This is a genomic window from Micromonospora halotolerans, assembly GCF_032108445.1.
GTDB lineage: Bacteria > Actinomycetota > Actinomycetes > Mycobacteriales > Micromonosporaceae > Micromonospora > Micromonospora halotolerans.
Window position 1 is genome coordinate 55,398 of the sequence record NZ_CP134876.1, and the last position, 56,292, is coordinate 111,689.

Here is a 56,292-nt window from a genome sequence, read left to right on the forward strand (position 1 = left end):
GACCCGGGCGCCGCGCGCCCAGTCGCCGGCCGACATGGCCTTCTTGCCGGCCGCGCGCACCTCGCCGAGCTGCACCGGGACGGTGCCCGTGCCGGCCAGCACCCGCGACTTCTCCACCAGCAGCTCACCGGGCTTCAGCTCCGGGCCGTTGGCCACCGCGGTGACCGGGCCGAGCTTGACCCGGTCGCCCCGGAAGGTGGTCCACGGGCCGGGGGCCGGGGTGCAGGCGCGGATCCGCCGGTCGACCGCGAAGGCCGGGTCGGCCCAGCGGACGCGGGCGTCCTCGACGGTCAGCTTCGGCGCCAGCGAGACCCCGTCGGCCGGCTGCGGCTCGGCCCGGGCGGTGCCGGCCGCCAGCGCGTCGAGCACCGCGACCAGCAGCCCGGCGCCGGAGTGGGCGAGCCGCTCCAGCAGGTCGCCGGAGGTGTCGGCCGGCCGCACCTCATCGGTGACGGTGCCGTAGACCGGGCCGGTGTCGAGCCCCTCCTCCAGCTGGAAGACGCTGGCCCCGGTCAGCTCGTCGCCGTGCAGCACGGCGTGCTGCACGGGCGCCGCGCCGCGCCAGGCGGGCAGCAGCGAGAAGTGCAGGTTGATCCAGCCGAGCCGGGGGATCTCCAGCGCCGCCGGCGGCACCAGCGCGCCGTACGCGACCACCGGCACGCAGTCCGGGGCCAGCTCGCGGAGCCGGTCGAGGAACTCGGGCTCGCGCGGCCGGGCCGGGGTGAGCACCTCGACGCCGTGCGCGTCGGCCCAGGCCCCGACCGGGGAGCGGACCAGGCCCCTCCCCCGGCCGGCGGGCGCGTCGGGGCGGGTGACCACGGCGAGCAGCTCGTGACCGGAGGCGGCGATCGCCTCCAGAGCGGGGACGGCGACGGCCGGCGTGCCGGCGAAGACCAGGCGCATGCGGGTCACCGCCCCAGGCCGAACGGGTTGCCGGCGGCGTGCGGGCTGAGCTTGACGGTCGGCGGGGCGGCCTCGTCGTACCACTCGGCCTGGCGGATCGCCTTCATGGCCTCCTTGCGACCCGCCGGGTCGAGCCGGTCGACGAAGAGCACCCCGTCGAGGTGGTCGGTCTCGTGCTGCACGCAGCGGGCCATGAGGCCGGTGCCGACGATCTGCAGCGGGTCGCCGTAGCCGTTGAAGCCCTTGGCGATGACGTTCTGCCGGCGCTTGGTGTCGAAGTAGAGCCCCGGGATGGACAGGCAGCCCTCCGGGCCGTCCTGCTCCTCCTCGTCGGGAAACTCCAGCACCGGGTTGACCAGGTGCCCCAGGACGTCGTCGACGTCGAAGGTGAACACCCGCAGGCCCACCCCGAGCTGCGGTGCGGCCAGGCCGGCGCCGCTCTGCTCGCGCATCGTGTCGGTCAGGTCGGCGATGAGCTTGCGCAGCTCCGCGTCGAAGTCGACAACCGGGTCGGCCGGCGTGCGCAGCACCGGATCGCCGAACAGACGGATGGGCTGGACGGTCACGCGGAGTGGCTCCTTGTCTGGGACGGGTGGTGCCGTACCAGTCTACGGAGTCGATCCGGTCGCCCCGGCCGGCGTACCGCGATCGGTGACCGGCGACGCCTCGTCACCCACGGTGACCGGCAGGGTGGCGTATCCGCGCAGGGTGAGCCGGACCCGCCGCTCGCTCCGCCCGGCCAGGGCGAGACCGGGCAGCCGGCGCAGCAGGAGCGGGAACGCCACCTGCGCCTCCAGCCGGGCCAGCCCCGCGCCGAGGCAGTAGTGCGGGCCGGCGCCGAAGGACAGCGGGTGCACCTGCGGGCGCCACGGGTCGAACCGCTCCGGCTCCGGGTAGCGGCCCGGGTCCCGGTTCGCCGCGCCGAGCATCACGATGAGCCAGCTCCCGGCGGGCAGGTCCACGCCGCCGTGCCGGCTCGGCTCGGTGCTCATCCGGGAGGTGAGCTGCACCGGGGAGTCGTAGCGCAGCAGCTCCTCGACGTAGCCGGGCGCGAACTCGGGGTGGTCGCGCAGCGCCGCCGCGTCGCGGGGATGGTCGAGGAGCACCACGAGGCCGTTGCCGAGCAGGTTGGTGGTGGTCTCGAAGCCGGCGACCAGCAGCACGATCAGGTTGGCCAGCAGCTCGTCGCCGGAGAGCCGATCACCATCGTTGTCGTGCGCCTGCACGAGGGCGGTGGTCAGGTCGTCGGCCGGGGCGCGCCGGCGGGCCGCGACCAGCTCGCTGAAGTAGTCGCGCAGCTCGCTCGCGCCCCGGTCGGCCACGGCCAGCTCCTCGGGGGTGATCTCCGGCTCCAGCACCCCGGTCAGGTCGGTGGCCCAGCGCCGGAACAGCGGGCGGTCGGCCGCCGGCACCCCGAGCAGCGCGCAGATCACCCCCACCGGCAACGGGTACGCGAACTCGGCCATGAAATCGACCGGCGCGCCGTCCCGGCCTCGGGCCAGCATCCCGTCGATCAGCCGGTCGGCCTGCGCCTCGACCACGTCCCGCATGACGGCGATCCGGCGCGGCGTGAAGGCGCCGGCCGCCAGCCGGCGCATCCGGCTGTGGTCGGGCGGGTTGGTGCGCAGCATCGACCGGGAGATCGACAGGACCGCGGGACTCTCCCGCCACCCCGGCAGGAACTGGTCGCGCAGGTCGTCGTCCATCACCCCGAACCGGGCGTCGCGGAGGATCGCGTCGGCCTCGGTGTAGCCGGTCACCACGTAGAAGACCGGCCCGGCCTGGACCACCGTGCCGTGCGCGCGCAGCCGCTCGTACGTCGGGTACGGGTCGACCCGCCCCGAGGGTGACATCAGCAGCGCGAGGGCGTCAGCAGGATCCACGGTCGGCCTCCCCAGGCATCGGAGGCCTTCATCATGCTCCGGTCCGCCGGATCGGGCGATCCCCTCGCCGCGCCCGCGGCCGGTCAGGCGCCGGTGCCCGGCTCCCCGGCCAGCACCGCGTCCCCGCCCAGCAGGGCGTGCTCGGGCAGCGGCAGCGTGAGACCGTGGGCGGCCTCCCAGTCGTGGATCAGGCTGGGCCGGGCCTGGGCGGTGAAGAAGTCGACCGCGCTCAGCCCGCCGACCACCGGCTCGTCGACCTCGGCGACCAGCCGGGCGGGGACCAGCGGGAAGCCGCTCTGCAGGGCGGCGCTGAGCCGGCGGTGGCCGTCGACCACGAAGAAGTACTCGCCGGTGTAGCCGATGGTCAGCGGCTCCAGGGCCTCGTCGCCGGACCCGGCCACCTCGCCGACGAACTCCGAGTCCCACAACCCGCGCAGGGTGGCGATGTCCTCGGTCGGGTAGACCCGGGCCGGGTCGAGCAGCAACAGCGGCTGGCCGTCGCGCAGCACGTCCGCGCCGAGCCGGCCCTCGTAGACGTCGATCACGTGCTGGATCACCTGCTCGGGGGTGGCCCGGGTGGTGTCGCAGACCAGGTCGTAGTTGCGCAGGCGGGCCTTGTCGACGCCGTAGCGCACGATGAACCGGTTGCGCTCGCTCTCGCTGCGCTCGCGGAGCTTGGCCTTGGCCTCCTCCATCGAGGTGTAGCTCTCCGCCGGGCCGGACGGGCGGGCCAGCACCCGCCGGGCCGCCTCGGTCGGCTCGGTGATCATGTGCACCTTGAGCGCGTCGGTGAAGAAGTGCCAGGCCAGCCGGGAGTCCATGACGAGGCTCTCGCCGGAGGCGGCGATGTCCCGCTGGAGCTGGTCGACGTAGCCGTCGACGGCCTGGTCCAGCTCCGCGTGCAGGTTGAGCTGGAGGGCGGTCATCTGCCGCTCCTGGGCCATCTGGCGGTAGAGGTCGCCGACGCTGACCCGGCGCAGCCCCAGCCGCTTGGCGATCTCGACGGAAACGGTGCTCTTGCCGCTGCCGAGGTCACCGTTGAAGACGATCGACTGACGAACGGTCACGACTGGTCCACCCCTGATCACCGGCTGATTGACATCATCGAATCCGCGTCGGCTCGACGCGCTCCCGCTTCGCCGCGCCGCGACCGTGAGCCGTCGTGCGCCTGGGCATGACGGGCGATGCTATCACGCGTCTTCCACCCATTTGCCGGACGAGGTGTGCGACAAACCGCTGCTCACGACCGTACGCGACGGCCCGGGTGCGGCAGGTCACGGGCGGTCGGCCGGCTCAGAACAGGCTGAGCGGGTCGATCTGGAGCCGGACCGGGTCCGCCGCCTTGCGGGCGCTGCGCTGCCCGGCGGCCGCGTGCAGCGCACCGGCCAGGGCGGCGGCCCGGGCCCGGGGCACCCGGACCAGCATCCGTTCCCGCCCCTCGTCGGCCGGCACCGGGCCGAGCACCTCGGCACCGTCCGGTAGCCGGGTGCCGGCCAGCAGGTCGGCCACCGCGTCGGCCACGCCGGTGACGCTGGCCATCCGCACCGCCGGCGGGAAGCCCAGCTCGCGGCGCTCGGCCAGTTCGCGGGTGGCGAACCAGGCCGAGTCCCAGCGCAGCAGCGCCTGCACGGGCGCGAGCGCGCCGTCGGCGACCACCACCACCCGGCCGCCGGCCGAGCCGGGCCGGGCCAGCGCGGCGGCGGCCAGCCAGCGGCGCAGCGTCTCCTCCCCGGCCCGCAGGTCGGCCCGGGTGAGCAGGGCCCACGAGTCGAGCAGCAGCACCGCCCCGTAGCCGCCCTCGGCCACCGGCTCCGCGCCCGGGGTGGCGATCACCAGACCGGCGCCGGCCGGCACGGCCGCGAGCACCTCCTCCCGCCCCGAGGTGCGCACCGGCACCCCGGGAAACGCCCGGCCCAGCTCCTCGGCGGTCCGCCGGGCGCCGGTGACCGACGCGCGCAGCCGCCGCCCGCCGCACTCCGGGCAGGCGTACGCGGCGGCGACCCGCCCGCACCAGCGGCAGGCGGGCACCCCGTCGGCCGACGGCAGTCCCAGCGGTCCGGCGCAGTGCGGGCAGCGGGCCGGGGCCCGGCACTCGGCGCAGGCCACCGATGGCAGGTAGCCGCGGCGGGGCACCTGCACCAGAACCGGCAGGTCGGCGCGGAGCGCGTCGCGGGCGGTGGTCCAGGCCAGGCTCGGCAGCCGCGCCGAGGCGGCACCCGGGTCGCGGGCCAGGTGCGGGTCGTCCCCGGTCGGCGCGATCGCCGGCATGCGGGCCCGCACCGTCGCCCGATCGGCGACCACCTCACGGGCCCAGCCGGTCTCCACCAGCAGCTGCGCCTCGGCGGTGCGGGCGTAGCCGCCGACCAGGGCGGCGGTCCCGCCGAGCTGGGCGCGGGTGAGCAGCACCTCCCGGGCGTGCGGGTAGGGCGCCCGAGGCTCGGCGTGCAGGTCGTCCCCGTCGTCCCAGACGGCGACCAGGCCGAGCCGCTCGACCGGGGCGAACATGGCCGCCCGGGTACCGATCACCACGGGTACGTCGCCGCGACGGGCGGCGAGGAAGGCCCGGTAGCGGCGGGCCGGTCCGGCGGCCGCGGAGAGGCAGGCGTGCCGCCCGGGCCCGAGGACGGCGGTCAGGGCGGCGTCGAGCCGGTCCAGGTCCCGGGCGTCGGCCACCACGACCACCGCGCCCCGGCCGCCGGCCACGGTGGCCGCCACGGCGTCGGCGTACCGGTCGGCCCAGTCCTCGCCGGGCAGCGCGGACCAGACGGCCCGGGGCGCCCGGCCGGCGGTGAGGGCCCGCAGGAGAGCCGGCCCGGCCGGGTAGTCGCGCCAGCCACGCGGGTCGACCGGGGCGGCATCGTCCGGGCCGGCGTGCACGGGGACGGTCGCCGGGGTGGCCGGGCCGGCGGCCTCGGCGGACGCCGGAGTGGCGGGACGGGCAGGGCCGGCGGCGGCGGCTGGAGTGGCGGGGTCGGCGGCATCGGCGGACGCCGGGACGGGCGGATCGGCGGCGGCCGGCGGGGTGGCGTCGGCGTCGGCGCCGGCCGCGTCGGTCGCCGTGACGTCCTTCTCGACCCGGGCGTGCCGGGGCGGGACGGCGAGCCGGAGCACGTCGGCGAGGCTGCCGGCGTAGCGGTCGGCGACCGCGCGGGCCAGCTCGGCCACCTCGGGCGCCAGCACCGGCACCGGGGAGACCACCTTCTCCAGGTACGCCAGCTTCGGGTGCGCCGACTCCGCGACGCGCTCCAGCAGCCAGCCGTCGACGAGCTGCCCGGCGAAGCGGACCTTTACCCGCACCCCGGGCCGGGCGTCGGCGTCGAGGGTGTCGGGGACGAGGTAGTCGAAGGGGCGGTCGAGGTGCGGCAGCGGCACGTCCACGCAGACACGAGCGACCGGCGACCCCTCGGCGGGTCGCCGGTCGCCGCGCCTGGTGCCGGTCAGGCTCCCGCGGCCGACTTGAGGTCGGCGGCCCGGTCGGTGCTCTCCCAGGTCAGGTCCGGCAGCTCGCGGCCGAAGTGGCCGTAGGCGGCGGTCTGCTGGTAGATCGGGCGGAGCAGGTTGAGGTCGCGGATGATCGCGGCCGGGCGCAGGTCGAAGACCTCGGCGACGGCCTTCTCGATCGAGGCGACCGGCACGGTCTCGGTGCCGAAGGTCTCGACGAAGAGGCTCACCGGGTGGGCCTTGCCGATCGCGTACGCGACCTGCGCCTCGCAGCGCTCGGCCAGGCCGGCGGCGACCACGTTCTTCGCGACCCAGCGCATCGCGTACGCGGCCGAGCGGTCCACCTTGGAGGGGTCCTTGCCGGAGAACGCGCCGCCGCCGTGGCGGGCGTAGCCGCCGTAGGTGTCGACGATGATCTTCCGGCCGGTGAGGCCGGCGTCGCCCATGGGGCCGCCGATCTCGAAGCGCCCGGTCGGGTTGACCAGCAGCCGGTAGCCCTCGGTGTCCAGGCCGAGGCCCTCCAGCTCCGGGGTGATGACGTGGTCGCGGACGTCCGGCGTGAGCAGCGACTCGAGCGAGATGTCGGCCGCGTGCTGGCTGGAGACCACGACGGTGTCGAGCCGGACGGGGCGCAGCCCGTCGTACTCGATGGTCACCTGGGTCTTGCCGTCGGGCCGCAGGTAGGGGATCGTGCCGTCCTTGCGGACCTGGGCGAGCCGGCGGGCCAGCCGGTGGGCGAGCGCGATCGGCAGCGGCATCAGCTCGGGCGTCTCGGAGCAGGCGAAGCCGAACATCATGCCCTGGTCGCCGGCGCCCTGCGCGTCGAGCGCGCTCTCCGACGAGCCGGTACGCAGCTCGAACGCGTTGTCCACGCCCTGCGCGATGTCCGGCGACTGGGCGCCGATCGACACGCTCACGCCGCAGGAGGCGCCGTCGAAGCCCTTCTTCGACGAGTCGTAGCCGATCGACAGGATGGTGTCCCGCACGATGGTGGGGATGTCGGCGTACGCCTTCGTGGTCACCTCGCCGGCGACGTGCACCTGGCCGGTGGTGATCAGGGTCTCGACCGCCACGCGGCTGTGCGGGTCCTGGGCGAGCAGTGCGTCGAGAATGCCGTCACTGATCTGGTCGGCGATCTTGTCCGGGTGGCCTTCCGTGACCGATTCGGACGTGAAGAGACGTGTCACGGCACTCCTAAGCATGTGAAGACTTTTAAAGGTGCTCGGCGGCAGTTTAGTCACCGTGCTCCCAGGGTGACCCGGGGAACCGGAGAGTGACCAACCGTCAGGACCGCTCCGCCAGCCGGGCGACCACGAGGTCCCAGACGGCGTCGGCCAGGTCCTCCTTGGGCTGCTCGGGCATCCGGTGCACCGACCCGTCCGCCCCGATCACCGTGGCGGCGTTGGTCTCGGCCCCGAAGACCTTGTCCACGCCGACCTCGTTGATCACGATGAGGTCGGCGCGCTTGCGGGCGAGCTTGGCCCGGCCGTTGGCCTCGGCGTCGCCGGTCTCGGCGGCGAAGACCACCAGCACCTGCTCCGGCCGCCGGCGCCGGCCCAGCTCGGCCGCGATGTCCGGGTTGGTGACCAGCTCGATGGTGGGCGCGCTGCCGTCGTCCGACTTCTTGATCTTACCGGGCGCGTACGTCGCCGGCCGGAAATCGGCGGGCGCGGCGGCCATCACCACGGCGTCCGCGTCGGCGGCCGCCTCCAGGGTGGCCTTGCGCAGCTCCTCGGTGCTGCCCACCCGGAGCAGGTCCGCACCGGCCGGATCGGCGAGCGCGACGTTGGCCGAGACCAGGGTGACCCGGGCGCCCCGGGCCACGGCGGCGCGGGCGAACGCGTAGCCCTGCTTGCCCGAGGAGCGGTTGCCGAGGAAGCGGACCGGGTCGAGCGGCTCGCGGGTGCCGCCGGCGGTGACCACCACGTGCCGGCCGGCCAGGTCGGCCGGGGCGGCGCCGCCGCGGGCCAGGGCCCGGCGGGCGACCGCGAAGATCTCGGCCGGGTCGGGCAGCCGGCCCTTGCCGGTGTCCTTGCCGGTGAGCCGGCCGACCGCGGGCTCGATCACCAGGACGCCACGGGACCGCAGGGTCGCCACGTTCGCGACGGTGGCCGGGTGCTCCCACATCTCGGTGTGCATGGCCGGCGCGAGCACGACCGGGCAGCGCGCGGTCAGCAGGGTGTTGGTGAGCAGGTCGTCGGCCAGGCCGTGGGCGGCCTTGGCGAGCAGGTCGGCCGTGGTGGGCACCACCACGACCAGGTCGGCGTGCTGCCCGAGGCGGACGTGCGGCACCTCGTGCACGTCGGACCAGACGTCGTCGGCGACCGGCTGGCCGGAGAGCGCGGCCCAGGTCGGCGCCCCGACGAAACGGAGCGCCGACGCGGTCGGCACGACCCGGACCCGGTGACCCGACTCGGTGAAGAGCCGGAGCAGCTCACACGCCTTGTAGGCGGCGATGCCGCCACCGACCCCGAGGACGATCTCGGCGGCCATCGGCGCGGGCGGGGCTTACGGCTGGTCGGTCGGCTCGGCGGTGAGCAGACCCGCGTTGATCTCGCGCATGGCGATGGAGAGCGGCTTCTCCTGGGGGGTGGTCTCCACCAGCGGGCCGACGTACTCCAGCAGGCCCTCACCGAGCTGGCTGTAGTAGGCGTTGACCTGGCGCGCGCGCTTGGCGGCGAAGATGACCAGCGCGTACTTCGAGGTGGTCTTCTCGAGGAGCTCGTCGATCGGCGGGTTGGTGATGCCTTCGGGGTTGGCGATGGATCCCACGAATTAACCTCTGCGTCGTTGTGCACCGCCCGGGGGCGGTGGCCTCTCAACCGCTCGGGCGCGGTCGGGCCGGAGCCAGGAAGGAAGAACCGAGCAAGCCTACCAGCTCCTCGGCCGCGCGCTCGGTCCGGTCGTGCACCACGGCGTGTGCGAAGGCGGCCGCGACGGCGGGGTCCGGCCGGTACGCCGGCGGGGTGAGCAGCACCAGCCGCGCGTCCGGCGCCGTGGCCCGGACGGCGAGCGCGCCCGGCAGGTCCAGCGGGAGCAGCACGGGCAGCCCCTCGGCGAGCCGGGACCGCACGCCCGCGCGCGGCACCCCGCGCCGGTACGGCCCGACCCGGCTCCACTCCAGCAGCTCGTCGGCCGCGACCATCCGGTCGAAGTCACCCGCGTCGACGAAGAGCCGGTCGACGCCGTCCACCTCGCCGGGGCGGGCCGGCCGGGTGGTCGCGGCCACCGGCACCCACACGGACGGAAAGCGCGCCCGGACCAGCTCGACGACACTCTCCCGGCCGGTCCCCGAAGGTCCGGTCAGGACAGTGAGCCGAGCCGCCGGGCGCGCCTCGTCATCCGTGCTCACCGCTTGTTTCTACACGGTGGGTCGTTCAGTTGGCGGCGAACTCTCCAAGCAGCGCCTTGCGCTGCTGCTCGCCCAGGCCACGCAGCCGGCGGCTGTCAGCGATCTTGAGCTTCTCCATGATCTGGGTGGCTCGGATCTTGCCGATGCCCGGCATCGCCTGGAGCACGGCCGAAACCTTCAGCTTGCCCACGACGTCGTCGGACTCGGCCCGCTCGAGGACGGTGGCGAGGGTGGTCTTGCCCTGCTTGAGCTGCTCCTTCAGCTCAGCACGGGCCTTGCGGATCTCCGCGGCCTTCTCCAGCGCGGCAGCGCGCTGTTCGGGGGTCAGTGACGGGAGCGGCACCAGTTCTCCTCAGGTCCCTAGTACGGCGGGCGGGGCGCACCACCGCAGCTGTGAAACGTGGTGTCGCTGGCAACCAAAGGGGTCAGTGGTTCCCAGCGCGGGGAAAACTAGCGGTCAACGGCGTTTTCGGCAACGTGGACGCGCGAAGATCAACGGAAAGTGACCGAGCCGTCAGTCAGTCACGGGGTGGCCAGGGCGGCCCGGCACTCGGCCAGGACCCGGTCGGTGGCGGCGCGCAGCGCGGCCGGGTCCGGCCCCGCACCCAGCACCTCCCGGGAGTACGACGGCAGCACCGAGGGCAGGGCGGAGCCGAAGACGGTACGCAGGTCGGCGGCCGTCGCGCCCTGCGCGCCGAGCCCCGGGGCGAGCAGCGGACCGTGCACCGCCGTAAGGTCGTGACCGGTGTCACCGATCGTCGCGCCCACCACCAGCCCGAAGCTGCCGAGCGGCTCGGCACCCTGGTTGAGCTGCGAAATCTCGTCGATGACGGTCTGCGCCACGGTGCGCCCGTCGGCGCCGACGGCGCGCTGCACGGCGGCACCCTCGGGATTCGAGGTGAGCGCCAGGACGAAGACGCCGCCGCCGTGCGCGGCCGCCAGCTCGAACATCGGCGCGAGCGAACCCACCCCCAGGTAGGGACTCGCGGTGACCGCGTCGACATACAGCGGGCTGGATGGATCAAGGTACGCCGAGGCGTAGGCGCTGACCGTCGAGCCGATGTCGCCGCGCTTGACGTCGAGGAGAACGAGCGAGCCCGCATTTCGCAACTGTCGGATAGTTGACTCAAGGATTCCAACCCCGCGCGCCCCGAAACGCTCGAAGAACGCCGACTGCGGCTTGACCACGGCCACCCGGTCGCCGATGGCCTCCACCACCGTCCGGCAGAACCGGTCCAGGCCCTCGACGTCGTCGGTCAGGCCCCAGCGGGCCAGCAGCCCGGGATGCGGGTCGATCCCCACGCAGAGCGGTCCCCGCTCGGCCACGGCCCGGTGCAGGCGGGCGCCGAAGGTCTCCATCGCGTCTCTCCCTCTCCTGGCGCGGCGCCGGGCCGCGTCGTGTCCGGCGACGTCGTCCCGCCGCCGGTGGTGCCGTCCGCCGGGCTCAGCCGGCCTTGACCGCCGCGGCCACGCCGGCCGCGATCCGTGCCACGTCCGCCTCGTCGCAGACGTACGGCGGCATGGTGTAGACGAGGTCCCGGAACGGGCGCAGCCAGACGCCCTGCGCCACCGCGGCGGCGGTCGCCCGCGGCAGGTCCACCTCGTGGTCGAGCTGCACCACGCCGATCGCGCCGAGCACCCGCACGTCGGCCACCCCGGGGGCGTCGCGCAGCGGCGCCAGGCCGGCTCGCAGGCCCTCGGCGATGCCCGCCACCCGGCCGGCCCAGTCCCCGGCCCGCAGCAGGTCCAGGGAGGCGTTGGCGACCGCGCAGGCGAGCGGGTTGCCCATGAAGGTGGGGCCGTGCGCCAGCACCCCGTCGGCGGAGATCCCCCGGGCCACCTCGGGGGTGCAGAGCGCCGCGGCCAGGGTGAGGTACCCGCCGGTGAGCGCCTTGCCGACGCAGAGCACGTCCGGGGCGACCCCGGCGTGCTCGGCCGCGAACATGGTGCCGGTCCGGCCGAAGCCGGTGGCGATCTCGTCGAAGACCAGCAGGATCCCGTGCGCCCGGGTCACCTCGCGCAGCACCCGCAGGTAGTGCGGGTGGTGGAAGCGCATCCCGCCGGCGCCCTGCACCACCGGCTCGACGATCACCGCGGCGAGTTCCCCGGCGTTCCGTTCCACCGCGTCCACCAGCGCCGCCTCGTACGCCGGGTCGGGCGGGGTGTCGAAACCGGACGGTGGCACCGGCGCGAACACCTGCCGGGGCAGCACGTCGCCCCAGAGGTGGTGCATGCCGCCCTCCGGGTCGCAGACGCTCATCGGGTGGAACGTGTCGCCGTGGTAGCCGCCGCGCCAGGTGCCCAGCCGGCGGCGCTCCGGCCGCCCCAGCGCCCGCTGGTACTGCAGGCACATCTTCACCGCCACCTCGATGCTGACCGAGCCGGAGTCGGCCAGGAAGACGTGCTCCAGCCCGTCCGGGGCCAGCTCCACCAGGGTCCGCGCCAGGCGTACCGCGGGCTCGTGGGTGAGGCCGCCGAACATGACATGGCTCATCCGGCCGAGCTGGTCGGTGACCGCCGCGTCCAGCACCGGGTGCCGGTAGCCGTGGATCGCCGCCCACCAGGACGACATCCCGTCGACCAGTTCCCGGCCGTCGGCCAGCCGCAGCCGCACGCCCTCGGCACTGTCCACCACGTACGGTGGGCTGGCCGGCGGCAGGGCCGCGTACGGGTGCCAGACGTGCCGGCGGTCGGCGGCGAGGATCTCCTCGGGCGTCACGGTTCTCCTTCGTGGTGTCCGGCCGCCCGGTCAGTGCCGGGCGGCCGCCCGGGCCACCGACCGGACCAGGGCCGGGCCCCGGTAGATGAAACCGGTGTAGAGCTGGACGAGGCTCGCCCCGGCGTCGAACATCCGGGTGGCGTCGTCCGGGTCGAGGATGCCGCCCACGCCGATCACCGGCAGCCGGCCGCCGGTCTCGCGGTGCACGAAGGCGACCACCTCCCGGGCGCGGTCGGTCAGCGGGCGGCCGGAGAGGCCGCCGGTCTCCGCGCCCGACGCCCGGTCGGCCGGCGCGAGCCCGTCGCGGGCGAGGGTGGTGTTGGTGGCGATCACCCCGGCTGCGCCGCGGTCGAGGCAGACCTCCAGCAGCTCGGCGACGGCCGGCTCGGTGAGGTCGGGGGCGATCTTCACGAGCACCGGCTTCTCCCCCACGAGGGCCGCGAGCAGCGCGTCCAGGTGGGACCGGTCCTGGAGCGAGCGCAGCCCCGGGGTGTTCGGTGAGGACACGTTGACCGCGAAGTAGTCCCCGTGTCCCTTGAGTGCGCGGTGGGAGGCCAGGTAGTCCTCGACCGCCTCGTCCAGCGGGGTCACCTTGGACTTGCCGAGCGAGATGCCCAGCGGGACGCCGAGCGGGCGCGGCAGCGCCGCCAGCCGGGCCGCGAGGGCGTCGGCGCCGGCGTTGTTGAAGCCCATCCGGTTGACCACGGCCTCGCTGTCGCGCAGCCGGAACAGGCGGGGCCGAGGGTTGCCCGGCTGGGCGTGCGCGGTGACCGTGCCGACCTCGACGAAGCCGAAGCCCAGCGCCGGCCAGGCCGGCAGCGCCACCCCGTTCTTGTCCATCCCGGCCGCCAACCCGACCGGATTCGGGAACTCCACCCCGAACACGGTCCGCGGCGCCGCCCGGAAGTACCGCGCCCGCAGGGCCGCCAGCACGCCCGGCCGCCGAGCCACCCCGGAGAGGCGCGCCAAGGTCCACTCGTGCGCCGCCTCGGCGTCCCCGCCCCCGATCCCGAACAACCGGGGCCGGACAACCTTCTCGAAGATCACCGTCCGCCCACCCCCGCTGCGTCGATCATGAGGTTGACGGCGAAGTCGATCTCCTCGACTGCCGCCAACCTCATGATCGACGCGGTCGGCACCGCGGTCGGCACCGCGGTCACTCGCCGGCCCGGAGGGCGGCGTGGAGCTCCTGGAGGGGGCGGACGCGCATGTCGCCCCGGATCCGCGCCTCGATGCCCATCACCGCGGCGGCCGCGCCGGGCACCGTCGTGACGCAGGGGATGTCCGCCGTCACGGCGGCGCTGCGGATCTCGTAGCCGTCGGAGCGGGCGCTCGCGCCCGAGCCCTGCGGGGTGTTCACCACCAGCGCCACGTCGCCGCCGAGGATCAGCGATACGGCGTCCTCGCCCTCGCCCGACTCGTAGTGCTTGCGGATCTGCTCGCAGGCGATGCCGTGCCGGCGCAGCACCTCGGCCGTGCCGGTGGTGGCCACGATCTCGAAGCCCAGGTCGGCCAGCCGCTTGATCGGGAAGATCATGCCGCGCTTGTCCCGGTTGGCCACCGAGACGAAGATCTTCCCGGCGGTCGGCAGCGACCCGTACGCGGCGGACTGCGACTTGGCGAAGGCGTGCCCGAAGTTGGTGTCGATGCCCATCACCTCGCCGGTGGACTTCATCTCCGGGCCGAGCAGCACGTCGATGCCCTTGCCCGACGGGGTGCGGAACCGCTTGAACGGCAGCACCGCCTCCTTGACCGCGATCGGGGCGTCGGCGGGCATCGTCCCGCCGTCACCGGTGGGCGGCAGCATCCCCTCGGCGCGCAGCTCGGCGATGGTGGCGCCGAGCGCGATCCGGGCCGCCGCCTTGGCCAGCGGCACGGCGGTGGCCTTGGAGACGAACGGCACCGTCCGGGAGGCGCGCGGGTTGGCCTCCAGCACGTAGAGCATGTCGCCCTGGAGCGCGTACTGGACGTTGAGCAGGCCCTTCACGCCGACCCCGCGGGCGATCTCCTCGGTGTAGCGGCGCACCTGGGCCAGGTGCGAGCCGGCCAGGGTGATCGGCGGCAGCGCGCAGGAGGAGTCGCCGGAGTGGATGCCGGCCTCCTCGATGTGCTCCATCACACCGCCCAGGTAGACCGCGCCGTCGGCGTCGACCAGGGCGTCCACGTCGATCTCGATGGCGTCGTCGAGGAAGCGGTCCACCAGCACCGGGTGGTCCGGCGAGATGTCGGTGGCCCGGCCGATGTAGTCGCGCAGGGTGGCGTCGTCGTAGACGATCTCCATGCCCCGGCCGCCGAGCACGTACGACGGGCGGACCAGCACCGGGTACCCGATCTCGTCGGCGATCCCCTTGGCCTCGTCGTACGAGGTGGCCATGCCGTGCGCCGGGGCGCGCAGCCCGGCCCGGGACAGCACCGCGCCGAACGCGCCGCGCTCCTCGGCCAGGTGGATCGACTCCGGGGAGGTGCCGACGATCGGCACGCCGGCGTTCTTGAGCCGCCGGGCCAGCCCGAGCGGCGTCTGCCCGCCGAGCTGCACGATCACCCCGACCACGCCGGGGCCGCCGGCCGCCTTGCCGGAGGAGTCCTCGGCGTGCCAGACCTCCAGCACGTCCTCGAAGGTGAGCGGCTCGAAGTAGAGCCGGTCGGCGGTGTCGTAGTCGGTGGAGACGGTCTCCGGGTTGCAGTTGACCATCACCGTCTCGTAGCCGACCTCCCGGAGCGCCATGACGGCGTGCACGCAGGAGTAGTCGAACTCGATGCCCTGCCCGATCCGGTTCGGCCCGGAGCCCAGGATGAGCACCTTGGGCCGGTCCGAGGGCCCGACCTCGGTCTCCTGGTCGTACGTGGAGTAGTGGTACGGCGTGGTCGCCTCGAACTCGGCCGCGCAGGTGTCCACCGTCTTGTAGACCGGCCGGATCCCGAGCCGGTGGCGCAGGGTCCGGACGCCGTCCTCGGCCGCCAGTTCGGGGCGGAGCGCGGCGAGCTGCCGGTCGGAGAGGCCGGCCCGCTTGGCCCGGCGCAGCAGGTGGGCGTCGAGCACGGGGGCGTCCACGATCTCGGCCCGCAGCTCCACGAGCGCGGCGATCTGGTCCAGGAACCAGGGGTCGATCCCGCCGGACGCCTCGGCCACCTCGGCGATCGACGCGCCCAGCCGCAGCGCCCGCTCGACCGTGTAGATCCGGCCGTCGTGCGGCATCCGCAGCGCGGCGAGGGTGTTCTCCCGGGTAGCCCCCTCCGGGTCCGGGGTGGTCCAGAAACCCGATGATCTGGTTTCCATCGAGCGCATCGCCTTGTTCAGCGCCTCGGTGAAGTTGCGCCCGAGGCTCATCGCCTCGCCGACCGACTTCATGGTGGTGGTCAGCTCCGGGTCCGCGCCGGGGAACTTCTCGAACGCGAACCGGGGGATCTTCACCACCACGTAGTCCAGGGTCGGCTCGAACGCCGCCGGGGTCTTCAGGGTGATGTCGTTGGGGATCTCGTCGAGGGTGTAGCCGATGGCCAGCTTCGCGGCGATCTTGGCGATCGGGAAGCCGGTGGCCTTCGACGCGAGGGCCGACGAGCGGGACACCCGCGGGTTCATCTCGATCACGACGATCCGGCCGTCGGCCGGGTTCACCGCGAACTGGATGTTGCAGCCGCCGGTGTCGACCCCGACCTCGCGGAGCACCGCGATGCCCAGGTCACGCAGGCGCTGGTACTCCCGGTCGGTCAGCGTCATGGCCGGGGCCACGGTGACGCTGTCGCCGGTGTGCACGCCCATCGGGTCGAGGTTCTCGATCGAGCAGACCACCACCACGTTGTCGTGGCGGTCGCGCATGAGTTCGAGCTCGTACTCCTTCCAGCCGAGCACGCTCTCCTCGATGAGCACCTCGTGCACCGGGCTGGCGGCCAGGCCGGCCCCGGCGATGCGGGTCAGGTCCTCGTCGGTGTGCGCCATGCCGGAGCCGAGGCCGCCCATGGTGAACGACGGCCGGATCACCACCGGCAGGCCCAGCTCGCCGACGGTCTCGCGGACCTCGTCCATGGTGTGGCAGACCCGGGAGCGGGGCACCAGCGACGACGGGTCGTCCAGCCCGAGGCGTACGCCGGCCTTGGCCACGATGTCCTTGAACAGCTGCCGGTCCTCGCCCCGGTTGATGGCCTCGATGTTGGCGCCGATCAGCTCGACGCCGTACTTCTCCAGGATGCCGGCCTCGTGCAGGGCGACCGCGGTGTTCAACGCGGTCTGCCCGCCCAGGGTGGGCAGCAGCGCGTCGGGGCGCTCCTTGGCGATGACCAGCTCGACGAACTCCGGGGTGATCGGCTCGACGTAGGTGGCGTCGGCGAACTCCGGGTCGGTCATGATCGTCGCCGGGTTGGAGTTGACCAGGCTGACCCGGATCCCCTCGCTGCGCAGCACCCGGCAGGCCTGGGTGCCGGAGTAGTCGAACTCGCAGGCCTGGCCGATGACGATCGGCCCGGAGCCGATCACGAGGACGTGCTTGAGGTCGGTCCGCTTAGGCATCCTTGCGCCCCTCGATCAGCTCGGCGAAACGGTCGAAGAGGTAGTCCGCGTCGTGCGGGCCGGCCGCCGCCTCCGGGTGGTACTGGACGGTGAAGGCGGGCACGTCCCTGGCCCGCAGCCCCTCGACCACGTTGTCATTGAGGCAGACATGGGAGACCTGGACGCCGCCGAACTCGGTGTCGATCACCTGGTCGGGGACGACCGCCCCGGCCCCCGCGCCCGGCACCTCGACCGCGAAGCCGTGGTTGTGGCTGGTCACCTCGACCTTGCCGGTGGCCCGGTCGAGCACCGGCTGGTTGATGCCGCGGTGGCCGTAGCCGAGCTTGTAGGTGCCGAAGCCGAGCGCCCGGCCGAGGATCTGGCTGCCGAAGCAGATGCCGAACAGCGGGATCCGCCGGCCGAGCACCTCCCGCGCCAGGGCGACCGGCCCGTCGGCGGTGGCCGGGTCGCCCGGCCCGGGCGAGAAGAAGACCGCGTCCGCGCCGGTGGCCAGCAGTTCCTCGATCGAGGAGCCGGCGGGCAGCACGTGGGTGGTGACGCCGCGGGCGGCGAGCCGGCGGGGCACGTTGCGCTTGATGCCGAGGTCCAGGGCCGCGACGGTGAAGCGGTGCTCGCCGACCGCCTCGACGACGTACGGCTTCTCGGTGGTCACCTCGGCGGACAGGTCCGCGCCGACCATCTGCGGCGCGTGGCGGACCCGGTCGAGCAGGGCGGCCGGGTCGTCGTCGATGCTGGAGATGCCGACCCGCATGGCGCCGCGCTCGCGCAGGTGCCGGGTGAGCGCCCGGGTGTCGATGCCGCTGATGCCGACCACACCCTCGGCGGCGAGCCGGTCCTCCAGCCCGCCGGTGGCCCGCCAGTTGGAGCCGATCCGGGCCGGGTCGCGCACCACGTAGCCGGCCACCCAGATCCGGCCGGACTCGTCGTCCTCGCCGTTGACGCCGGTGTTGCCGATGTGCGGCGCGGTCTGCACCACGACCTGCCGGTGGTAGGAGGGGTCGGTGAGGGTCTCCTGGTAGCCGGTCATGCCGGTGTTGAAGACCGCCTCACCGAAGGTCTCCCCGACGCTGCCGTACGCCTCGCCGTGGAACGTGCGCCCGTCCTCCAGGACGAGGATCGCGGGCCTCCGCTTGGTCATCGAACTGCCTTTCCGTCCAGGACCGTCGGCTCGCCGCGCAGGAAGGTCGCCACGATGCGACCCGGCAGCGTCATGCGGGCGTACGGGGTGTTGCGACTGCGACTGGCCAGTTCCGCCGGCTCGACGACGCGGCGGGCGGCCGGGTCGACCAGGGTCAGGTTCGCCGGCACGCCGGGGGCGGGGTCGAGCCCGTGCCCGTCCAGCCCGGCGATCCGGGCCGGGGCGCGGGACATCCGCTCGGCGATGAGGTCCCACTGCGGCCCGAGCACGTCCAGCGCGATGGAGAGCGCCGTCTCCAGGCCGAGCATGCCCGGCCGGGCGTACGCCCACTCGCACTCCTTGTCCTCGACGGCGTGCGGCGCGTGGTCGGTGGCGACGATGTCGATCACGCCCTCGACCAGGGCCGCCCGCAGCGCGGCGACGTCGTCGGCGGTGCGCAGCGGCGGGTTGACCTTGTAGACCGGGTCGTACGTGGTGGCTTTCTCGTCGGTCAGCAGCAGGTGGTGCGGGGTCACCTCGGCGGTGACCTTCACCCCGCGCGCCTTGGCGTGCCGCAGCACCTCGACGCTGCCCGCCGTGGACACGTGGCAGATGTGCAGCCGGCTGCCGACGTGCTCGGCCAGCAGCACGTCCCGGGCGATGATCGCCTCCTCGGCGACCGCCGGCCAGCCGGTCAGCCCGAGCCGGGTGGAGACCTCACCCTCGTGCATCTGCGCGCCCTCGGTGAGCCGGGGCTCCTCGGCGTGCTGGGCGATCACCCCGTCGAACGCCTTGACGTACTCCAGGGCCCGGCGCATCAGCTTCGGGTCGGCGACGCAGTGCCCGTCGTCGGAGAAGATCCGCACCCGGGCCGCCGAGTCGGCCATCGCGCCCAGCTCGGCCAGGCGCTCGCCGGCCAGGCCGACGGTGACCGCGCCGATCGGCTGCACGTCGACCAGCCCGGCCTCCCGGCCGAGCCGCCAGACCTGCTCGACGACGCCGGCCGTGTCGGCCACCGGCGAGGTGTTCGCCATGGCGCAGACCGCCGTATAGCCGCCCAGCGCCGCGGCCCGGGAGCCGGACTCCACGGTCTCGGCGTCCTCCCGGCCCGGCTCCCGCAGGTGGGTGTGCAGGTCGACCAGGCCGGGCAGTGCCACCAGGCCGGTGGCGTCGAGCACCGTGGCGTCCGGCGCGGCCAGGCCGGCGCCGGTCTCCGCCACGACGCCGTCGCGGATCAGCAGGTCGGTCGGCGCGCCGCCGACCACACTCACGTTCCTGACCAGGTACGCGGTCACCGGTTGTTCCCTCCGAGCAGCAGGTAGAGGACGGCCATCCGCACGGAGACCCCGTTGGCGACCTGTTCGACGATGGTGGAGCGGGGCGAGTCGGCCACCTCGGGCGTGATCTCCATCCCCCGGTTCATCGGGCCGGGGTGCATGACGATCGCGTGCTCGGGCAGCCGGCGCATCCGCGGCCCGTCCAGCCCGTAGCGGCGGGCGTACTCGCGGGCGGAGGGGAAGTAGGAGTCGTTCATCCGCTCCCGCTGCACCCGCAGCATCATCACCACGTCCACACCGGGAAGAACGGTGTCGAGGTCGTAGGAGACATCGGTGCCGGGGGCGAGCGCGGGAGAGATGTCGACCGGGATGAGGGTCGGCGGGCCGACCAGGGTCACCTTCGCGCCGAGGGTGGAGAGCAGCAGCACGTTGGAGCGGGCCACCCGGGAGTGCAGCACGTCGCCGACGATCGCCACGTGCAGGCCGTCCAGGCGACCCAGCCGGGACCGCATCGTGTAGGCGTCGAGCAGCGCCTGGGTGGGGTGCTCGTGCGTGCCGTCGCCGGCGTTGACCACCGAGCCGTCCACCCAGTTGGCCAGCCGGTGCGGGGCGCCGGAGGCCGGGTGCCGGACGACCACCGCGTCGGCGCCCATGGCCTGGAGGGTGAGCGCCGTGTCCTTCAGGCTCTCCCCCTTGGCCACGCTGGAGCCCTTGGCGGAGAAGTTGATCACGTCGGCGCTGAGCCGCTTGGCGGCCGCCTCGAACGAGATCCGGGTGCGGGTGGAGTCCTCGTAGAAGAGGTTGACCACGGTCCGGCCGCGCAGCGCCGGCAGCTTCTTGACCTCACGGCCGGCCACCGTGGCCATCTCGGCCGCGGTGTCCAGGATCCGGGTGGCGGTGGCCGCGTCCAGGTCGGCCCCGGAGAGCAGGTGACGGATCATGAGGCGCCTCCGTGCAGCCGTACCTCGTCCGCGCCGTCCGTCTCGGCCAGGGTGACCTTGACGCTCTCGGCGAGCGCGGTGGGGATGTTCTTGCCGACGTAGTCGGCGCGGATCGGCAGCTGGCGGTGCCCCCGGTCGACCAGGACGGCGAGCTGCACCGACGCCGGGCGGCCGACGTCGCTGAGCGCGTCCAGGGCGGCCCGCACGGTGCGGCCGGAGAAGAGCACGTCGTCGACGAGGATCACCCGCCGCCCGTCGATCCCGCCCGGTGGCAGGTCGGTGGGGCCGACCGCGCGGGTGGCGTGCCGGCGCAGGTCGTCGCGGTAGAGCGTGATGTCGAGCACCCCGACCGGGACGGTCACGTCCTCGAAGGTGCTGATCCGGGCGGCGAGCCGCTTCGCAAGCGGGACCCCACGGGTGGGGATGCCGAGCAGCACGGTGTCGGCGGCGCCCTGGGTCTTCTCCAGGATCTGGTGTGCGATGCGGTCGACCACCCGCGACACGTCGGCGGCGGCGAGGATCACCTTCACCGAGGGTTGTCGCGGCGGCGACGGGTGGGCAGCCGGTGGGTAGGCCACGGCGGACCTCCTTCCCCGCCTCACGGGACGGGTCGTTAAAGGACGTCTGGTTGGCTCCGGCGGGCCGTGGCGGGCCCGGAGCGGGGCTTCGTGCCACGTTACCAGCGGTCACCGGGTCGGCCGCCGCCGGGACTGACCAGCGGGTCAGCGTGGAGAAATGCGGACAACCCGCACACCGGGCCAACCGGGGTCGTCACGAACACTTGACCGCATGTCGCAATCCCCGTACCGTCACGCTCCGTAGCGATAGCTGGGAGAACCCCGAGCAGCACTGGGAGTGTCCGAATGCCCTCTGAATACGCCAAGTCGCTGGGCGCCCGCCTGCGCTCCATCCGCCAGCAGCAGGGCCTGTCCCTGCAGGGGGTGGAGGAGAAGTCGAACGGGCGGTGGAAGGCCGTGGTGGTCGGCTCGTACGAGCGCGGCGACCGCGCCGTCACCGTGTCCCGCCTGGCGGAGCTGGCCGACTTCTACCGAGTTCCCGTCTCGGAGCTGCTGCCCGACGGCAGCGGGGTGCGCCACGAGCCCACCAGCAAGATCGTTCTGGACCTGGAGCGGCTCTACGACGAGGCCTCCGAGGACCTGGCCTACGTCGCCCGGTACGCCCGCGCCATCCAGCAGCAGCGCGGTGACTACAACGGCCGGGTGCTCTCCATCCGCGCCGACGACCTGCGCGCCCTCGCGATCGTCTACGACGCCTCGCCGTCGGGCCTGATCGAGCGGCTCACCGAGCACGGTGTGCTGGTCGCCGACCCGCGTGCCTTCTTCGCGTCCTGACCCTCACCGACGCCCACACGAAGGGCCCGTGCCGTTCCGGCACGGGCCCTTCGTCGCGCAGTGGCGGCGACCGTCAGCGGGTGGCGTACTCGGCGATGCGGCCGAGGATGCCGTTGAGGAAGCGCGGCGAGTCGTCGGTCGACATCTGCCGGGCCAGCTCGACGGCCTCGCTGATCGCCACGGCGTCGTCGATCTCGTCGACGTAGAGCAGCTCGTAGACCGCGATCCGGGCCAGGTTGCGGTCGACCGCCGGCATCCGGTCCAGCGTCCAGCCCTCGGCGTAGCTGGCGATCACCTCGTCGATCCGGTCCAGGTGCGCGGCCACGCCCTCGACCAGGCCGACCGCGTAACCGACGTGCTCCGGGCGGGGCTTCTCGATCCGCTCCAGGTAGCCGGCGAGCACCTCGACGGGCGGCCGGTCCCGCAGGTCGGCCTCGAAGAGCACGTCCAGCGCCCGCTTGCGCGCCTTGCGGCGCGCCGGCATCTGCTGCTTGGGACCCTCGGCCATCAGGCTCGGCCGAGGTAACGGCCGTCGCGGGTGTCGACCTTGATCTTCTCGCCGGTGGTGATGAACAGCGGCACCTGGACGGTGGCGCCGGTCTCGACGGTGGCCGGCTTGTTGCCGCCGGTCGACCGGTCGCCCTGCAGACCCGGCTCGGTGTAGGTGATCTCGAGCACGACCGAGGTCGGCAGCTCGATGTAGAGCGGCAGGCCCTCGTGGGTGGCGACGGTGGCCTCGGCCTCCGGGAGGAGGTAGTTGGCCGCCTCGCCGACGGTGCCGCCGGGGACGGTGATCTGGTCGAACGTCTCCAGGTCCATGAAGACGTAGTCCTCGCCGTCGGCGTAGAGGTACTGCATGGTGCGCTTGTCGACGGTGGCGGTCTCGACCTTGGTGCCCGCGTTGAAGGTCTTGTCGACCACCTTGCCGGACAGCACGTTCTTCAGCGTGGTACGCACGAACGCACCGCCCTTACCGGGCTTGACGTGCTGGAACTCGACGACGGCCCACAGCTCGCCGTCGAGGTTGAGTACCAGGCCGTTCTTGAGGTCGTTGGTGGAGGCCATTTCCTGCCTTGATCTTCAATTGGCGGACAGACCCACGAAGTCTACTAGCTGTGTCGAACCGGCTGCCCGGCGCTGGCCGGAGCGGCCGCGGCGAGGTGACGCAGGGCGAGCCGGTAGCCGTCCACGCCCAGTCCGCAGATCACCCCGGTGGCCACCGCGGAGACCACCGAGTGGTGCCGGAACTCCTCGCGGGCGTGGATGTTGGAGATGTGCACCTCGACCAGCGGGCCGCGCAGCAGGGCGCACGCATCCCGGACCGCGATCGAGTAGTGCGACCAGGCGGCCGGGTTGAGCACCACGGCCGCACCCTCGTCGGCCGCCGCGTGCAGCCAGCCCAGCAGCTCGTGCTCGGCGTCGGTCTGCCGGACCACCACGTCCAGCCCCAGCTCGCGGCCGGTCTCCTCACACATGGTCACCAGGTCGGCGTAGCTGGTGACCCCGTAGACGTCGACCTGGCGGGTGCCGAGCCGGCCCAGGTTCGGCCCGTTGAGCACGTAGACCCTCACGAGCTGACCTCCTCGTACGCCCGCGCCAGCAGCTCGTCCGACGGTGCCTCCAGGATCGCCGGGCGGGCCAGGCCGTCCAGCACCACGAAGCGCAGCCGGCTGCCCCGGGCCTTCTTGTCCACCCGCATGGCGGCCAGCAGCTCCGGCCAGGCGTCGGCCCGGTAGCCGGTGGGCAGGCCGAGCGCCGCCACCACGGCCCGGTGCCGCTCGGCGGTGGCCGCGTCCAGCCGCCCGGCCAGGCGCGCCAGGGTGGCCGCGTAGACCAGGCCCACGGCGACGGCGTGCCCGTGCCGCCAGCGGTAGCCCTCCACCTTCTCGATCGCGTGGGCCAGCGTGTGCCCGTAGTTGAGCACCTCACGCACCCCGGACTCGCGCAGGTCACCGGAGACCACGTCCGCCTTGACCCGGACCGCCCGCTCGATCAGCTCGCGGGTCACCGGCCCGGTCGGGTCCAGCGCGGCGGCCGGGTCCCGCTCCACCAGGTCGAGGATCACCGGGTCGGCGATGAACCCGCACTTGACCACCTCGGCCATCCCGGCGGCCAGGTCGGCCGGCGGCAGGCTGTCCAGCGTCGCCAGGTCGCAGATCACCCCGGCCGGCGGGTGGAAGGCGCCGACCAGGTTCTTGCCGGCGGCCGTGTTGATCCCGGTCTTGCCGCCGACGGCCGCGTCGACCATGCCGAGCAGGGACGTCGCCACCGGCACCCAGCGCACCCCGCGCAGCCAGCTGGCCGCCACGAACCCGGCCAGGTCGGTCACCGCGCCGCCGCCCACCCCGACCACCGCGTCGCTGCGGGTGAAGCCCGCCTCGCCGAGCCGGTCCCAGCAGGCCGCGGCCACGTCGACGTGCTTGCCCGCCTCGGCGTCCGGCACCTCGATGAGCAGCGGGGTCACCCCGCCTTCGCGCACCCGCCCGGCCAGCTCCTCGGCCAGCCCCTTGAGCGGAGGCGCGTGCAGGAAGGCCACCCGCTCGGCGCCGGGCAGCAGCCGGGGCGGCGGGTCCAACAGGTCGCGTCCCACCAGCACGTCGTACGGCCGGTCGCCGCCGACCGGAATCCGGGTCACCTCGTCCATCGCGGGCAGCCTAGTCGAGCCGGCGGCGCCGGGGCGGCCACTGTCCACTCCGTGGCCGATCCGCCGTCCCCGACGTTTGACCGGGCAGGAGTGGGCAGTAACGGTGCGAACGAACCCCCGACGGCGGAGGTGCAGGCATGACCCGACCAACCATCGACGGCGCCGACATCCGAGGGCCGGCGACGATACTCGGCGTGGGCCTCGGCGGCTTCGTCGACGGCATCCTGCTCCACCAGGTGCTCCAGTGGCACCACCTGCTGAGCAGCACGGACACGGACCGGATCGGGGTCAGGTACTACCCGGTGGACACGGTGGCGGGGCTCAAGATGAACACGCTCTGGGACGGCCTGTTCCACACGGTCACCTGGGTGGCGGTGCTGACCGGCCTGGCCCTGCTGTACGCCCGGGTCACCCGGTCCCGGGGCAGGCTGTGGCGCTCCCCCGCGCTGTGGGGCTGGGCGCTGGTCGGGTGGGGCCTGTTCAACCTGGTCGAAGGGCTCGTCGACCACCAGATCCTCGGCATCCACCACGTGCGCGGCGGCCCGCACCAGCTCTGGTGGGACCTCGGCTTCCTGACCCTCGGGGCGATCTTCGTCGTGATCGGCTGGGCGGTGCAGCGGCGCGCCTCGGCCGTCGACCTCTGCGCTGCGGAGGGGCGGTGAGCCTCGCCCACGCCGGGCACGCCGCCGGCGGCTTCCCGGCCGCCGCGCTCGTACCCCCGGTGCTGTTCTGGGCCTACCTGGCGGCGGCCCTGCGGCAGCGGGACCCGGGCCGGGCCGGGTGGGACCACCGGCGGACGGCGAGCTTCGCCCTCGGCGCGGCGCTGCTCGCCACCAGGCTGCTGCTTCCCGCCGCCGACCTGCCCGGGCACATGGCGCAGCACCTGGTGCTCGGCATGCTGGCGCCGCTGGCCCTGGTGCTCGGCGCACCCGGCACGCTGGCCCTGCGGACGGTGGACCGGCGGGTCGGCCGCGCGGCGCTGCGCCTGCTGCGCCACCCGGCCCTCCAGGCGCTCGCCCACCCGGTGACCGGGCTGCTGCTCACCGCGGGCGGGCTCTGGCTGCTGTACCTCACCCCGCTGTACCGGGCCACCCTGACCCAGCCGGCGCTGCACGGGCTGGTGCTGCTGCACTTCGTGCTCAGCGGCTACCTGTTCACCTGGTCGATCGCCGGGCCGGATCCCGGCCCGCACCGGCCCCGGGTCCCGATCCGGCTGGTCGTGCTCGGGCTGGGCGTGGCGGCGCACGCCGTGCTCGCCCAACTTCTCTACGCCGGGCTGCTCGTGGACGTGCCGGCGACCGGGGACGAGCTGCGGGCCGGCGCGACGGTGATGTACTACGGCGGCGACCTGGCCGAGATCCTGCTGGCCCTCGCCCTGCTGGTCACCTGGCGGCCGGAGCGGGCGCCCCGGCCCGTGGCGGTCAGGGCTTGAGCAGCGCCGCGATCTCGGTCGCGATCTCCTCCGGGGTACGCCCGTCGGTCAGCACCGTCGCGGTGGCCACCTCGGCGTAGAGCGGGCGGCGCTGCTCCATGAGGTGCCGGAGGGTGGCGCGCGGGTTCAGCGCCAGCAGCGGCCGGCCGGCCCCCAGGCCGACCCGCTTCACGGCGTCGGACAGCTCCACCGACAGGTGCACCACGGTGTGCCCGACCAGCGCGGCGCGGTTCTCCTCGGCGAGGATCGCGCCGCCGCCGAGGGCGAGCACGCCCGTGTGCGAGGCCAGCCCCGCCGCCACCGCGGCCCGTTCGAGGGTACGGAAGTGCTCCTCCCCCTCGTCCACGAAGATCTCCGGGATCGGCTTGCCGGCGAGCTGCTCGATGTCGCCGTCGGTGTCCCGGAACCCGACGCCGAGTGCCGCCGCGAGCGCCCGTCCCACCGTGGTCTTGCCGGAGCCGGGCGCCCCGACCAGCACGCAGACCGGCCGGGTGCTCACTTGATCACCAGGGCGTCGAGGTAACCGGACAGGTTGCGGCGCATCTCGGCGACCGAGTCGCCGCCGAACTTCTCCACCGCCGCCTCCGCCAGCACCAGGGCCACCATGGCCTCCGCCACCACGGCCGCGGCCGGCACCGCGCACACGTCCGAGCGCTGGTTGATCGCGGTGGCGGGCTCGCCGGTGAGCACGTCGACCGTGGCCAGCGCCCGGTTCAGCGAGGAGATCGGCTTCATGGCCGCCTTCACCCGCAGCGGCTCGCCGGTGGTGATGCCGCCCTCCAGCCCGCCGGCCCGGTCGGTCACCCGGCGCACCCCGGTGGCGGTGGGCAGGATCTCGTCGTGCGCCTCGGAGCCGCGCGAGCGCGCCTGCGTCCAGCCGTCGCCGATCTCCACGCCCTTGATGGCCTGGATCGACATCAGCGCGGTGGCCAGCCGCGCGTCGAGCTTGCGGTCCCACTGCACATGGCTGCCCAGGCCCGGCGGCACCCCGTACGCCAGCACCTCGACCACGCCGCCGAGCGTGTCGGCCGCCTTCTTGGCGGCGTCGACCTCGGCGACCATCCGGGCGCTGGCCTCCGGGTCGAGGCAGCGAAGCGGGTCCGCGTCGATCCGGGCGGCGTCGGACGGGGTCGGCCGCAGGCCGGGCTTGACGCCGATCGGGCCGAGCTCCACCACGTGGGAGACGATCTCGACGCCGAGAGCCTGCTTGACCAGGGCCTTGGCGACCGTGCCCACGGCGACCCGCGCGGCGGTCTCCCGGGCGCTGGCCCGCTCCAGGATCGGCCGGGCGTCGGTGTGGCCGTACTTCTGCATGCCGGCCAGGTCGGCGTGGCCGGGGCGCGGGCGGGTGAGCGGGGCGTTGCGGGCCTGCCCGGCCAGCTCCTCCGCGTCGACCGGGTCGGCGGCCATCACGGTGCGCCACTTCGGCCACTCCGAGTTGCCCACCCGGATGGCCACCGGGCTGCCCAGCGTCACGCCGTGCCGGAGCCCGCCGATGACCTCGACCTCGTCCTGCTCGAAGGACATCCGGGCGCCCCGGCCGTAGCCGAGCCGGCGCCGGGCCAGTTCGTCGGAGATCTCCGCGGTGGTCACCTCGATGCCGGCGGGCACCCCCTCCAGCAGCGCGACGAGGGCGGGTCCGTGCGATTCACCTGCAGTCAGCCAGCGCAACACAGCGGTCAGTCTGTCACGCCCGGTGTCCGCCGGGTCGTCCTGCCCGCCCCGTCCCGCCCTGCGGACGCGCTCGCCGCCCGAACGGTTAGGAGGGGGCCCCTGCTATACCGCAGGCGTTAACACGGGGCCCTTCCTTGCGCCTCGGCGAGCGCGGCGCGCATCGCCTCGCGGGGGGCGGAGACGCCGGTGAACTGCTCGAACTGGCCGACCGCCTGGGCCAGCAACAGGTCCAGCCCGGAGACCACCCGGCAGCCGGCGGCGACCGCCGCCGCGGCGAGCGGTGTGGGCCACGGGTCGTAGACCACGTCGAAGAAGACCGTCCCGGGCCGCCAGTCGAAGTTGTCCGCGAGCCGGTCGGCCACGCCCTTCGGCACGGTGGAGACCACGAGGTCGGCCCGGGCGTGCGCCGGATCACCGTCCCAGGGCGCGCCGGCCAGCGGGACACCGAGCGCCTCGGCCATCGGGCACAGCTCCCGCACCGCCTCCGGCCGCCGGGCCACCACGGTCACCTCGGCCGCGCCGATCCGGGCCGCCGCCGCGACGGCCGCCCGGGCGGTGCCGCCCGCGCCCAGCACGGTGACCGTGGCGCCGGCCGCGCAACCGGCGGCGGTGAGCACGTCGACCATGCCCGCGACGTCGGTGTTGTCGGCGTACCAGGTGCCGTCCGGCCGGCGTACCAGCGTGTTGGCGGCGCCGACCGCGGCGGCGACCGGCGAGGCCTCGTCGGCCACCGCGAGCGCCGCCTCCTTGCCCGGCATGGTGACCGACAGGCCGGCCCACTCGGGGCCCAGGCCCGCGACCAGGCCGGCCAGCTCGTCGGCCGCGCACTCGATCCGGGTGTACGACCACCCGGTCAGCCCGGCCGCCGCGTACCCGGCGTTGTGGATCACCGGGGAGAGCGAGTGGGCGATCGGCCGGCCGACCACGGCGGCCTTCATCAGGTGCAGTTCTCCCCGGTGAGCACCTTGTTGTCGCACATCTGCCGCTGCAGCTTGCGGAAGTCGGCGTCGTTCGAGCCGTAGCCCATGGTGCCCTTCTGGTCCACCGTCATGAAGAAGATCCAGTCGCCGGGCGGCGGCTCCAGGGCGCCCTTGAGCGCGGCCTCACCCGGGTTGCTGATCGGGGTGATCGGCAGGCCGGCCACGTTGTGCGTGTTGTACGGGTTCTTCAGGTCGTTGATCTCGCTCTGCAGCAGGTCGTCGGAGTCCTTCGGGTCCTTGCCCTGCAGGCGGAAGTAGTAGTTGATGCCGCTGTCGATGCCGAGGCACTTGCAGCCGATCTTGCCGGCGTAGACCCGGTTGTAGATCACCCGGGACACCTTCGGCAGGTCGACCGCGTTGACCGACTCGGCCTCGGCGATCGAGGCGGTGATCAGCGCCTCGTACGGCGAGATCTTCCGTTCCTTCTGCGCCCGGTCGACGAAGTCGAGCTGCTGGGCCACGGTCAGGAACTGGTCCACCATCATCGACAGGATCTGCTCGGCGGTGGCCTTCGGCGGGATCTCGTAGGTGGACGGGTAGAGGAAGCCCTCGATGCTCTTCGGGCCCTTCTTGCCGTCCTCCCGGTTGAACCAGAAGGCGGGCACTCCCAGCTTGACCGGGTCCTTCGCGGCGGTCTGGAAGTCCTTGACCGGGATCTTGGTCTGCTTGGAGAGGATCTGGTAGATGTTCAGGCTGATCGTGCCCTCGGGGATGGTCACCCCGTTGACCACCCGGCTCTTCGGGTCGAGCATCAGCGTGATCACGTCCGCGGCCTTCATCTCCTTGCGGACCTTGTACCGGCCGACCTGGATGTTCTTGCTGCGCGAGTTCGCGTCGGCGGCCTCGATGAACGCCTTGGTGCTCTTCACCACGCCCGCGTCGTAGAGGGTGTTCCCGATGTCGGTGAGGCTGTCGCCGGCCTTCACCTCGACCAGCGTCTCGCCCGTGCCCGGTCCGTCGTAGTCCGGGGTGACGAAGTGGTTGCGGATCCGGTCGAAGCCGACGTACGCGCCGCCGCCGATGCCGCCCAGCAGCACCATCGCCATCAGCAGGGCGAAGATGGTCTTGCCCCGGCCGCCACCCGACCCGCCGTTGCGCTTACGCACGGCGCTGCGCCGGTGCCGGCCCTTCTCCCCCCTCTCCGCCTCGTCGAACCCGAGATCAAGATCGTCGATCATTGCGTCCGCCTCCGCTGCGCGTCCAGCCAGCTCTGCAGAATCTCCACCGCGGCGGCCTGGTCGACCACCGCCCGTTGGCGCTTTCCCCGGACGCCCCGTTCGGCCAGCCTACGACTAGCCACCACGGTCGACATCCTCTCGTCCGTCAGCGTCACCGGAATCGACCCCATTACATCGGCCAACCGGGCAGCGTACGCCGAGACGTTCGCCGCCGCGGGACCATGCTTTCCGGCGAGGTTGACCGGCAGGCCGACGACGATCTCGACCGCCTCGTGCTCGGCGGCCAGCCGGACCAGGTCGGCGATGTCGGTGGGCACCGCGTCCGGACCGGTCGTCAGATCGCGGGCCAGGGTGACCAGCGGGGTGGCCAGGATGCCGTGCGGATCGGAGCGAGCCACCCCGACCCGGACCTGGCCGACGTCGACGCCGAGCCGGACACCACGGGACACTTCAACCATCTACCGGACACTTCCCCTCCGGTACAGGCCAGGGCGGACCCGGCGGCCCGCCCTGGCTTCCATCGGTGCGCACATCAGACGTCGGCGATCGCCTTCTCCACGGTGGCCAGCAGGTTCGGCGCCTCCGCGGCGGGCAGGCCGCCGCCCTGAGCGAGGTCGTCGCTGCCACCGCCGCGACCGGAGAAGGCCGCCTTCACCAGGTCCTTCGCGGTCAGGCCCCGGCCGCGCGCGGCCTGGTTCACGGCCACCACCAGGGACGCCTTGCCGTTCGCCCGGGCGGCCACCGCGACCACGGCCGGGCGGGCCGGGTCGATCCGGCCCCGGATCTCCTGGGCCAGGGTCCGCACGTCGTTGCCGGCCGCGCCCTCGGGGGCCTCGGTGCCGACGTACGCGACACCGCGGACGTCCTTCGCCTGCGCCGCCAGGGCCGCGGCCCCGCCGAGCACGAGCTGGGCGCGGAGCTTCTCCAACTCCTTCTCCGCGTCGCGGAGCTGGGTGACGGTCTGCTCCACCCGGTCGGCGACCTGGTCACCCGGCACCCGGAACAGCTCGGCGAGCCGGGAGACCAGCAGGTGCTCGCGGGCCAGGAAGCCGAAGGCGTCCATGCCGACCAGCGCTTCGATCCGGCGCACCCCGGAACCCACCGACGCCTCGGAGAGGATCTTGACGAGGCCCAGCTGGGCCGAGCGGGCCACGTGCGTACCCCCGCACAGCTCGCGGGCGTAGTCGCCGACCTCGACGACCCGGACCCGCTCGCCGTACTTCTCGCCGAACAGCGCCATGGCCCCGATCCGGCGCGCCTCCTCCTGCGTGGTGATGAAGGCGTGCACCTCCAGGTCAGCCAGGAGCACCTCGTTGACCTGCTGCTCCACGTCGTGCAGCACGCTCGGCGCCACCCCGGTCGGAGTGTTGAAGTCGAACCGCAGCCGGCCCGGCGCGTTCAGCGAACCCGCCTGGGTGGCCGACTCGCCGAGGAAGTTGCGCATGGTCTGGTGCACCAGGTGGGTGGCCGTGTGCGAACGGGAGATGGCCCGCCGCCGGGACACGTCGATCTCGGCGTAGCCGGTCTCGCCGGCACGCACCTCACCGCGGAGCACCTTGGCCCGGTGCACGATCAACCCCGGCACCGGCTGCTGCACGTCGAAGACCTCGAGCTGGCCGCCGCCGACCGTGATCAGGCCCTGGTCGGGCTGCTGGCCGCCGCCCTCCGCGTAGAACGGCGTGGTGTCGAGCACCAGCTCGATCGTGTCGCCCTCGACCGCCGCGGCCACCTGGGCGCCGCCGGCCAGCAGCGCCCGCACCCGGGACTCCCGGGTCAGCTCGGTGTAGCCGGTGAACTCGACCGCCCCGCCGCCGTCGAGCACCGACCGGTACGCCGACACGTCGGTGTGCCCGGTCTTGCGCGCCTGCGCGTCGGCCTTGGCCCGGCTGCGCTGGTCGGCCATCAGCCGGCGGAAGCCCTCCGCGTCGACCTGGAGGCCCTGCTCCGCCGCGATCTCCAGCGTCAGGTCGATCGGGAAGCCGTACGTGTCGTGCAGCTGGAACGCCTTGTCGCCGGAGATCGACGCCTGCCCGGCCGACTTGGTCTCCGCGATGGCGGTGTCCAGGATCGTGGTGCCCGCCCGCAGGGTGGCGAGGAAGGCGTCCTCCTCGGCGTACGCGTACTGGGAGATCCGGCCGAAGTCCTCGGCCAGCTCCGGGTAGGACGGGGCCATGCAGTCCCGGGCCACCGGCAGCAGCTCGGGCAGCGCCCGGTCCTGGTAGCCGAGGAGGCGGACCGCGCGGATGGCCCGGCGCATGATCCGGCGCAGCACGTAGCCGCGGCCCTCGTTCGACGGGGTCACCCCGTCGCCGATCAGCATGAGCGCCGTGCGGACGTGGTCGGCGATCACCCGCAGCCGCACGTCGTCCGGGTGCGACTCGCTGGCCACGTGGCCGGAGTGCGCGCCGTAGCGCTTGCCGGTCAGCTCGGCGGCCCGGGCCAGGATCGGCCGGACCTCGTCGATCTCGTAGAGGTTGTCGACGCCCTGGAGGATGGAGGCCATCCGCTCCAGGCCCATGCCCGTGTCGATGTTCTTCGCCGGCAGCTCACCGAGGATCGGGTAGTCCTCCTTGCCGGTGCCCGGCCCCCGCTCGAACTGCATGAAGACGAGGTTCCAGAACTCCATGTAGCGGTCCTCGTCGACCGCCGGCCCGCCCTCGCGGCCGTACTCGGGGCCGCGGTCGTAGAACAGCTCGGAGCACGGGCCGCACGGGCCCGGGATGCCCATCGACCAGAAGTTGTCCGCCTTGCCCCGCCGGACGATCCGCTCGGCGGGCACGCCGACCGACCGCCAGATCTGGAACGCCTCGTCGTCGTCCAGGTAGACGGTCGGCCAGATCCGCTCCGGGTCCAGCCCGTAACCGCCCGCCTCGACCGGCTTGGTGACCAGGTCCCAGGCCAGCGGGATGGCCCCGTCCTTGAAGTAGTCGCCGAAGGAGAAGTTGCCGTTCATCTGGAAGAACGTGCCGTGCCGGCTGGTCTTGCCGACCTCGTCGATGTCCGGCGTCCGGATGCACTTCTGCACGCTGACCGCGCGCCGGTACGGCGGGGTCTGCTGGCCCAGGAAGTAGGGGACGAACTGCACCATGCCGGCGTTGACGAACAGCAGGTTCGGGTCGCTGATGGCGGGCAGCGGAGCGGACGGCACCACGGCGTGGCCGTTGGCCTCGAAGTGGGCGAGGTACCGCCGCTTGATCTCCGCCGTCTTCATCGCTGGTGCTCCTCCGGGAAAATCTCTCGGTCACCGATCCGCGGGTCCTCCCGCAGCTCGGCGAACTGGTCGTCGTACGCCTCGCCGCGCGCGAAGGCCTCGTGGATCTCCTGCTCGCGCTCGGCCATCCCGGCCCGGACGTCGTCCACGAAGCTGCGGACCGACTCGACGAGGCCGCCGGCCGACTCGGACAGCCCGCTGGCGATCCCCGCCGGCGTGTACGCCTGCGCGGTCCGGGTGGCCTTGCGGACCACCAGCACGCCCACGGCCAGGCCGATGCCCAGCCAGAACAACCGCCTCATGCTCTCATCCTCCCGCTGTTCGCCGGCCGGGTCAGCGGTTGCCGCGCCTGGCGGCCCGGCGCTGCTGCTTGATGGTGTCGCGGACCTCGCGCTCGGTCTCGGCGTGCCGGCGCGCGGCGGCGGCCTTGCGCACGCCGTAGCCGAACGCGGCGACCTTGACCAGCGGGTTCGCGGCGGCGGCGGAGACCACGGCGGCCAGGTTCGCCACGTTCGCGGTGACGTTCTGCGCGTGGGTGGTCATGGTGTCCACCTTGGCCAGCTGCAGGTTGACCCCGTCGAGGGAGGTCTGCACCTGCTCCAGGGCCGTGTTGACGTTCTTCACGGTGGTGTTCACGTCACCGAGCAGCGGCGCCGTGCGGTCGTTCAGGTCGGCGATCATGCGGGTCGTCGCGTCGACGGTGTGCCGCAGCCGCAGGATCGGCACCGCCAGCACGAGCACCAGCATCAGGAACGCGCCGGCCGCGATCAGCGCAGCGATCTCTCCACCACTCACGCGCATGTCCTCCTCAAGCAGTGTCCCGGGACCCGACGCCCCGGGACGCGCGACCGTACCTGGCCGGTCCGTCGCACGCCGACCCGTGACCGGTCAACGGGGCGGACGCGCCCCGCCAGCCCCAGACCCTACCGTCCGTGATGGAAACCGGCTCACGACGGTGAGGGTGCCGGCTCACCGAGCGGATCGTCGGTGAGGGTCGGGTACGGGTCCTCGCCGGTGAGTGACGGATCGGTGGTCGGCTGCGGTCCGGTCCGCTCGTCGTCGATCGCGTTGCGCACCTTCACCGACACCAACGAGCCGGTGCACTCCCCCGCTGCGGGCGCGGGCACCGGAGACGGCGCCGGCTCGCCCGCCACGGCTGGCGGCACGCAGGTGGGCTCGCGCACCCACAGGTCGAGGGTCAGTTCGTCCCGGCGCCAGCAGGTGTAGCTGCCCTTGACCTTCTGCTCCGGGCAGCGGTCCACCTTCCACCGCTGCCAGCCGTCCCGGGACAGCGCCGCCTCGTAGGCCTGCGCGGTCTCCTTCCAGGCCTTCTGCGACTCGACGGTGCGTTCCCGCAGCCGGCAGTCCTGGAGGCACCAGCGGCTGCCGCTGACGTTGTCCACGGTCTTCGTCGCCGCCCAGGACGGCACGCTCAGCGCGTCGAGGGTGTCGAAGACCGGGTCGTGGCTCAGCGTGCGCAGCCCGAAGAAGAGCGGCAACGCCCCGAGCAGCACCACGCTGACCAGGGCGAGGATGCCCATCCGCAGCCGCCGCCGCTCGCGCATCTGCCGGCGTAGCTCCGAGCGGGCGCCCCGCAGGCCGCCCGCCGCGTCGTCGGCGTCCCCCGGCGCGGCCTCGGCCCGGCGCAGCGCCGGTCCGGCGCCGTCCTCCGGTCCCGGCCGCGCCTCCGCCGGGTGCACGACCGCGGCGGCCCGCGCCACCGCCGGCTCCCCGGGAGGTACGACCGCGGCCGCCCGCGCCACCGCCGGCGCACCGGGACCCTGCGGCACGGCGCCCGGGCCACCCGGTCCGGGCCGGGTGGGCTCCGACGCGATCGGGTTCGCCCGGCCGGCCGGCCGCTCGTCCGGCCCCGCGGGGCGGGCCACCGAGGCGGCCGCGCGGGCCACCGGGGGGCCGCCGGCCGCGGCGCGTGGCTCGCCGGCCGGGACTCCGCCGTCCGGGCGGGCCGCGCCGCGGGCGGGACCACGTGTGTCACCGCCGGCCGCGAAGCCACCGGTACGGGACGGGTCGCCGGCGGGGCCGCGCCCGCCGGGACGGTCGCCGGTCGGCGGGCCGCCGGTGCGCGCCGGGTCACCACCGGCGGGGACACCGCCGGTGCGTCCCGGATCGCCACCCCGGCCCCGTCCGCCGGGCGGCACACCGCCGGAACGGGCCGGATCACCACCGGCCGGGAAACCGCCCGTGCGGGCCGGATCACCGCCAGCCGGGAACCCACCCGTGCGGGCCGGGTCGTCGGCGGGCGGGCGGGCGCCGGGCCGGGGGCCGGCGGGCGGCAGTCCGCCGGTGCCGTCGCTGTCCGGCCGGGCCGCGCCACGGGCGCCGTCGCCGGGAGCCCCCGGGCCGGCGGGCCGGGCCGGGCCCCGGGCGGGGCCGGCCTGGTCGGGCTTCAGGGGCGGCACGGCCGCGCCGACGCGGCCGGTCGCGCCACGGTCGGGGGCGGTCGGGCCACCGCGTCGGGTGGCGGCCGGCTCGTCCACCGGGGGGCCGCCGGGGCGGCGGACCGCCGGCATGGCGGGGTCGCTGTGCGAGGTGCGGCCGGCCTGGCGCAGCCAGTCGGCGGGGCGGTCGGGTCGCTGCGGGCGCGGCTCGTCGGCGGCGTCGCGGGCCGCGCGGCGCGGGGCCGGACCGCCGCCGGTGGCACCGGGTCCACCCGGGGCGTCAGCGGCGGCGCGACGACCGGACGCAGGCGGGGCGTCGCCGGGGGCGCGGTGGCCGGACGCGGTGGCCGGGCCGTCGGGAGCACCGCGGCGACCCGGCGACGTCGCGGCGTCGTCGGCGGCAGCCCGTCGGCCGGGCGGCATCGCCGTCTCGTCGGGAGCGACCCGCCGGCCACGCGGCACGGCGGCGATGTCGGGCGCGCCGGTCGGCGATGCGCTGTCGTCGGGAGCGCCCCGGCGGCCGGGCGGGACCGCCGGGCCGTCCGGAGCCGCACGGCGGCCGGGCGGGGACGCCGGGACCGCACCGGCTCGCCGGCCGGTCGGTGGGACGTCGGCACCGGGCCGGGGGCCGGGTGCGGCTCCGTCCGGCCGACGCTCGACGTCGGGACCGGCGCCGGGCACCTGCGGGGCGTTTCCGCTGCGCGGCACCATCGGGTGGTCCGGTTCCCCCGCGCGACGACGGCCACCGCTCCGACCGGCGCCACCGTCCACGGTGGGCACGCCGGCGGTGGACGGCTCGGCGCGTTGCGGGGCGCGGCCACGACGCGGCTCGGGCTCGCCCGGCTGCGGCCCGCCGGTCACCGGGTCGGTGGGCCGGCCGACGCCGGGCGCGGCGGCGCGCGCCGAGGGCACGCCGGTGCGGCCGGGATCCACGGCGGCCCGCCGGCCGGCGCCGGAGACGGGCTGGACCGCGGGGTCGGCCGGACCCGCGGCGGGGCGCCGGCCGGTGGCGGGCGGGGCACCGTCGGGCACGGCGCGCCGGTGACCGCCGGTGCCCGGGGGGACGCCGGGAGCGAGGTCGGGTGCACCGCGACGGCCGGGTGCGCCGCCCTCGGAGGCCGGTCGACGACCGGCGCCGGAGACCGGGCGGACGCCGGGGTCGGTGCCGTCGGGCAGGGCCCGCCGGCCGCCGCCGGGGGCGGGGCCCACCGCCGGGTCGACGCCGCCCGGCCGGGGGGCGCCGGTGGGGGCGGCAGGCGCCTCGGCGCCGTGCCGGCCGCGCGGCGTGGGGGGAATCGCGTTGCGGGCACCGTCCGGGCCGGGCCAGGCGGGGCCGGGATTCGGGCCACCGTAACCGCGGTCGGGGGCGGGACCGGCACCCTGACCGGCGCGGCCGGGAACCGGGCCGGCGGGGGGCGCGACGCGCGGGCCGGGCGGGCCGCTCATCCGGCCGGTAGCCGGCGGCTGCTGACCCGTCGGCGCGTCCGGGCTCCGGCGGGGCGGGCGGGACGGTTCGCCGGGGCCGCGGGTGGGCTCGGCGGGGCGCCGGGCCGGTTCCGGTGCGCCGGGCCAGGGACCGTCGACGGGGCGGCGCGGCGCCGCCGGATCGGGGCCGCCGGGGCGGGCGGGTGGCAGGGCGGGGCCCGCCGGGCCGGCCTCGGGGGCACGGCGGGCGGGTGGGGTCTCCGGTCCGGGCCGGGCGGCCGGGGGCGGCGGCACCGCGCCCGGGCGGGTGGCCCCGGGCGGTTCCGGGGCGGCCGGACCGGGCCGGGGCCCCGGAGCGGCGGGCGGCAGCCCGCCGCGCGCGGGCGGCACGGCGCCGGGCGCCTCCCCGTCCGGGCCCAGGTCGCTGCGCTGCTGCTTGGCCGTCCGCAGGTCGTCGATCCAGCCGAACTCCTCGCCGGCGGCGGCCTCGGCGGGCTCGGCGTCGGCCTTGCCGCGCCCCCACCGGCGGCCCTTGGCACGCGGGTCCCGCCGCTCGTCGGGGCCGTCCGCCGGCTGCTCCGGACCACGCGCCATCACTGCTGACCCTCCCCCACGGCGTCGCTGCCGCCCTCGTTCGCGCCGTCGGCCCGCGCGGCGTCCGCCGGGCGGCCGCCGCTCACCGCCGCCTCGACCCGTGCCGGCGGCGCGGGCAGCCCGCGCACGATCCGGCGCAGCAACGGCAGCCGGGTGGCCACCGCCCGCTCCGCGCCGTGCCCGCTGGGTTGGTAGTAGTCGGTCCCGACGAGGTCGTCCGGAACGTACTGCTGGGTGACCACGCCGCGCTGGTCGTCGTGCGGGTAGCGGTAGCCGGCCCCGTGGCCGAGGCCCCGGGCGCCGGCGTAGTGGGAGTCGCGCAGCCCGCGCGGCACGGCCCCGCCGCGACCGGCGCGCACGTCGGCGATGGCCGCGCCGATGGCGGTGGTGGCCGAGTTGGACTTCGGTGCGGTGGCCAGGTGGATGACCGCCTGGGCCAGGTTGAGCTGGGCCTCGGGCAGGCCGACGTATTCGACGGCGTGCGCGGCGGCGGTCGCGACGGTCAGCGCCGTGGGGTCGGCCATGCCGACGTCCTCGCTGGCGAAGATCACCATGCGCCGGGCGATGAACCGGGCGTCCTCGCCGGCCACCAGCATCCGGGCCAGCCAGTGCAGCGCGGCGTCTACGTCCGAGCCGCGCATGCTCTTGATGAACGCGCTGGTCACGTCGTAGTGGGCGTCGCCGTCGCGGTCGTAGCGGACGGCCGCCACGTCGACCGCCTGCTCGGCGACGGCGAGGTCGATCCGGTCCGCGCCGCGGGCCGCCGCGGTGGCCGCCGCCGCCTCCAGGGCGGTGAGCGCCTTGCGGACGTCGCCGCCGGCGAGGCGGACGAGGTGGTCCTCGGCGTCGGTGGCCAGGCTGAGCGCGCCGCCCAGCCCGCGCTCGTCGGTGACCGCGCGGCGCAGCAGGCCGCGTACGGCGTCGTCGTCGAGAGGCTGGAGGGTCAGCAGCACGCAGCGGGACAGCAGCGGCGAGATGACCGAGAAGTACGGGTTCTCGGTGGTCGCCGCGAGCAGGGTGACCGTGCGGTCCTCGACGGCGGCGAGCAGCGAGTCCTGCTGCGTCTTGCTGAACCGGTGCACCTCGTCGATGAAGAGCACGGTCGGCGGGCCCCCGGCGCGGCGCTGCCGGCGGGCGGTCTCGATGACCGCGCGGACGTCCTTCACCCCGGCGGTCAGCGCCGACATGGCGACGAAGCGGCGGTCGGTGGCCCGGGCCACCAGGTGCGCGATCGTGGTCTTGCCGCTGCCGGGCGGCCCCCAGAGGATCACCGACATCGGCGCCGCGGCCTCGACGAGTTGGCGCAGCGGGGCGCCGGGCGCGAGCAGGTGGTCCTGACCGACCAGCTCGTCGATGCTGGCCGGCCGCATCCGGACGGGCAGCGGCGAATCCGCCGCAGCGGCGGTGAACCCGTCGACGCCGCCGGAACCCGCGGGGGCGCTGGGCGCTCCGGCGGGTTCGCCGAGGGTGAAGAGGGCGTCGGATTCCATCACGAGAACAGTACCGGGCCGGGCCGACGACGCTGGAATCGCGCCGCCGCCCGGCCCGGATGGTCGTTTCCGGTCAGCCGCGACCCGGACGCCGGCCCCGGTACCAGCGGCCGCCGCCACCGCCGCGCGAGCCGGACCCGACCCCGGCCAGGTAGAGGGAGAGCAGGAGGAAGCCGATGAGCATGAGGGTGTGGGTGTTGAACAGGTCGGGCGCGCCGAGGTTCGTGTTCAGGAAGTCGATCAGCAGGGCGAAGCCGAACACGATGGCCGCGAGAATGGCGAGCATGGTCGTTCCTCCGGTGGGGGGTCCCAGTAGGTCGGCGACGGATGTACCCAATCGGTCTGTTCGTCAATCTCCACCGTGGAACGCCCCGGCCGGGGGCAGCGGTTTCCGGTCAGCGGTCGGTGGCGAGGATCGCGTACCGGACGGAATCCCACCAGGAGCCCCGGACCAGCAGGTGGTCCCGGCTGATGCCCTCGCACCGCAGGCCGGCCTTCTCCAGCACCCGCCGCGAGGCGACGTGGTCCGGCCGGGTCGTCGCCTCCACCCGGTGCAGCCCCACCGGCCCGAACGCCAGGTCCAGCAGCAGGCTCGCGATCCCGGTGCCGAGCCCGCGGCCCCAGTGGTCGGGGTGCACCACGTAGCCGATCTCGCCGCGCCGGTGCGGCACGCTCTCCACGGTGAGGGTGCCCAGCCCGAGCAACCGGTCACCGTCGACGGCGGCCAGCCGGTACGCGGGCCGCGGCTCACCGCCCGCCTCCTCGCGCCAGGTGGACACGGCGTCGTGGACCTCGTCCCGGGTGGGCGCCCGCTCGTCCAGCACCCGGTCCAGCACCCTCGGCTCGGTCAGCAACGCGTGCAGCGCGGGCACGTCGTCGTCGGCCCATTCCCGCAGCACACAGCCCGGACCGGTCAGGCGCACCGCTCGTACGGAGTGGATGGGGGTCACGAGTTCTCCTCTCGTAGGCTGGCCGCATGATCGCTGCCGACCAGGCCCTGCTGGGCCGGGACACCCTGCTCGCGGCCGCCGGCCACCACCCGTACGCCCGGCACGCGCTCTGGCGCGACCGGGAGGCGCGGGGCTGGCGGCGGGACGGCGCGGTCGGCTGGCTGCTCCCGCCGGGGCAGGGGCCGGCCGGCGGGGCGCTCGGATCGGCCGGGCCGGCGCTGGACGTCTTCGCGGGCCTGGTGGCGGACGGGACGCTGGGCGCCGGCCAGTGGCTGCACCTGCCCCGGACCGCGCCGGAGGAGGTGGCCGAGCGGCTCACGGTGGCCCGGCTCGACGAATGGGACTTCCTCTGGACCACCACCGCGCCGCCGGAGCAGCCGGAGGAGGACCGCGTCGTCCGTCTCACCGAGGCCGACCATCCCGCGCTGGCCGCGCTGATCGAGGAGGCCTTTCCGAGCACGACCTCCCGCCCGGGCGACCCGCGGATCGTCGACTGGTACGGCATCCGCGACGGCGACCGCCTGGTGGCCTGCGGCGCCGACCGCAGCCGGGGCGACATCGGTTTCCTGGCCGGGCTGACCGTGGCGCCCGACCGCCGGGGCCGCGGGCTCGGCGCGGCCCTCACCGCCGGGATGACCCGCGCCCTGTTCGCCCGGCACGACCACGTGGCGCTCGGCGTCTACACCGCGAACGTCGGGGCGATCCGGCTCTACCGCCGCCTCGGCTACACCGGCACCGAGCACCGCACCTCGGTCCACCTGGGCTGATCCACCCACGACGACCACCTCCCGGACCATGGCGTTCGCACGGCCTCCGCCTCGCCGACCTGGCGGCCCCGGCGCCGCCCCGACCGCGCCACCTCGCCGACCTGGCGGGCGGGACCGGCCGAGCCCGCCGAGGCGGACCGCCGACCCGGCGCGAGGGCCGGGCACGGGCTCAGTCCGTCCGGGTGAGCGCGGCGGCGGCCGGGACCGGGTCGACCGGACCCGCCGGGTCGAGTGCCGGGCCGGGGTGGCCCGGGCCGGCAACCGAGTCGCCGGGCCCGTGGTCGTCACCCGGCTGCTCCGCCCCCCGGCGTCCGGCGCGCCAGGCCGGCAGGTAGAGCGGGGCGGCCACGGCGAGCACCACCGCGCCGACCAGCATGGCCACGGTGACGCTGGTGGCGTCGGCCAGGGCGGTCAACACCACCGCGCCGAGCGCGGCGGCCGGCTGGCCCATCATCGAGTTCAGCGAGAGCACGCTGGTCCGGTAGGGCCCGTCGACCTGCCGGTGCAGCAGCCCCATGTGCAGGGGGTTCGAGGCGCCGTGCACGGTGTAGCAGGCCAGGTAGGCGATGAGCACGCCGACCGGGCCGGCGAGCAGGCCCATCCCGACCACGGTGACGCCCTGCAGGATCCGCATGAGCGCGGCGGCGGGCGCGGCGCCGAGCCGACGCAGCATCAGCGGGGTCAGCGCGGCGCCGGCCGCGTTGGCCAGCCAGGCCGCGGAGCTGGCCGGGCCGAGCAGCGCGGCGGCCCGGTCGGCGCCGCCGACCACCTCGGCGAGGCGCACCGGGAGCAGCGACTCGAAGGTGATCATGCCGAAGCCCCAGAACAGCTCGACGGCGACCAGGGCGAGCAGCACCCGGTTGCGGCGCAGCAGGCCGAGCGCCTGGCCGACCATCCGGGGCGCCTCGGCCACGGAGGCCCGCACCGCGGCGGCCCCCCGGGCCGGCCGGTGTTCGACCAGCAGCACCGTGAGCGCCCCCAGCGAGACCGCCTGGAGGGCGATGGCCACCAGCACGGGCAGGGTCAGCGCGCTGATCGGGCCGACCGGGCCGAGGGCGACCAGGCCACCCCCGAGCAGCGCGCCGCCGCCGATGGCGACCCCGATGACCGTGCCGGCCCAGCCCAGGCCGCGCTCGTATTCGGCCTTCGGGTCGGCGGCCAGAGTGGCGTCGACGTACCAGGACTCCAGCGGGCCGCTGTCGAGCGCCCGGTAGATCCCCTGCAAACCCCAGACCAGGAAGAACAACCAGAACGAGTCGGCGACCGCGAAGAGCACCAGCGAGACCAGGCAGACCGCCCAGGCGACGACCAGCACCGGCTTGCGGCCGAGCGCGTCGGCGAGGCCGCCGGTGGGCAGCTCCAGCGCCAGCACGACCAGGCCCTGCGCGGTGGCGGCCAGGCCGATCTGGGACAGCGACAGGCCACGCTCCTGCATGAGCAGGATCATCACCGGGGTGAGCAGGCCGGTGGGCAGCCAGCGCAGACCGTAGAGGGTGAGGTAGCGGAACCGGACCTGGCGTACGGACAGCGCGGTCACCGGAACTCCTTCGGCATCGGGTAGGCGGCGAGGTAGATCTGCACCTGCTCGGCGCCGGGCTCGGCCGGGTCGGCCTCGTTCCGGTGGCGTTCGAGGAGTTCCCAGACCTCGGCCTCGATCGCCTGCAGCCGGGCGGCCGGGATGGTCATGAAGATGTCGCTCATGCCGAAGGCGTCCCGCCACTCCGGCGCCCATTCCTGCTGGGTGGCGAACCACTGCTCCGCGTGCTGAGCCAGGAGGCGCACCTGATCGCCCTGGATCCAGTCGATCGCCGCGCGGGCGTCGGGGTCGTCGTCGAAGTCGGTCGACTCCCAGTTGGTGACGTCGTGCGCGGCCTGCCACCAGCGTTGCCGGCCGGTGCCCCGGTCCGGGTCCTCGACGACCAGCCCCACCTCGGCGAGCTGGCGCAGGTGGTAGCTGGTAGCGCCGGTGTTGGTGCCGAGCATCTCGGCCAGCGCGGTGGCGGTGGACGGGCCCTTCACGCGCAGCGCGCCGACCAGGCGCATCCGCAGCGGGTGGGCCAGCACCCGCACCTGTCGATGGTCCAGCCGCACCTCGCGCGGCTCGGGACGCGAACCCTCGTTCTCCATGCCATGCACAATATCTGTGCACAGTTTCTGTGCACAAGTCCTATGCACAGAAACTGTGCATCGAGGGTCAGGCCAGCACCTCGGTGATCCCGCGCAGCCGGGTACGCAGCAGGCCGGCGGCCCGGGACGAGTCGAGGCGCACCTCGGCGGGGCGGTGCAGGCCGGCCTCGGCGATGGTCGACGTCTTCAGGCCGGTCGGGTCGAGGCCGTCGTGCCGGGCCACCAGCAGCCCCAGCTCGGCGCGGCTGACCGCCTCCGGTCCGGCCACGTTGAGCGGGCCGGTCAGGTCGGTGGGCACCAGTTCGAGCATCGCCGCGGCCAGGTCGGCCACGTGCACCGGGCAGCGGGCCTCGTCGCTGAAGAGGACGGCCCGGCCGGCCAGGGCGTCCCGGCAGAGCTGGATCTGCTTGCTCCCCTCCCCCACGATCAGCGAGGTCCGCACCAGCACCGCCCCCGGATCGACCGCCCGCACCGCCGTCTCGGCGGCCGCCTTCGCCGCCCCGTACGGGTGCAGCGGCGTGGGCACGTCGTCGTCCAGATAGGGCGCCGGGCGGCCGGCGTGCAGCGCGTCGCTGGACAGGTGCACGAGCCGCGCCCCCACCTCGGCGGAGGCGCACGCGATGTGGGCCGCCCCGTCGGCAGTGACCCGCCAGTCGTCGTACCGGTAGGGGGTGGCCACGAGGGCGTCGGGGCGTACCTCGGTCAGCAGCGCGCGGACCGCGGCGCGGTCGGTGACGTCGAGCCGGCGCGGCGCGACGCCCGGCACCGCGACGGCGGCCGAGTGGTACGTGCCGGTCACCCGGCGCCCGGCGGCCACCGACTGCCGGCACACCTCGGCGCCGAGGAAACCGCTGGCCCCCACCACGAGCAGATTCATTCCGTCCTCCAGACGTCGAAAGGCCCGCGCCATCATGACGCGGGCCTTTCGACGCCGGATGAGGTGGACCGTCCAGGCCGGCGCGACGTGTCCGGCGGCTGGCTCGTTGGTGCGACGAGGGTGGACGGAGGCGGACGATGGCGGCGGGACGCGGTGCCGACCTGCTGCGCCCTCCCACGAGTTCGGGCCGCGCCACGTTCCTGGAGCTCTTCTTCGACCTGGCCTTCGTTGTGGCCCTCACCCGGGTCACGCAACGATTCGTCGACGTGAGCGGCGACACCGGCTGGACGCTCGTCGCAGGGCTCGGTCGTACCCTGCTGCTCTTCCTGGCGCTCTGGCTGATCTGGTCGCACACCACCTGGATCACCAGTCGCTACGAACCGGAGCGGTCGATCATCCAGGCCGTCGTGGTCGGCACCATGCTCGCCGGCCTGGTCATGGCGGTGACACTGCCACGCGCCGTGGAGGAGCGAGCGCTGCCGTTCGCGACCGCATACCTGATGGTGATGGTGGTGCGGCCGCTGGTGGTCGCCGCCGCGCTGCACGGCCATCCGCGACGTCTGGTGCCGTTCCGGCTCGCCGCCTGGGCTGCGGCGAGCGCGCCGCTCTGGCTGGTCGGCGCGGTGGGCCCGGACGCCCTTCGCCTGCCGCTGTGGGCTGCCGCGCTCGCTGTCGACTACCTCGCCTGGGCCCTGGGCTGGCCGCTGCCGCGGCTCGGGGCCGCAGCGGTGCACCGCTGGCGGATCGCTGGCACCCATCTTGCCGACCGTCACCAGCAGATATTCCTCGTCGCACTCGGTGAGACGATTCTGGTCATCAGCATGGTTTTCGGCGGCACGGACTTCTCCTCGGAGCGGGCCGCGGCCTTCGGGGTCGCGTTCGCCACCAGCGCGCTGCTCTGGCGGATCTACTTCCACCGTGCCGGTCTGCTGCTGACCGAGGCGTTGGGTCGGGCGGGTATGCCCGGCCGGCTGGGCACGGTGTCGGAACGGACGCATCTGCTGATCGTGCTCGGCGTGCTCGTCACCGCGGTCGGCTACGAGCTGGTGATCGATCATCCGTACGGGCCGCCGCGGCCCAGTTGGCTTCTGTTCGTGGTGGGCGGTCCGGTGCTCTTCCTCGTCGCCCGCACGCTGCTGGAGTACGAGGTCTTCGGCCGGGTTTCTCGGTCCCGGGTGATCGGCCTGGTGGCCCTGCTGCTGTTCACGCCGGCGTTGGCCCGCTGGGCGCCGATGGTCGGGCTGAGCGTGGTGGCCGGAGTGCTGGCCCTGGTCGCGCTACTCGACGCGCTGCGGAGCCGGGGACGGCCGCTGGAGCCCTCCGCCTCGCCGATCGCACGGAAGGCAGCCGGCGAGCGCGACTCCGAGGCGTGACCCGACGCCACCAGCGGTGACATCTTCAGTGCACGCCACGTGGTGAGCGAGGTCGAGGCGCCGTCGTGTTCTCCAGGTCAGTTCGCCTTCGCGGCGCGGCCGAGGCGGACGGCCGAGATGAGGAAGAAGATGGCGCCGGGGATGGCGTAGCCGATCGCGTTGGTCAGCGCGGGGTTGTCCGCGGCGGCGGCCGCCACGAACGACCCGCCGGCGAGCACGGAGAGCCCGCCGCTGATGATCATCGGCCACTGGCCGCCCATGTTGCGGCGGGTCACGCCCACGAGCAGCTGCACCAGCCCGGCCACGATCGCCCAGGCACCCCAGACCTGCAGTATCGCCGGGATACCGGACGTGCCGGCAACGGCCAGGCCTATCGCGGCGAGCAGGCTGACCGCGATGTTCACGTACAGCAGGGTGGGCGATCCGGTGGCGCGCGACGCGCGGGCGTCGATGACGGCCGCGGCCACGTCGAACAACGGATAGATCACGAAGAGCGTGAGGGCGAGAGGGTTGAGGTCTCCGGCGATCGCGAACGTCACGCCGGCCCACACGATGGCGAAGGCGAAGCGGACGAAGTACAGCCGCCGCAGGGCGGACGCCGTCGTCGAGATGCCGGGTGCGGCAAGGGTGGTCATGGTCGTCCTTCCGGGTGGTTCTGAGGGGACCGCGACCAGCAGGGGCACGCGGCCGGAACGCCGTCGTGTAGAACGAACGTTCTGTCTCGTCGTCAAGGTAGCGTCCGCGGCCCGCCTCGTCAAGACCGAACGTTCTACCCACCTGGTTAGGATGGGGCTCATGGCACGTAGCGAATCCGGCGTCCGGCCGTCCGAGGCGCGACAGCGGCTCCTCACCACCGCGACCAGGATTTTCTACGGGGAGGGAATCCACTCGGTCGGCGTCGATCGGATCATCGCCGAGGCGAAGGTGACCCGGGCCACGTTCTATCGGCACTTCCCGGGCAAGGAGGATCTCGTCCTCGCCTATCTGCAGACGGCCGACCAAGCCATCCGCGACCAGGTGGACACAGCCTTCGCCGCCGCCCTGCCGGCGCCCGACACCCTCCGGGCCGTTGCGGAGTCGATCGCCCGGGACATCCGGTCCGCCGGCTTCCGCGGCTGCGCCTTCCTGAACGCCGTGGCGGAGTATCCCGACCCCGACCATCAGGTGCACCAGGCCGTCCTCGCGCATCGGCAGTGGTTCCTCGACACGGTCAACACCTTGCTGGCGAGCATCCAGGAAAGCGAGGCCGAATCCGCCGCGCGGCATTTCGTCATGCTCCGCGACGGTGCCATGGCGGCCGGCTGCCTCTTCGACCCCGCGCTGATCGCCGAGACCTTCCTCCGCGGCGTCGAGGGACTCATCCGGACCCACGCCGCACGCCGGCCATCCTGAGCTACTGGACGCGTCGCTGCGTCGGCCCACCACCCCTCGTACCCGTCGATCATGAGGACGGCGGCGCGACGCCGGAGCGGTCCCGGGCCAACCTCATGATCGACGGCGAGGAGCGGCGGATCAGGTCGGGTCGGCCACCGGGGCGGCCGGGCCGGCGGTGCCGGCGTGCGAGCCGGTCGGCGCCTTCGGCTTGGCGTCGATCCCGGCCTCGGCGCGCTGCTGGGCGGTGATCGGCGTCGGCGCGCCGGTCAGCGGGTCGAAGCCGCCGCGGGTCTTCGGGAAGGCGATGACCTCGCGGATCGAGTCCGCGCCGGCCAGCAGCATGCACACCCGGTCCCAGCCGAAGGCGATGCCGCCGTGCGGCGGGGCGCCGTACTTGAACGCCTCCAGCAGGAAGCCGAACTTGTCCTGCGCCTCCTCGGCGGTGATGCCGAGCAGGTCGAAGACGCGCTGCTGCACGTCGCCCCGGTGGATACGGATCGAACCGCCGCCGATCTCGTTGCCGTTGCACACGATGTCGTACGCGTAGGCGAGCGCCCGGTCCGGCGCCTCCTCGAACCGGTCGACCCACTCGGCGTTCGGCGACGTGAACGGGTGGTGCACGGCGGTCCAGCCGCCCGCTCCGCCGTTCTCGTCCGAGGTCCGTTCGAACATCGGCGCGTCGACCACCCAGCAGAACGCCCAGGCGCTCTCGTCGACCAGCTTGGCCCGCTTGGCGATCTCGATCCGGGCGGCGCCGAGCAGTTCCTGCGCCTCCCGGGCGTCGGTGCCGGCGGCGAAGAAGACGGCGTCGCCCGGCTTCGCGCCGACCGCGTCGGCCAGGCCGGCCAGGTGCGCCTCGGAGAGGTTCTTGGCCACCGGGCCGCGCGCCTCGCCGGTCTCCGCGTCGAGCACCACGTACGCGAGGCCCCGCGCGCCGCGCGCCTTGGCCCAGTCCTGCCAGCCGTCCAGCTCCTTGCGGGTCTGGCTCGCGCCGCCCGGCATGACCACGGCGCCCACGTAGCCGCCCCCGTCGATGGCGCCGGCGAAGACCCGGAACTCGGTGCCGCGCAGGTAGTCGGTCAGCTCGGTCAGCTCGACGCCGTAGCGCAGGTCCGGCTTGTCCGAGCCGTAGCGGGACATGGCGTCGTGCCAGGTGATCCGCGGGATCGGCCGGGGGATCTCGTAGCCGGCCAGGTCGGACCAGAGCGCCGAAACGATCGCCTCGCCCAGGTCGATCACGTCGTCCTCGGTGACGAAGGACATCTCGATGTCGAGCTGGGTGAACTCCGGCTGCCGGTCGGCCCGGAAGTCCTCGTCCCGGTAGCAGCGGGCGATCTGGTAGTAGCGCTCCATGCCGCCGACCATGAGCAGCTGCTTGAACAGCTGCGGCGACTGCGGCAGCGCGTACCAGCTGCCCGGCTGGAGGCGGACCGGCACCAGGAAGTCGCGGGCGCCCTCCGGCGTGGAGCGGGTCAGCGTCGGGGTCTCGATCTCCAGGAAGTCCCGCTCGTGCAGCACCGAGCGGGCGAGCTGGTTGGCCCGCGAGCGCAGCCGCATGGCCTTCGCCGGGCCGCCGCGACGCAGGTCGAGGTAGCGGTACTTGAGCCGGATGTCGTCGCCGGCCTCGATCTGGTCGTCGACCGGAAGGGGCAGCGGCGCGGCCTCGGAGAGCACCTCCAGGGCGGTGGCCGTCACCTCGACCTCGCCGGTCGGCAGGTCGGGGTTCTCGTTGCCCTCGGGGCGGCGGGTCACCTCGCCGGTCACCTTCACGCAGAACTCGTTGCGCAGCGCGTGCGCGTCCTCCTCGCGGAAGACCACCTGGACGACGCCGGAGGCGTCGCGCAGGTCGACGAAGATGACACCGCCGTGGTCGCGCCGGCGGGCCACCCACCCGGCGAGCGTCACCGTCGAGCCGGCGTCCGCCGCGCCCAGGCTTCCGGCGTTGTGGGTACGGATCACGGCTTGCGTCTCCTCATCTGGTCCACGTCTGCTCCCCGCATTCTGTCAGGGCGGGCGGGCCGGCTCCCGGGCACCCGCCAGGCCGGGCCCGCGCCGAACCCCGGACCGGGGCCGGGCCGGGCGGTTACCGTGGCCGGGTGCGTGCCGTACCGAGCTGGGCCGTGGCCACGGCGGCGGCCGCGCCCGTCCTGCTGGTGGCGGGCTGGACGGTGGCCGGCGCCCGGCAGCCGCCCGGCTACGACCCGGTGCGGGACACGATCAGCGAACTGGCCGGCGAGGGCGCGACCGACTCGTGGCTCATGGCGGGCTGCCTGGCGCTGCTCGGCTGCTGCTACCTGGGCACCGCGCTGGTCCTGCACGCGGCCGGGTTGCCCAGCCGGTTCCTGCTCGCGCTCGGCGGGACGGCCACCATCGCGCTGATCGCCTTTCCCCGGCCGCAGGTCGGCGGGTCGCCGGCACACGGGACGGTGGCCACGATCGCGGTGCTCGCCCTGTCGCTCTGGCCGGCCGGGTCGGCGCTGCGGCTGCCCCGGGCCGTCCGGCGCGGCGTGGCCGCCTCGCCCGCCGGCACGCCGCCGTGGGCGTTCCGCCGGCCGGTGGCGCTGGCCGCGACCGCGCTGCTGCTGGTCCTCTTCGGCTGGTTCGTCGTCGAGGTGACCGGCGGGTCGCGGACCGGGCTGGCCGAGCGGGTGGCCGCGCTGGCCGTCGCGCTCTGGCCGCTGGCCGCGGTCCTGTCCGCCCGGCGGGCGCACCGCCGCTTCCTCGCGCGGTCACCGGAACCACCGGCGGCGGACCCGGCCCGGCCGGACGGGCCGCCGGTCAGTCCGGGTCGGCCGGGAGCAGGTGGTTGACCCGTACGTCGCCGTCGGCGAGCGCCCGGGCGCGCTCCTCGACCGCCCGGTCCGCCCCGGTGAGGCGGCCGCCGTGCTGGCGCAGGTGCTCCTCCCAGGACGGGACCTGGTAGACCTCGACGAAGCCGTGCGTCCGCTCCCCGGCCCGGAACAACCCCCAGCGCATCGCCCCGGTCCGCCGCCGGGACCGGCCGACCACGCGCATCGCCTCGACGAACTCGGCCTGCCGCTCGGGGTGGACCGTGTAGGAGACGGTGACCAGCACCGGGCCGCCGCGCGGCTGCGGCTCCAGGGCCAGGTTCGGCTCGGGCCAGTAGATCGCCGGGTCGCGGTCCACGCCGCGGGTCTCCCGCAGCGGCCAGAGCAGCACGCTGAACGCGCCGACCGCCATCACCACGGCGGCCGCCGTGAGCGCCACGACCAGGCCGGTGACCTCGCCGAGCCCGCCCCAGGCGACCGCGCCGAGCGCCTGCCCGCCGGCGAAGACCATCTGGTAGACGGACAGGCCGCGGGCGCGTACCCAGCCGGGGAGGAACAGCTGCATGGCGGCGTTGACGCTGGACAGCACGGTCATCCAGGCCAGCCCGGCGGGCACCAGCGCGGCCACCGCCACGACCGGCTCCGGCACCAGCGCGAGGACCAGCAGCACCCCGGCGTAGAGCAGGCCGGCGAGGAGCAGCAGCCGGTTGCTGGAGAGCACCCGGCGGACCCGGGGCAGGACCAGGGCGCCGGCCACCGCGCCGACGCCGAGCGCGCCGAGCAGCACGCCGTACCCGCCGGCGCCCAGGCCGAGCCGGCGGCTGGCGACCAGCGGCAGCAGCGCCCACAGCGCGCTGCCCGGCACCACGAACAGGGCGGCCCGCAGCAGGATCCGGCGCACCACCGGGGAGTGCCGGACGTACCGGCCGCCGGCCCGCAGCGCCGCGGTGAACCGTTCCGGCACCGGCTCGGTCTCCGGCCGGTCGGGACGCCAGCGCAGCAGCGCCAGCGCGAAGATCGCGAACGAGACGGCGTTGACCGCGAAGACCACCGCGACGCCGGCCCGGGCCACCAGCAGGCCGGCCACCGCGGGCCCGACCGAGCGGGCCAGGTTGACGCTGATCGAGCCGAGCGCCGAGGCGGAGACGAGCTGCGCCCGGGGCACCAGCTCGGGGATCACCGCCTGCCAGGCCGGCAGGGTGAGCGCCTGCCCGACGCCCAGGCCGAAGGTGAGGGTGAGCAGCAGGGCCGGCGGCATCCGGTGGGCCGCGGTCAGCGCCGTGAGCAGGACGCCGACCGCGGCCAGGAAGCACTGCACGGCGATCAGCAGCCGCCGCCGGTCGAAGGTGTCGGCGAGGGCGCCGGCCGGCAGGGCCAGCAGGAGCACCGGCAGCAGGCTGGCGGTCTGCACCAGGGAGACCAGGGTCGGCGCGTTGGGCTGGTCCACCAGCAGCCACTGGGCGCCGACGGTCTGCATCCAGGTGCCGACGTTGCTGGCCAGCACGGCCAGCCAGAGGCCGCGGAACGCGGCGATGCGCAGCGGCGCCCAGGCGGACGCCGGCTGCGCGGTCGGGGTCATGGGGGCGCTCACCGGCCGGAACGTACCCCGCCCGGCGGCGGTCAGTCCGGTGATCCACGGATGCGGACGGGCCGCCGGTCGTCCCGGCGGCCCGTTCGCGTGCGGTCGATCAGAAGACGCTGACGCCGTAGCGGCTCAGCACCTCGGTGACCGGCTGGAAGTAGGTGGTGCCGCCGGAGGAGCAGTTGCCGCTGCCACCGGAGGTGAGGCCCAGCGCGGTGCTGCCGGCGAAGAGCGAGCCGCCGCTGTCGCCACCCTCGGCGCAGACGGTGGTGCGGATCAGGCCGGAGACGCTGCCCTCGGCGTAGTTGACGGTGGCGTTCAGGGCGGTCACCGAGCCGCTGCGCACGCCGGTGGTGCTGCCGGAGCGCCGGACGGACTGGCCGACGTAGGCGTTGCCGGCCGTGGTGATGTCCTGGTAGGTGCCGTTGTAGAGGTAGACGTTGCCGGCCGCGTTGGCCGAGTTGCTGTGCCGCACGATGCCGTAGTCGTTGCCCGGGAAGCTGGTGCCGGCACGGGTGCCCAGCACGCTGGTCTGGCCGGAGTTCGAGTACCAGGTCGAACCCAGGTTGGTGCAGTGACCGGCGGTCAGGAAGTAGTAGGTCGAGCCGCTGCGCACGTTGAAGCCCAGCGAGCAGCGGTAGCCACCGGTGTAGATGGCCTGGCCGCCGGAGATCCGGGTGCTGAGCACGCCGGCCTCGGCCTCGATCCGGACCGCGCCACCGGTGCGGGCGGCGGCGGCCTTGACCCGCTCCAGCTTCGCGCCGGTGACGGTGCTGTCCACGGAGACGACGACCTGGTTGGTGGCCGGGTCGGTCCACCAGGCGGTGCCCGGGATCTTGGCGGACCGCTCCAGCTCGTTGGTGGCCGCCGCGAGCTTGTCGGCGCCCCGGGTGACGAGCTTCGGGGTGGCGCCCGCGGCGCGGACCTGGCGGGCGGCCGCGGCGTCGGTCACCGCGACGACCATGGTGCCGCTGCTGTCGGCGTACGCGCCGGCGGCGCGGTCACCGAGCTTCGTGGCGAGGGCGGCGGCGGCGTCGGGCGAGGCGGGCGAGGCGGGGGCCGCCTGAGCGGGTGCGCCGAGCAGCGATCCGGTGACCAGGGTGCCGGCCACCGCGACGGCGACGGCGCGGCGGAGTGTGGACCTCGTGGGTCGCATGTAACAACCTCCGGATGGGGGTGACGGGCACTGTCATGTGGACGCGCCCGAGGACAACCCGGCCGACCTGGGGAAACCGGCCGGGTCACCAAAGTATTCACATATTTAAGATCCTAAGCAAGACATGCCTTTGCCCGAATTCGCAGGGCCGCGCGATGTAACCGCGAAGCAACATCATCGACATCGGCTGTCAGAGCCGGGCGGTCCGTTCAGCCGCGGCGGCGGGCGCCCGGGCCGGGGCGCGGCAGCACGTCGCGCGGGTCGGTCACCTCGTGCCCCTCGGCGCAATGCAGCGCCACGCGCACCTCCGCGCCGCAGTCGCGGTGGGTCACGGCCAGCGGCGAACCCTCCGGGTCGGCGAGGTAGCGGTCACCCCAGCCGAGCACCGCCACCAGCACCGGCCAGAGGTCGAGCCCCTTGCCGGTGAGCCGGTACTCGTGCCGCAGCCGGCTGCCCGGCTCCCGGTACGGCTCCCGGCGCAGCACACCCTGCTCGACCAGCATGGCCAGCCGGTTGGTGAGCACCTGCCGGGGGATGCCGGTGCGCACCCGCATGTCGTCGAAGCGGCGTACGCCGCTGAAGACCTCCCGGAGCACGACCAGGGTCCACCGCTCGCCGAGGATCTCCATGGCGCGGGCGATCGTGCAGTTCTCGACCGACCAGTCCAGTGCCGCGGGTCTCATGCCGACCAGGCTAGGTCTGATTGACAGACTCAGCAACGCGCTGCGAGGCTGCGTCCATGACACAGACGCAGGAGCGCAGCCGCACCTTCACCTGGTCCGACCCGGTCGCCGGGGCCGCGCACATCGGCCGGCGCGGCGGCCTGGAACTGCTGCGCGCCATGATCGCCGGCGAGCTGGCCGCACCGCCGGTCATGCACCTCATCGACATGTCCCGGATGGAGGCGGACGAGGGCCGCGTCGCGGTCGAGCTCGTGCCGCAGGAGTTCCACTACAACCCGCTGGGCACCGTGCACGGCGGCGTCCTGTCCACGCTGCTGGACACCGCCGCCGCGTGTGCCGTGCACACCACCCTGCCGGCCGGCGTGGGCTACACCTCGCTGGACCTGAACGTGAAGTTCCTTCGCCCGGTCACGGTCGCCAGCGGCACCCTGCGCAGCGAGGGCACCGTGCTCCAGCGGGGCCGCCGCACCGCCCTGGCCGAGGCGCGGCTGACCGACGCGCGCGACCGGCTGGTCGCGCACGCCACGTCGAGCTGCCTGATCTTCCCCCTCGACCAGCCCGCCTGAACCCGCGCCCGGGGCTGCCCTCAGCGGGCCGCGGCGAGGCGGGCGGCGCGGGCCGCGCGCTTCTCCTCGAACCGGGACGCCTGGGTCTCCAGGGTCTCCAGCTGGGCGGCGATCTGGTCGCGGGCGGCCTCGCCGTCGGCGTCCAGCCCGGTCGCCTCGAAGAGGTTCCACTGGCGCAGCACCGGGAGCACCACCTCGTCCCGGTGCTGGCGCAGGTCGTAGATGCCGGCCAACGCGATCGCCACCGACTTGCGGGCGAAGCCGTCGATGCCCACGCCCGGCATCTGGAAGTCGGCCAGCACGTCCGCCACGGCCCGCATGGCCTGGTTCGGGGCCAGCTCGAAGGCGGCGCCGAGCAGGTTGCGGTAGAAGACCATGTGCAGGTTCTCGTCGGCCGCCACCCGGGCCAGCAGCGCCTCGCAGGCCGGGTCGCCGGTCGCCCGCCCGGTGTTGCGGTGCGAGATCCGGGTGGCCAGCTCCTGGAACGAGACGTACGCCAGCGAGTGCAGCACCTCGTCGTCGTGGGTGTTCACGTAGCCCGCCGACATGTGCGTCATCCGGGCCCGTTCCAGGGCCACCGGGTCGACCGCCCGGGTCACCGTCAGGTAGTCGCGGATCGCCGTGCCGTGCCGCCCCTCCTCGGCGGTCCACCGGTGCACCCAGGTCCCCCACGCGCCGTCCCGCCCGAACAGCGTGGCGATCTCGTGGTGGTACGAGGGCAGGTTGTCCTCGGTGAGCAGGTTGACGATCAGCGCGGTCCGGGCCACGTCGGGGATGGTGGAGTCGCCCTCGGTCCAGGGCTCGCCGCCGAGCGGGCCGTCGAAGGTCCGCCCCTCGCTCCACGGCACGTACTCGTGCGGGAACCACTCCTTGGCCAGCGACAGGTGCCGGTCGAGGTTCTTCTCGACCACGGGTTCGAGTTCGAGGAGCAGAGCGGTCTGGCTGAGCACGGTCACGGCGATCTCCCTACGGTGGCGTAACTTACGCCACCGTAGGTCCAATCGTCGTCAGGCGCCAGCCGTGACCGGCCCGACCAGCGGCTTCAGGTCGGCGCGGGGCGGCGTCCACTCCCCCGCCGCGGCGGCCACCTGCTCGCCCGAGCGGATGTCCTTCACCTCGTCGCCCTCGGCCCCCGGGAACCAGACGTACGGGATACCGCGCCGCTCGGCGTACCGGATCTGCTTGCCGAACTTGGCCGCGCTCGGCGACACCTCGGTCGGGATGCCCCGCGAGCGCAGCGCCTCGGCCACCCGGTTGCTGGCCGCCCGCTCCTCCTCGGCGGTCACCGCGACCAGCACGCAGGTCGGCACGTCCCGGGACACCGACAGCGCGCCCGAGCCGAAGAGCAGGCCGAGCAGCCGGGTCACCCCGATCGAGATGCCCACGCCGGGGAAGCGGGTGGTGCCGGAGCTGGCCAGGTTGTCGTACCGGCCGCCGGAGCAGACCGAGCCGAACCGCTCGTAGCCGATCAGCTGCGTCTCGTAGACCGTGCCCGTGTAGTAGTCCAGGCCGCGCGCGATCCGCAGGTCGGCGACGCAGAGGCCGGGCGAGTGCGCGGCGGCGGTCTCCACCACCGCCACCAGCTCGGCGATGCCCTCGTCCAGCAGCGGATCGGTCACCCCGAGGGCGCGCACCGCGTCGGCGAACGAGGCGTCCGGCGCGGAGATCTCGGCCAGCGCCAGACACGCCTTGGCCTGCGCCTCGCTCGCCCCGGCGGTCTCCGCCAGCAGCTCGGCGACCTTCGCCGGACCGATCTTGTCGAGCTTGTCGACCGCGCGCAGCGCCGCCTCCGGGTCGGTCAGCCCGATGCCCCGGTAGAAGCCCTCGCAGATCTTGCGGTTGTTCACCTGGATCCGCACCGGCGGGATCGGCAGCGAGCGCAGCGCGTCGCCGATCACCAGCGGCATCTCCGCCTCGTAGTCGGCCGGCAGGGTGTCCCGGTCGACGATGTCGATGTCGGCCTGGAGGAACTCCCGGTAGCGACCCTCCTGCGGGCGCTCGCCCCGCCACACCTTCTGGATCTGGTAGCGGCGGAACGGGAACTGGAGCTTGCCGGCGTTCTCCAGCACGTACCGGGCGAACGGCACGGTCAGGTCGAAGTGCAGGCCGAGCGCGTCGTCACCGGCGGGGCCGTCGGTGTCGGCCTGCAGCCGGCGCAGCACGTAGACCTCCTTCGAGGTCTCCCCCTTGCGCAGCAGCTGGTCGAGGGGCTCGACCGAGCGCGTCTCCAGCGGCGCGAAGCCGTACAGCTCGAAGGTGGCGCGGATCTGGTCGAGCACGAACTGCTCGATCATCCGCTGGGCGGGCGTCCACTCCGGGAAACCGGAGATGGGCGTGGGCTTGCTCATCGCGTACTCCTTGGGCGCCGCGCGGGACCGCGCGGTGAGGTCGTGGGTCGCGGCCGGGTTACAGGCCGCGGGTGGGCGCGGCCGGGCGCGCGCCGCCGATGCCCGACACCTCGATGAGGTACGGGTTGCTCGCGCGCTCGCGGCCGATGGTGGTCTGGGGGCCGTGGCCGGGCAGGACGACCGTGTCGTCGGCCAGCGGGAGAACCTTCTCCCGGAGGCTGGCCAGCATGCGGGGCATGCTGCCGCCCGGCAGGTCGGTGCGGCCGATCGAGCCCGCGAAGAGCACGTCACCGGAGAGGCAGATCTGGTCGGCCTCCCAGGGCGAGCCGGCGCCGGGCATCCGGAACAGCACCGACCCGCCGGTATGGCCCGGGGCGTGGTCGACGGTGATCTCCAACCCGGCCAGCGACAGCGTCGCGCCGTCGGTCAGCTCCGCCACGTCCTCCGGCTCGGCGTACGGCAGCCGCCCACCGAAGAGCTGGGTGAGGTCCATCGAGAGCGCCTTGGCCGGGTCGGCCAGCAGCTCCCGGTCCTCCGGGTGGACGTACGCGGGGATGCCCCGCGCGCCGCAGACCGGGGCCACCGAGAAGGTGTGGTCGAGGTGGCCGTGGGTGAGCAGCACGGCGGCCGGGTGCAGGCGGTGCTCGGCGAGCACGGCGTCGAGCCGGTCGAGCACCCCGATGCCGGGGTCGACCACCACGCACTGCTCCCCCGGCGCGGTCGCCACCACATAGCAGTTGGTGCCGAAGGCGTCCGCGGGAAAGCCGGCCACGAGCACGTCCGCTCCCCTTCCGTCCGGTCGTCGTCCCTGTCAGCAGCCTAGCCGTACGGGCGACCGGGTTTCGCCGACCACCGGCCCCAGTCGTCACGCCAGGCACAGTGACAACGCCCGATAAACCGAGGCCGGACCTCGTACACCACTTTCCCAGCCGGTACCCGTACACTCTGGCGGGCGTGTGGCGTGGCGCACCCCCGCGACAAGCGGGCGAGCAGCGCCCGGCGCCGGCCAGGACCAGGGTAGAGGAAGGGGAGCACGGGTGGCTTCCAGCAGGGACCGGCAGCGCAAACTGGCGCGGGCCAAGCTCGACCGGCAGCTCGCCCGGCGGGCCGCGGCCGCCAAGCGCCGCCGGCAGATCCAGGCCGGCGTCGGCGCCGCCGTGGTGCTCGCGTTGATCGTGGTCGGT

The 56,292-nt window shown here is 74.3% G+C and carries 54 protein-coding genes (2 of these 54 running past the window's edge); 9 read left to right on the top strand and 45 right to left on the bottom strand.

What is annotated here, in order from left to right; genetic code table 11:
- The 18 genes from fmt to pyrR all read right to left on the bottom strand — a co-directional run.
- On the bottom strand, positions 1 to 903 hold the 5' portion of the coding sequence (gene fmt, locus RMN56_RS00285) for a methionyl-tRNA formyltransferase (protein WP_313724615.1). Its footprint begins 24 nt before the window's first position; the window shows 903 of its 927 coding nt (coding positions 1–903); it begins with the start codon at positions 901 to 903; the stop codon falls past the left edge of the window.
- 5 nt (positions 904 to 908) lie between these two features.
- Positions 909 to 1,469 carry a peptide deformylase gene (gene def / locus RMN56_RS00290; RefSeq protein WP_091263792.1) on the bottom strand — a complete coding sequence of 187 codons (561 nt, stop codon included), beginning with the start codon at positions 1,467 to 1,469 and terminating at the stop codon, positions 909 to 911.
- A 42-nt stretch (positions 1,470 to 1,511) separates the two neighbouring features.
- Positions 1,512 to 2,756 (bottom strand): cytochrome P450, encoded by a 1,245-nt coding sequence (locus RMN56_RS00295; RefSeq protein ID WP_376787301.1) that lies wholly within the window; start codon positions 2,754 to 2,756, stop codon positions 1,512 to 1,514.
- A 113-nt stretch (positions 2,757 to 2,869) separates the two neighbouring features.
- Positions 2,870 to 3,853, bottom strand: coding sequence for an AAA family ATPase (locus RMN56_RS00300; RefSeq protein ID WP_313721767.1), 984 nt, complete (start codon positions 3,851 to 3,853; stop codon positions 2,870 to 2,872).
- Between the two features lie 226 nt (positions 3,854 to 4,079).
- Positions 4,080 to 6,164, bottom strand: a complete 2,085-nt coding sequence (locus tag RMN56_RS00305) for a primosomal protein N' (protein WP_376787255.1) — start codon at positions 6,162 to 6,164, stop codon at positions 4,080 to 4,082.
- A 59-nt stretch (positions 6,165 to 6,223) separates the two neighbouring features.
- On the bottom strand, positions 6,224 to 7,414 hold the full coding sequence (metK, locus tag RMN56_RS00310) for a methionine adenosyltransferase (RefSeq protein ID WP_262287260.1): 1,191 nt from the start codon (positions 7,412 to 7,414) through the stop codon (positions 6,224 to 6,226).
- A 97-nt stretch (positions 7,415 to 7,511) separates the two neighbouring features.
- A complete protein-coding gene (gene coaBC, locus RMN56_RS00315; protein WP_313721768.1) occupies positions 7,512 to 8,720 on the bottom strand; it encodes a bifunctional phosphopantothenoylcysteine decarboxylase/phosphopantothenate--cysteine ligase CoaBC in 1,209 nt (402 codons plus the stop codon).
- A gap of 15 nt (positions 8,721 to 8,735) precedes the next feature.
- On the bottom strand, positions 8,736 to 8,999 hold the full coding sequence (rpoZ, locus tag RMN56_RS00320; RefSeq protein ID WP_007075826.1) for a DNA-directed RNA polymerase subunit omega: 264 nt from the start codon (positions 8,997 to 8,999) through the stop codon (positions 8,736 to 8,738).
- 46 nt (positions 9,000 to 9,045) lie between these two features.
- On the bottom strand, positions 9,046 to 9,579 hold the full coding sequence (locus RMN56_RS00325) for a nucleoside/nucleotide kinase family protein (RefSeq protein ID WP_313721769.1): 534 nt from the start codon (positions 9,577 to 9,579) through the stop codon (positions 9,046 to 9,048).
- 25 nt (positions 9,580 to 9,604) lie between these two features.
- Positions 9,605 to 9,922, bottom strand: coding sequence for an integration host factor, actinobacterial type (mihF, locus tag RMN56_RS00330; RefSeq protein WP_013285515.1), 318 nt, complete (start codon positions 9,920 to 9,922; stop codon positions 9,605 to 9,607).
- 179 nt (positions 9,923 to 10,101) lie between these two features.
- Entirely contained in the window at positions 10,102 to 10,938 is an 837-nt protein-coding gene (pyrF, locus tag RMN56_RS00335) for an orotidine-5'-phosphate decarboxylase (protein WP_313721770.1), read from the bottom strand.
- Between the two features lie 85 nt (positions 10,939 to 11,023).
- Complete coding sequence (locus RMN56_RS00340; protein ID WP_313721771.1) at positions 11,024 to 12,298, bottom strand: adenosylmethionine--8-amino-7-oxononanoate transaminase; 1,275 nt, start codon at positions 12,296 to 12,298, stop codon at positions 11,024 to 11,026.
- A gap of 30 nt (positions 12,299 to 12,328) precedes the next feature.
- Positions 12,329 to 13,345: a quinone-dependent dihydroorotate dehydrogenase gene (locus tag RMN56_RS00345; protein WP_313721772.1), complete on the bottom strand. Its 1,017-nt coding sequence runs from the start codon at positions 13,343 to 13,345 to the stop codon at positions 12,329 to 12,331.
- 109 nt (positions 13,346 to 13,454) lie between these two features.
- Positions 13,455 to 16,802: a carbamoyl-phosphate synthase large subunit gene (carB, locus tag RMN56_RS00350; RefSeq protein WP_313721774.1), complete on the bottom strand. Its 3,348-nt coding sequence runs from the start codon at positions 16,800 to 16,802 to the stop codon at positions 13,455 to 13,457.
- Complete coding sequence (carA, locus tag RMN56_RS00355; RefSeq protein WP_313721775.1) at positions 16,795 to 17,940, bottom strand: glutamine-hydrolyzing carbamoyl-phosphate synthase small subunit; 1,146 nt, start codon at positions 17,938 to 17,940, stop codon at positions 16,795 to 16,797. Before carA ends, carB begins: the two co-directional genes overlap by 8 nt.
- Positions 17,937 to 19,214, bottom strand: coding sequence for a dihydroorotase (locus RMN56_RS00360; RefSeq protein ID WP_313721777.1), 1,278 nt, complete (start codon positions 19,212 to 19,214; stop codon positions 17,937 to 17,939). The genes carA and RMN56_RS00360 overlap by 4 nt, the downstream gene beginning before the upstream one ends.
- The gene (locus RMN56_RS00365; protein WP_151461583.1) at positions 19,211 to 20,137 is read right to left on the bottom strand and encodes an aspartate carbamoyltransferase catalytic subunit; all 927 of its coding nucleotides are present in this window, start codon (positions 20,135 to 20,137) and stop codon (positions 19,211 to 19,213) included. The genes RMN56_RS00360 and RMN56_RS00365 overlap by 4 nt, the downstream gene beginning before the upstream one ends.
- The gene (gene pyrR, locus RMN56_RS00370) at positions 20,134 to 20,715 is read right to left on the bottom strand and encodes a bifunctional pyr operon transcriptional regulator/uracil phosphoribosyltransferase PyrR (RefSeq protein WP_151461582.1); all 582 of its coding nucleotides are present in this window, start codon (positions 20,713 to 20,715) and stop codon (positions 20,134 to 20,136) included. The genes RMN56_RS00365 and pyrR overlap by 4 nt, the downstream gene beginning before the upstream one ends.
- Positions 20,716 to 21,000: 285 nt before the next feature.
- Here pyrR and bldD point away from each other — a divergent pair, with 285 nt between their 5' ends.
- Positions 21,001 to 21,489 (top strand): transcriptional regulator BldD, encoded by a 489-nt coding sequence (gene bldD / locus RMN56_RS00375; protein ID WP_013285505.1) that lies wholly within the window; start codon positions 21,001 to 21,003, stop codon positions 21,487 to 21,489.
- A 73-nt stretch (positions 21,490 to 21,562) separates the two neighbouring features.
- On the opposite strand, the gene nusB is transcribed toward bldD, so the two are convergent.
- The 4 genes from nusB to aroB are packed head-to-tail and all read right to left on the bottom strand — an operon-like array spanning position 21,563 to position 24,133.
- Positions 21,563 to 21,973, bottom strand: coding sequence for a transcription antitermination factor NusB (nusB, locus tag RMN56_RS00380; protein ID WP_210406048.1), 411 nt, complete (start codon positions 21,971 to 21,973; stop codon positions 21,563 to 21,565).
- A gap of 23 nt (positions 21,974 to 21,996) precedes the next feature.
- Positions 21,997 to 22,554: an elongation factor P gene (gene efp / locus RMN56_RS00385; RefSeq protein WP_151461581.1), complete on the bottom strand. Its 558-nt coding sequence runs from the start codon at positions 22,552 to 22,554 to the stop codon at positions 21,997 to 21,999.
- A gap of 44 nt (positions 22,555 to 22,598) precedes the next feature.
- A complete protein-coding gene (gene aroQ, locus RMN56_RS00390) occupies positions 22,599 to 23,060 on the bottom strand; it encodes a type II 3-dehydroquinate dehydratase (RefSeq protein ID WP_313721778.1) in 462 nt (153 codons plus the stop codon).
- Positions 23,057 to 24,133: a 3-dehydroquinate synthase gene (aroB, locus tag RMN56_RS00395; RefSeq protein WP_313721779.1), complete on the bottom strand. Its 1,077-nt coding sequence runs from the start codon at positions 24,131 to 24,133 to the stop codon at positions 23,057 to 23,059. Before aroB ends, aroQ begins: the two co-directional genes overlap by 4 nt.
- Before the next feature lie 137 nt (positions 24,134 to 24,270).
- Here aroB and RMN56_RS00400 point away from each other — a divergent pair, with 137 nt between their 5' ends.
- Complete coding sequence (locus tag RMN56_RS00400) at positions 24,271 to 24,795, top strand: DUF2243 domain-containing protein (protein ID WP_313721780.1); 525 nt, start codon at positions 24,271 to 24,273, stop codon at positions 24,793 to 24,795.
- On the top strand, positions 24,792 to 25,565 hold the full coding sequence (locus RMN56_RS00405; RefSeq protein ID WP_313721781.1) for a cytochrome c oxidase assembly protein: 774 nt from the start codon (positions 24,792 to 24,794) through the stop codon (positions 25,563 to 25,565). The genes RMN56_RS00400 and RMN56_RS00405 overlap by 4 nt, the downstream gene beginning before the upstream one ends.
- Here the strand turns inward: RMN56_RS00405 and RMN56_RS00410 are convergent.
- The 12 genes from RMN56_RS00410 to RMN56_RS00465 all read right to left on the bottom strand — a co-directional run bounded on the left by RMN56_RS00410 (position 25,555) and on the right by RMN56_RS00465 (position 39,466).
- Positions 25,555 to 26,064: a shikimate kinase gene (locus RMN56_RS00410; protein ID WP_313721782.1), complete on the bottom strand. Its 510-nt coding sequence runs from the start codon at positions 26,062 to 26,064 to the stop codon at positions 25,555 to 25,557. The genes RMN56_RS00405 and RMN56_RS00410 overlap by 11 nt on opposite strands.
- Entirely contained in the window at positions 26,061 to 27,239 is a 1,179-nt protein-coding gene (aroC, locus tag RMN56_RS00415) for a chorismate synthase (RefSeq protein ID WP_313721783.1), read from the bottom strand. Before aroC ends, RMN56_RS00410 begins: the two co-directional genes overlap by 4 nt.
- Positions 27,240 to 27,355: 116 nt before the next feature.
- Positions 27,356 to 28,177: a shikimate dehydrogenase gene (locus RMN56_RS00420; protein ID WP_313721784.1), complete on the bottom strand. Its 822-nt coding sequence runs from the start codon at positions 28,175 to 28,177 to the stop codon at positions 27,356 to 27,358.
- The gene (gene mltG / locus RMN56_RS00425; protein WP_313721785.1) at positions 28,177 to 29,397 is read right to left on the bottom strand and encodes an endolytic transglycosylase MltG; all 1,221 of its coding nucleotides are present in this window, start codon (positions 29,395 to 29,397) and stop codon (positions 28,177 to 28,179) included. The genes RMN56_RS00420 and mltG overlap by 1 nt, the downstream gene beginning before the upstream one ends.
- A complete protein-coding gene (gene ruvX / locus RMN56_RS00430) occupies positions 29,394 to 29,855 on the bottom strand; it encodes a Holliday junction resolvase RuvX (protein WP_313721787.1) in 462 nt (153 codons plus the stop codon). The genes mltG and ruvX overlap by 4 nt, the downstream gene beginning before the upstream one ends.
- 74 nt (positions 29,856 to 29,929) lie before the next feature.
- Positions 29,930 to 32,608: an alanine--tRNA ligase gene (gene alaS / locus RMN56_RS00435; RefSeq protein ID WP_313721788.1), complete on the bottom strand. Its 2,679-nt coding sequence runs from the start codon at positions 32,606 to 32,608 to the stop codon at positions 29,930 to 29,932.
- Complete coding sequence (locus RMN56_RS00440; protein WP_148426735.1) at positions 32,605 to 32,910, bottom strand: DUF6167 family protein; 306 nt, start codon at positions 32,908 to 32,910, stop codon at positions 32,605 to 32,607. Before RMN56_RS00440 ends, alaS begins: the two co-directional genes overlap by 4 nt.
- A 31-nt stretch (positions 32,911 to 32,941) precedes the next feature.
- A complete protein-coding gene (locus RMN56_RS00445; protein WP_091321699.1) occupies positions 32,942 to 33,403 on the bottom strand; it encodes a DUF948 domain-containing protein in 462 nt (153 codons plus the stop codon).
- A 152-nt stretch (positions 33,404 to 33,555) separates the two neighbouring features.
- Positions 33,556 to 34,173 (bottom strand): hypothetical protein, encoded by a 618-nt coding sequence (locus tag RMN56_RS00450; protein WP_313724617.1) that lies wholly within the window; start codon positions 34,171 to 34,173, stop codon positions 33,556 to 33,558.
- A 2,852-nt stretch (positions 34,174 to 37,025) separates the two neighbouring features.
- The gene (locus tag RMN56_RS00455; RefSeq protein WP_313721792.1) at positions 37,026 to 38,516 is read right to left on the bottom strand and encodes a replication-associated recombination protein A; all 1,491 of its coding nucleotides are present in this window, start codon (positions 38,514 to 38,516) and stop codon (positions 37,026 to 37,028) included.
- A 73-nt stretch (positions 38,517 to 38,589) separates the two neighbouring features.
- Positions 38,590 to 38,802 (bottom strand): hypothetical protein, encoded by a 213-nt coding sequence (locus RMN56_RS00460; protein ID WP_313721793.1) that lies wholly within the window; start codon positions 38,800 to 38,802, stop codon positions 38,590 to 38,592.
- 109 nt (positions 38,803 to 38,911) lie between these two features.
- Positions 38,912 to 39,466: a GNAT family N-acetyltransferase gene (locus RMN56_RS00465; protein ID WP_313721794.1), complete on the bottom strand. Its 555-nt coding sequence runs from the start codon at positions 39,464 to 39,466 to the stop codon at positions 38,912 to 38,914.
- A 26-nt stretch (positions 39,467 to 39,492) separates the two neighbouring features.
- Here RMN56_RS00465 and RMN56_RS00470 point away from each other — a divergent pair, with 26 nt between their 5' ends.
- The gene (locus tag RMN56_RS00470; protein ID WP_313721795.1) at positions 39,493 to 40,233 is read left to right on the top strand and encodes a GNAT family N-acetyltransferase; all 741 of its coding nucleotides are present in this window, start codon (positions 39,493 to 39,495) and stop codon (positions 40,231 to 40,233) included.
- Between the two features lie 169 nt (positions 40,234 to 40,402).
- On the opposite strand, the gene RMN56_RS00475 is transcribed toward RMN56_RS00470, so the two are convergent.
- From RMN56_RS00475 to RMN56_RS00485, 3 genes are all read right to left on the bottom strand, one after another.
- On the bottom strand, positions 40,403 to 41,770 hold the full coding sequence (locus RMN56_RS00475; RefSeq protein WP_313721796.1) for an MFS transporter: 1,368 nt from the start codon (positions 41,768 to 41,770) through the stop codon (positions 40,403 to 40,405).
- The gene (locus tag RMN56_RS00480) at positions 41,767 to 42,360 is read right to left on the bottom strand and encodes a helix-turn-helix domain-containing protein (protein WP_313721797.1); all 594 of its coding nucleotides are present in this window, start codon (positions 42,358 to 42,360) and stop codon (positions 41,767 to 41,769) included. The genes RMN56_RS00475 and RMN56_RS00480 overlap by 4 nt, the downstream gene beginning before the upstream one ends.
- 67 nt (positions 42,361 to 42,427) lie before the next feature.
- Positions 42,428 to 43,237: an SDR family oxidoreductase gene (locus RMN56_RS00485; RefSeq protein WP_313721798.1), complete on the bottom strand. Its 810-nt coding sequence runs from the start codon at positions 43,235 to 43,237 to the stop codon at positions 42,428 to 42,430.
- A 137-nt stretch (positions 43,238 to 43,374) separates the two neighbouring features.
- On the opposite strand from RMN56_RS00485, the gene RMN56_RS00490 reads away from it, so the two are divergent.
- A complete protein-coding gene (locus RMN56_RS00490; RefSeq protein ID WP_313721799.1) occupies positions 43,375 to 44,610 on the top strand; it encodes a low temperature requirement protein A in 1,236 nt (411 codons plus the stop codon).
- A 77-nt stretch (positions 44,611 to 44,687) separates the two neighbouring features.
- On the opposite strand, the gene RMN56_RS00495 is transcribed toward RMN56_RS00490, so the two are convergent.
- Positions 44,688 to 45,245 carry a hypothetical protein gene (locus RMN56_RS00495; RefSeq protein WP_313721800.1) on the bottom strand — a complete coding sequence of 186 codons (558 nt, stop codon included), beginning with the start codon at positions 45,243 to 45,245 and terminating at the stop codon, positions 44,688 to 44,690.
- Between the two features lie 151 nt (positions 45,246 to 45,396).
- On the opposite strand from RMN56_RS00495, the gene RMN56_RS00500 reads away from it, so the two are divergent.
- Positions 45,397 to 46,002 carry a TetR/AcrR family transcriptional regulator gene (locus RMN56_RS00500; RefSeq protein ID WP_313721802.1) on the top strand — a complete coding sequence of 202 codons (606 nt, stop codon included), beginning with the start codon at positions 45,397 to 45,399 and terminating at the stop codon, positions 46,000 to 46,002.
- A gap of 120 nt (positions 46,003 to 46,122) precedes the next feature.
- Here RMN56_RS00500 and aspS read toward each other — a convergent pair whose 3' ends face one another.
- Positions 46,123 to 47,943 (bottom strand): aspartate--tRNA ligase, encoded by a 1,821-nt coding sequence (gene aspS / locus RMN56_RS00505; RefSeq protein WP_313721803.1) that lies wholly within the window; start codon positions 47,941 to 47,943, stop codon positions 46,123 to 46,125.
- Positions 47,944 to 48,080: 137 nt separating this feature from the next.
- Here aspS and RMN56_RS00510 point away from each other — a divergent pair, with 137 nt between their 5' ends.
- The gene (locus RMN56_RS00510) at positions 48,081 to 48,794 is read left to right on the top strand and encodes a DUF998 domain-containing protein (protein WP_313721804.1); all 714 of its coding nucleotides are present in this window, start codon (positions 48,081 to 48,083) and stop codon (positions 48,792 to 48,794) included.
- Here the strand turns inward: RMN56_RS00510 and RMN56_RS00515 are convergent.
- From RMN56_RS00515 to RMN56_RS00525, 3 genes are all read right to left on the bottom strand, one after another.
- Entirely contained in the window at positions 48,763 to 50,364 is a 1,602-nt protein-coding gene (locus RMN56_RS00515) for an MFS transporter (protein ID WP_313721805.1), read from the bottom strand. The genes RMN56_RS00510 and RMN56_RS00515 overlap by 32 nt on opposite strands.
- A 97-nt stretch (positions 50,365 to 50,461) precedes the next feature.
- Positions 50,462 to 51,511 carry a S1 family peptidase gene (locus tag RMN56_RS00520; RefSeq protein ID WP_313721806.1) on the bottom strand — a complete coding sequence of 350 codons (1,050 nt, stop codon included), beginning with the start codon at positions 51,509 to 51,511 and terminating at the stop codon, positions 50,462 to 50,464.
- A gap of 209 nt (positions 51,512 to 51,720) precedes the next feature.
- Positions 51,721 to 52,194 (bottom strand): winged helix-turn-helix transcriptional regulator, encoded by a 474-nt coding sequence (locus RMN56_RS00525; RefSeq protein WP_313721807.1) that lies wholly within the window; start codon positions 52,192 to 52,194, stop codon positions 51,721 to 51,723.
- Between the two features lie 56 nt (positions 52,195 to 52,250).
- On the opposite strand from RMN56_RS00525, the gene RMN56_RS00530 reads away from it, so the two are divergent.
- A complete protein-coding gene (locus RMN56_RS00530; protein WP_313721808.1) occupies positions 52,251 to 52,760 on the top strand; it encodes a PaaI family thioesterase in 510 nt (169 codons plus the stop codon).
- Positions 52,761 to 52,780: 20 nt separating this feature from the next.
- Here the strand turns inward: RMN56_RS00530 and RMN56_RS00535 are convergent, their stop codons facing one another.
- From RMN56_RS00535 to RMN56_RS00545, 3 genes are read right to left on the bottom strand one after another with little or no spacing between them, the layout of a single operon-like run.
- Positions 52,781 to 53,716, bottom strand: coding sequence for an acyl-ACP desaturase (locus RMN56_RS00535; protein ID WP_313721809.1), 936 nt, complete (start codon positions 53,714 to 53,716; stop codon positions 52,781 to 52,783).
- Positions 53,717 to 53,767: 51 nt separating this feature from the next.
- On the bottom strand, positions 53,768 to 55,108 hold the full coding sequence (gene hisS / locus RMN56_RS00540) for a histidine--tRNA ligase (protein ID WP_313721810.1): 1,341 nt from the start codon (positions 55,106 to 55,108) through the stop codon (positions 53,768 to 53,770).
- 58 nt (positions 55,109 to 55,166) lie between these two features.
- The gene (locus RMN56_RS00545; protein WP_313721811.1) at positions 55,167 to 55,886 is read right to left on the bottom strand and encodes an MBL fold metallo-hydrolase; all 720 of its coding nucleotides are present in this window, start codon (positions 55,884 to 55,886) and stop codon (positions 55,167 to 55,169) included.
- Between the two features lie 259 nt (positions 55,887 to 56,145).
- On the opposite strand from RMN56_RS00545, the gene RMN56_RS00550 reads away from it, so the two are divergent.
- Positions 56,146 to 56,292, top strand: partial view of a peptidylprolyl isomerase gene (locus RMN56_RS00550; protein WP_313721813.1) — the 5' end (the start) only. Its footprint extends 723 nt past the window's final position; only the first 147 of its 870 coding nucleotides appear in the window; its start codon is at positions 56,146 to 56,148; the stop codon falls past the right edge of the window.

Coding starts and splice junctions, on each gene's coding strand:
- RMN56_RS00295 (WP_376787301.1), bottom strand. CDS start 2,756: ATGTCACCCTCGGGGCGGGTCGACCCGTACCCGACGTACGAGCGGCTG.
- coaBC (WP_313721768.1), bottom strand. CDS start 8,720: ATGGCCGCCGAGATCGTCCTCGGGGTCGGTGGCGGCATCGCCGCCTAC.
- pyrF (WP_313721770.1), bottom strand. CDS start 10,938: ATGGAGACCTTCGGCGCCCGCCTGCACCGGGCCGTGGCCGAGCGGGGA.
- carB (WP_313721774.1), bottom strand. CDS start 16,802: ATGCCTAAGCGGACCGACCTCAAGCACGTCCTCGTGATCGGCTCCGGG.
- carA (WP_313721775.1), bottom strand. CDS start 17,940: ATGACCAAGCGGAGGCCCGCGATCCTCGTCCTGGAGGACGGGCGCACG.
- RMN56_RS00365 (WP_151461583.1), bottom strand. CDS start 20,137: ATGATCCGTCACCTGCTCTCCGGGGCCGACCTGGACGCGGCCACCGCC.
- bldD (WP_013285505.1), top strand. CDS start 21,001: ATGCCCTCTGAATACGCCAAGTCGCTGGGCGCCCGCCTGCGCTCCATC.
- nusB (WP_210406048.1), bottom strand. CDS start 21,973: ATGCCGGCGCGCCGCAAGGCGCGCAAGCGGGCGCTGGACGTGCTCTTC.
- efp (WP_151461581.1), bottom strand. CDS start 22,554: ATGGCCTCCACCAACGACCTCAAGAACGGCCTGGTACTCAACCTCGAC.
- aroB (WP_313721779.1), bottom strand. CDS start 24,133: ATGGACGAGGTGACCCGGATTCCGGTCGGCGGCGACCGGCCGTACGAC.
- RMN56_RS00400 (WP_313721780.1), top strand. CDS start 24,271: ATGACCCGACCAACCATCGACGGCGCCGACATCCGAGGGCCGGCGACG.
- RMN56_RS00420 (WP_313721784.1), bottom strand. CDS start 28,177: ATGAAGGCCGCCGTGGTCGGCCGGCCGATCGCCCACTCGCTCTCCCCG.
- mltG (WP_313721785.1), bottom strand. CDS start 29,397: ATGATCGACGATCTTGATCTCGGGTTCGACGAGGCGGAGAGGGGGGAG.
- ruvX (WP_313721787.1), bottom strand. CDS start 29,855: ATGGTTGAAGTGTCCCGTGGTGTCCGGCTCGGCGTCGACGTCGGCCAG.
- alaS (WP_313721788.1), bottom strand. CDS start 32,608: ATGAAGACGGCGGAGATCAAGCGGCGGTACCTCGCCCACTTCGAGGCC.
- RMN56_RS00440 (WP_148426735.1), bottom strand. CDS start 32,910: ATGAGGCGGTTGTTCTGGCTGGGCATCGGCCTGGCCGTGGGCGTGCTG.
- RMN56_RS00450 (WP_313724617.1), bottom strand. CDS start 34,173: ATGCGCGAGCGGCGGCGGCTGCGGATGGGCATCCTCGCCCTGGTCAGC.
- RMN56_RS00455 (WP_313721792.1), bottom strand. CDS start 38,516: ATGGAATCCGACGCCCTCTTCACCCTCGGCGAACCCGCCGGAGCGCCC.
- RMN56_RS00460 (WP_313721793.1), bottom strand. CDS start 38,802: ATGCTCGCCATTCTCGCGGCCATCGTGTTCGGCTTCGCCCTGCTGATC.
- RMN56_RS00470 (WP_313721795.1), top strand. CDS start 39,493: ATGATCGCTGCCGACCAGGCCCTGCTGGGCCGGGACACCCTGCTCGCG.
- RMN56_RS00480 (WP_313721797.1), bottom strand. CDS start 42,360: ATGGAGAACGAGGGTTCGCGTCCCGAGCCGCGCGAGGTGCGGCTGGAC.
- RMN56_RS00485 (WP_313721798.1), bottom strand. CDS start 43,237: ATGAATCTGCTCGTGGTGGGGGCCAGCGGTTTCCTCGGCGCCGAGGTG.
- RMN56_RS00490 (WP_313721799.1), top strand. CDS start 43,375: ATGGCGGCGGGACGCGGTGCCGACCTGCTGCGCCCTCCCACGAGTTCG.
- RMN56_RS00495 (WP_313721800.1), bottom strand. CDS start 45,245: ATGACCACCCTTGCCGCACCCGGCATCTCGACGACGGCGTCCGCCCTG.
- RMN56_RS00500 (WP_313721802.1), top strand. CDS start 45,397: ATGGGGCTCATGGCACGTAGCGAATCCGGCGTCCGGCCGTCCGAGGCG.
- RMN56_RS00520 (WP_313721806.1), bottom strand. CDS start 51,511: ATGCGACCCACGAGGTCCACACTCCGCCGCGCCGTCGCCGTCGCGGTG.
- RMN56_RS00525 (WP_313721807.1), bottom strand. CDS start 52,194: ATGAGACCCGCGGCACTGGACTGGTCGGTCGAGAACTGCACGATCGCC.
- RMN56_RS00530 (WP_313721808.1), top strand. CDS start 52,251: ATGACACAGACGCAGGAGCGCAGCCGCACCTTCACCTGGTCCGACCCG.
- hisS (WP_313721810.1), bottom strand. CDS start 55,108: ATGAGCAAGCCCACGCCCATCTCCGGTTTCCCGGAGTGGACGCCCGCC.